At 65.3% G+C, this 42,422-nt stretch carries 37 protein-coding genes and 2 pseudogenes; 26 read left to right on the top strand and 13 right to left on the bottom strand.

Translation table 11 applies throughout. From position 1 onward, the window contains the following. Positions 1–179: 179 nt before the first annotated feature. From KLP40_RS19865 to KLP40_RS19855, 4 genes and pseudogenes are all read left to right on the top strand, one after another. Positions 180–1,268 (top strand): annotated as a pseudogene (locus KLP40_RS19865) (alkaline phosphatase D family protein); the annotation flags it as partial. Between the two features lie 217 nt (positions 1,269–1,485). Next, positions 1,486–1,896: an alkaline phosphatase D family protein gene (locus KLP40_RS21690; RefSeq protein WP_394370043.1), complete on the top strand. Its 411-nt coding sequence runs from the start codon at positions 1,486–1,488 to the stop codon at positions 1,894–1,896. A 432-nt stretch (positions 1,897–2,328) separates the two neighbouring features. Next, a complete protein-coding gene (locus tag KLP40_RS19860) occupies positions 2,329–2,640 on the top strand; it encodes a hypothetical protein (protein WP_215595583.1) in 312 nt (103 codons plus the stop codon). Positions 2,641–2,682: 42 nt separating this feature from the next. Continuing rightward, positions 2,683–2,994 (top strand): hypothetical protein, encoded by a 312-nt coding sequence (locus KLP40_RS19855; protein WP_215595582.1) that lies wholly within the window; start codon positions 2,683–2,685, stop codon positions 2,992–2,994. Between the two features lie 94 nt (positions 2,995–3,088). Here the strand turns inward: KLP40_RS19855 and KLP40_RS19850 are convergent, their stop codons facing one another. Further along, complete coding sequence (locus KLP40_RS19850) at positions 3,089–3,508, bottom strand: hypothetical protein (RefSeq protein ID WP_215595581.1); 420 nt, start codon at positions 3,506–3,508, stop codon at positions 3,089–3,091. A gap of 286 nt (positions 3,509–3,794) precedes the next feature. Continuing rightward, complete coding sequence (locus KLP40_RS19845; protein ID WP_215595580.1) at positions 3,795–4,001, bottom strand: hypothetical protein; 207 nt, start codon at positions 3,999–4,001, stop codon at positions 3,795–3,797. Between the two features lie 388 nt (positions 4,002–4,389). Between KLP40_RS19845 and KLP40_RS19840 the strand changes: the two genes are divergently transcribed. The 7 genes from KLP40_RS19840 (at position 4,390) to KLP40_RS19810 (ending at position 11,105) form a co-directional block, all read left to right on the top strand. After that, positions 4,390–4,794, top strand: coding sequence for a DUF2147 domain-containing protein (locus tag KLP40_RS19840; RefSeq protein ID WP_215595579.1), 405 nt, complete (start codon positions 4,390–4,392; stop codon positions 4,792–4,794). Between the two features lie 37 nt (positions 4,795–4,831). Continuing rightward, on the top strand, positions 4,832–6,175 hold the full coding sequence (locus KLP40_RS19835) for a TolC family protein (protein WP_215595578.1): 1,344 nt from the start codon (positions 4,832–4,834) through the stop codon (positions 6,173–6,175). A gap of 28 nt (positions 6,176–6,203) precedes the next feature. Next, complete coding sequence (locus tag KLP40_RS19830) at positions 6,204–7,301, top strand: efflux RND transporter periplasmic adaptor subunit (RefSeq protein WP_215595577.1); 1,098 nt, start codon at positions 6,204–6,206, stop codon at positions 7,299–7,301. A gap of 2 nt (positions 7,302–7,303) precedes the next feature. Then, positions 7,304–8,545: an ABC transporter permease gene (locus tag KLP40_RS19825; RefSeq protein ID WP_215595576.1), complete on the top strand. Its 1,242-nt coding sequence runs from the start codon at positions 7,304–7,306 to the stop codon at positions 8,543–8,545. A 3-nt stretch (positions 8,546–8,548) separates the two neighbouring features. Beyond that, positions 8,549–9,226: an ABC transporter ATP-binding protein gene (locus KLP40_RS19820; protein ID WP_215595575.1), complete on the top strand. Its 678-nt coding sequence runs from the start codon at positions 8,549–8,551 to the stop codon at positions 9,224–9,226. A gap of 83 nt (positions 9,227–9,309) precedes the next feature. Continuing rightward, positions 9,310–10,329, top strand: coding sequence for a sensor histidine kinase (locus KLP40_RS19815; protein WP_215595574.1), 1,020 nt, complete (start codon positions 9,310–9,312; stop codon positions 10,327–10,329). Next, positions 10,317–11,105 (top strand): LytR/AlgR family response regulator transcription factor, encoded by a 789-nt coding sequence (locus tag KLP40_RS19810; RefSeq protein ID WP_215595573.1) that lies wholly within the window; start codon positions 10,317–10,319, stop codon positions 11,103–11,105. Before KLP40_RS19815 ends, KLP40_RS19810 begins: the two co-directional genes overlap by 13 nt. Positions 11,106–11,205: 100 nt before the next feature. Here the strand turns inward: KLP40_RS19810 and KLP40_RS19805 are convergent, their stop codons facing one another. From KLP40_RS19805 to KLP40_RS19795, 3 genes and pseudogenes are all read right to left on the bottom strand, one after another. Next, positions 11,206–12,297, bottom strand: a complete 1,092-nt coding sequence (locus KLP40_RS19805; RefSeq protein ID WP_215595572.1) for an ArsO family NAD(P)H-dependent flavin-containing monooxygenase — start codon at positions 12,295–12,297, stop codon at positions 11,206–11,208. A 5-nt stretch (positions 12,298–12,302) separates the two neighbouring features. Next, a complete protein-coding gene (locus KLP40_RS19800) occupies positions 12,303–12,734 on the bottom strand; it encodes an arsenate reductase ArsC (RefSeq protein WP_215595571.1) in 432 nt (143 codons plus the stop codon). Between the two features lie 24 nt (positions 12,735–12,758). Next, positions 12,759–13,364, bottom strand: a pseudogene (locus KLP40_RS19795) (arsenic resistance protein); the annotation flags it as partial. Positions 13,365–13,673: 309 nt separating this feature from the next. Between KLP40_RS19795 and KLP40_RS19790 the strand changes: the two are divergent. From KLP40_RS19790 to KLP40_RS19760, 7 genes are all read left to right on the top strand, one after another. Then, positions 13,674–14,954, top strand: coding sequence for a hemolysin family protein (locus tag KLP40_RS19790; RefSeq protein ID WP_215595570.1), 1,281 nt, complete (start codon positions 13,674–13,676; stop codon positions 14,952–14,954). A gap of 147 nt (positions 14,955–15,101) precedes the next feature. Further along, a complete protein-coding gene (locus KLP40_RS19785; protein WP_215595569.1) occupies positions 15,102–15,659 on the top strand; it encodes an RNA polymerase sigma factor in 558 nt (185 codons plus the stop codon). Positions 15,660–15,806: 147 nt separating this feature from the next. Further along, positions 15,807–17,462 (top strand): alkaline phosphatase family protein, encoded by a 1,656-nt coding sequence (locus KLP40_RS19780; RefSeq protein WP_215595568.1) that lies wholly within the window; start codon positions 15,807–15,809, stop codon positions 17,460–17,462. Between the two features lie 78 nt (positions 17,463–17,540). Beyond that, a complete protein-coding gene (locus KLP40_RS19775; RefSeq protein ID WP_215595567.1) occupies positions 17,541–18,479 on the top strand; it encodes a FecR family protein in 939 nt (312 codons plus the stop codon). A gap of 98 nt (positions 18,480–18,577) precedes the next feature. Further along, positions 18,578–21,859 carry a SusC/RagA family TonB-linked outer membrane protein gene (locus KLP40_RS19770; protein ID WP_215595566.1) on the top strand — a complete coding sequence of 1,094 codons (3,282 nt, stop codon included), beginning with the start codon at positions 18,578–18,580 and terminating at the stop codon, positions 21,857–21,859. Between the two features lie 88 nt (positions 21,860–21,947). Next, positions 21,948–23,549 (top strand): RagB/SusD family nutrient uptake outer membrane protein, encoded by a 1,602-nt coding sequence (locus tag KLP40_RS19765; protein ID WP_215595565.1) that lies wholly within the window; start codon positions 21,948–21,950, stop codon positions 23,547–23,549. A gap of 41 nt (positions 23,550–23,590) precedes the next feature. Next, a complete protein-coding gene (locus tag KLP40_RS19760; RefSeq protein WP_215595564.1) occupies positions 23,591–24,598 on the top strand; it encodes a hypothetical protein in 1,008 nt (335 codons plus the stop codon). A 195-nt stretch (positions 24,599–24,793) separates the two neighbouring features. On the opposite strand, the gene KLP40_RS19755 is transcribed toward KLP40_RS19760, so the two are convergent. After that, complete coding sequence (locus tag KLP40_RS19755) at positions 24,794–25,168, bottom strand: winged helix-turn-helix transcriptional regulator (protein WP_215595563.1); 375 nt, start codon at positions 25,166–25,168, stop codon at positions 24,794–24,796. A gap of 119 nt (positions 25,169–25,287) precedes the next feature. Between KLP40_RS19755 and KLP40_RS19750 the strand changes: the two genes are divergently transcribed. From KLP40_RS19750 to KLP40_RS19740, 3 genes are all read left to right on the top strand, one after another. After that, complete coding sequence (locus tag KLP40_RS19750; protein ID WP_215595562.1) at positions 25,288–26,100, top strand: SDR family oxidoreductase; 813 nt, start codon at positions 25,288–25,290, stop codon at positions 26,098–26,100. Positions 26,101–26,221: 121 nt separating this feature from the next. Further along, positions 26,222–26,548, top strand: coding sequence for a nuclear transport factor 2 family protein (locus KLP40_RS19745; protein WP_215595561.1), 327 nt, complete (start codon positions 26,222–26,224; stop codon positions 26,546–26,548). Between the two features lie 281 nt (positions 26,549–26,829). Next, a complete protein-coding gene (locus KLP40_RS19740) occupies positions 26,830–29,610 on the top strand; it encodes a substrate-binding domain-containing protein (protein WP_262898974.1) in 2,781 nt (926 codons plus the stop codon). 200 nt (positions 29,611–29,810) lie between these two features. Here KLP40_RS19740 and KLP40_RS19735 read toward each other — a convergent pair whose 3' ends face one another. Next, entirely contained in the window at positions 29,811–31,418 is a 1,608-nt protein-coding gene (locus tag KLP40_RS19735) for a MutS-related protein (protein WP_215595559.1), read from the bottom strand. A 329-nt stretch (positions 31,419–31,747) separates the two neighbouring features. Between KLP40_RS19735 and KLP40_RS19730 the strand changes: the two genes are divergently transcribed. The 3 genes from KLP40_RS19730 to KLP40_RS19720 all read left to right on the top strand — a co-directional run bounded on the left by KLP40_RS19730 (position 31,748) and on the right by KLP40_RS19720 (position 35,711). Further along, on the top strand, positions 31,748–32,524 hold the full coding sequence (locus tag KLP40_RS19730) for a hypothetical protein (protein WP_215595558.1): 777 nt from the start codon (positions 31,748–31,750) through the stop codon (positions 32,522–32,524). 381 nt (positions 32,525–32,905) lie between these two features. Next, positions 32,906–34,450, top strand: coding sequence for a SulP family inorganic anion transporter (locus tag KLP40_RS19725; RefSeq protein WP_215595557.1), 1,545 nt, complete (start codon positions 32,906–32,908; stop codon positions 34,448–34,450). A 520-nt stretch (positions 34,451–34,970) separates the two neighbouring features. Then, the gene (locus KLP40_RS19720) at positions 34,971–35,711 is read left to right on the top strand and encodes a winged helix-turn-helix domain-containing protein (RefSeq protein ID WP_215595556.1); all 741 of its coding nucleotides are present in this window, start codon (positions 34,971–34,973) and stop codon (positions 35,709–35,711) included. A 62-nt stretch (positions 35,712–35,773) separates the two neighbouring features. Here the strand turns inward: KLP40_RS19720 and KLP40_RS19715 are convergent, their stop codons facing one another. From KLP40_RS19715 to KLP40_RS19695, 5 genes are all read right to left on the bottom strand, one after another. Further along, positions 35,774–36,859 carry an IS110 family RNA-guided transposase gene (locus KLP40_RS19715; RefSeq protein WP_215595555.1) on the bottom strand — a complete coding sequence of 362 codons (1,086 nt, stop codon included), beginning with the start codon at positions 36,857–36,859 and terminating at the stop codon, positions 35,774–35,776. A gap of 317 nt (positions 36,860–37,176) precedes the next feature. After that, positions 37,177–37,851, bottom strand: a complete 675-nt coding sequence (locus KLP40_RS19710) for a class I SAM-dependent methyltransferase (protein WP_246559048.1) — start codon at positions 37,849–37,851, stop codon at positions 37,177–37,179. 644 nt (positions 37,852–38,495) lie between these two features. After that, positions 38,496–39,413 carry an NAD(P)/FAD-dependent oxidoreductase gene (locus KLP40_RS19705; protein WP_215595553.1) on the bottom strand — a complete coding sequence of 306 codons (918 nt, stop codon included), beginning with the start codon at positions 39,411–39,413 and terminating at the stop codon, positions 38,496–38,498. 58 nt (positions 39,414–39,471) lie between these two features. Then, positions 39,472–40,029, bottom strand: coding sequence for a TetR/AcrR family transcriptional regulator (locus KLP40_RS19700; RefSeq protein WP_215595552.1), 558 nt, complete (start codon positions 40,027–40,029; stop codon positions 39,472–39,474). 164 nt (positions 40,030–40,193) lie between these two features. Continuing rightward, the gene (locus KLP40_RS19695; RefSeq protein WP_246559047.1) at positions 40,194–40,571 is read right to left on the bottom strand and encodes a Tn3 family transposase; all 378 of its coding nucleotides are present in this window, start codon (positions 40,569–40,571) and stop codon (positions 40,194–40,196) included. On the opposite strand from KLP40_RS19695, the gene KLP40_RS19690 reads away from it, so the two are divergent. Further along, positions 40,560–40,706 carry a helix-turn-helix domain-containing protein gene (locus KLP40_RS19690; protein WP_215595586.1) on the top strand — a complete coding sequence of 49 codons (147 nt, stop codon included), beginning with the start codon at positions 40,560–40,562 and terminating at the stop codon, positions 40,704–40,706. The two genes, KLP40_RS19695 and KLP40_RS19690, sit on opposite strands and share 12 nt — an antisense overlap. 254 nt (positions 40,707–40,960) lie before the next feature. After that, the gene (locus tag KLP40_RS19685; protein ID WP_246559046.1) at positions 40,961–42,016 is read left to right on the top strand and encodes an IS110 family RNA-guided transposase; all 1,056 of its coding nucleotides are present in this window, start codon (positions 40,961–40,963) and stop codon (positions 42,014–42,016) included. On the opposite strand, the gene KLP40_RS19680 is transcribed toward KLP40_RS19685, so the two are convergent. Beyond that, positions 42,013–42,422: transposase (locus KLP40_RS19680; RefSeq protein ID WP_215595550.1), on the bottom strand; the 410-nt coding region annotated here is incomplete at its 5' end. The genes KLP40_RS19685 and KLP40_RS19680 overlap by 4 nt on opposite strands.

Raw genomic sequence — 42,422 nt, 5'->3', positions numbered from 1 at the left:
ATGAGTCTGCGTCGAAAACGCAAAAAGGCCGCCCGCGACGACCAGTTCCTGTGGCAGGTGCTGAGCCAACTCGACCCACAGCCAGAAACCGTAGCGAGCTAACTGTGCGTTTGATGCAATGACCCTACCGGCAACAGGCGTTTTTCATCTTTGCCAGGCATTTACCTCCTGCCCCGGCCATGACGGAAAACACCCCCAAAATCTCCCGCCGCTCGTTTGTGCGTCATACGGCCCTGCTTTCCGGCGGCCTGACCCTGCTGCCGGGCCTGCTAACCAGCTGTCAGGACGAGGACGAGCCCGGCCTGAGCTACACCGGCGACTTTGGCTTCCGGGAGGGGGTGGCTAGCTTTGACCCTTCCCCCACCGGCGTTATTCTCTGGACCCGCTACACCAACGCCGACAACGAGAGCGGCGACGCTAGTCTGCGCTGGGAAGTGGCCACCTCCAGCACCTTCAGCCCGCTGGTTGCCAGTGGCAGCGTGGCCGCTCCTGCCGCGGCCGACTACACGGCCGCCGTGGATGTGCCGGGCCTTACGCCCAACACGAAGTACTACTACCGCTTCCGCAACGAGCGGACCCGGGCCGAATCCGTGGTGGGCGAAACCCGGACGCTGCCCACCGGCAGCCAGGCCGGCCGCGTAAAGCTGGCCGTGGTGTCGTGCGCCAACTTTCAGGCCGGCCTTTTCAACGTGTACGGGGCTGTAGCAGCCTCCGACGCCGACGCCGTGGTGCACCTGGGCGACTACATTTACGAGTACGGCGCGGGCGGCTACGGCACCACTGCGGCCACGGCCAGCCTGAACCGCGTCCACCAGCCTGCCACCGAAATCATCAGCCTCAGCGACTACCGCACCCGCTACCGGCAGTACCGCTCCGACAAGCAGCTCCAGCGCGCCCACCAGCTCAAGCCCTTCATCTGCGTGTGGGACGACCACGAGTACACCAACGACGCGTACGTGGGCGGGGCCCAGAACCACCAGCCCGCCACCGAGGGCTCCTTCGAGGAGCGCCGGCGCGTGGCCAACCAGGCCTGGTTTGAGTTTCTGCCGGCCCGCACCGCCGATAAAACCCGCATCTACCGCCGCTTCGAATTCGGCAACCTGGTCAACCTGCTCATGCTCGACACCCGGCTCGTGGGCCGCGACCAGCAGCTGAGCCTGAGCAGCTACGCCACGAACCCGACCGCCTTCCTGCAGGCGCTGACCAGCAGCAGCCGCTCCCTGCTCGGGCCCGACCAACGCAGCTGGCTGACCGGGGCGCTGGCCGGCAGCAGCGCCCGCTGGCAGGTGCTGGGCTCGCAGGTGCTGATGGGCAAGATGAACATCCCGGCCGAGCTGCTGCCGCTGGTGGCGCAGCTGGCCGCCGGCCCCACGCCCGCGCTCCTGGCCCAGTACGCGGCCCAGGCAACCGAGCTCAGCGTCATCAAAACCCGCGTGCTGGCCGGCGACCCCACCGTCACGGCCGCCGAGAACCCGCGTCGCCTCGGTGCTGCCCTACAACCTCGACGCCTGGGACGGCTACCCCACCGAGCGGGAGCGGGTGTACGCAGCCGCTGCGGGCAAGAAGCTGATTTCATTGGCCGGCGATACGCACAATGCCTGGCACAGCAACCTGACGACGGCCGACGGCCGGCGGGCCGGGGCCGAATTTGCCTGCAGCTCCGTTTCGTCACCCGGTTTCGAGGCCCTGCTGGCCGGCGACGCAGCGGCCATTGCGGGCTTCGAGCAGTCGAACGCGCTGCTCATTGACGATCTGCAGTACCTGGATGCCTCCCGGCGGGGTTACATCCTGGCCACCTTCACCGCCGACAGTGCCACCGCCGAATACCGCTACGTGGCTGGCCTGGAAACGGAAAACATCGTCACCACCACGGGCCACACGGTGGTGGAAGCGTAGGCGCCGCCCTCCCACCCGGCACAAGCCCAGCCGATAGTGCCACTGCTGACCCGCGCAGCCCGGAGCACAGTGTGCCGGGCCGGCGAAAAGACGCCGGTTTCTTGAATTGCACTTTCACGCCAGTCACCCGGGGCCAGGCAGGCCGCTGGGCAGGCGCAGCCTGTTCACTTCCGCCACGAGCCGGAACGGCTGGCAGCGCGCCGACCAGGCACAGGCCGGTGGCTACCGGGCGCATGCAGCGCAGTGCCAACGGGGCCCTTCCCCCCGGGGTTGAAGACCGCATGGCGCTGCCTATCCTGCGGCCGGCACCTGTCCGCAACGGGTTTTTCTTGTTCTGATAGCACTATCTCGCTGTGATTGAACTTTAGCAATGGCCGGCTGCTGGGCTAAATACCTACCTTTGCGGGTATACGCTCACATTCGCCCGGTTTTATGCACCAGCTAGTTGCCTTGGGAGCCCCGCCTGCCTTGCAGCGCTATGCGGTTTCTCTGGCTCAAACCCTGGCCGCAACGGTCAACCAGGTGCCCTTCAACCACCTCACGGCTTCGCCCGACACCATTGGGGAGGTGGTGCACCAGCATCACGCCACCCTGCTGCTTGCTGCCGCGCCGCCGCTCTCGTCGCTCTGCCAAAGTGTCTGGGGGCAGGCGCTGTGGCAGGTTCCCTGTCCCGTACTCTTCCTGCCGGCCTCCTACGCAGCGGGGCCGCCCCCGACGCGATGCTGCGTGCTCTCCGACGTGTAGCCGCTACGGCCCGACTGGGCCGCCGCCGCCGCCCACTCGCTCTTGCAGCACTGGCAGCTGCCGAGCACCCTGCTCACAATAGGCCCCCCCGGGTTTGAAATGCGCCACAGCCGGCGAGCCGGGCTCACCCAATGGACTTCACTGGTACCGCTCCCCTACGAATCGGAGGAGGCGTTGGCCACCAAACCGGATTCCACCATCCACGAAGTCCAGTACTGGCTGGCGCAACAACCCCCGCACATCGTAGTCTGCGTGGCCCGCCGGCTCAACCTGCCCCACGTGAGCTGGACCCGGCGGGACCTGCTGGTGTTCCTGGCCCGGGCAGCCGGTCCGGTTCTGGTGGTGCCGGAATAGGCCGCTGGCGTGTTTTTTACGGGCCGGCCGCCCAAAAAAACGCGCCGGAACCCAAGGGGTCCCGGCGCGCTGCCAGCTGCGTGGCCGGTGGGGGTTACTCCGCTGCCACCGGCTCCGTTGCCGGTGCGGCCGCCGCGACCGGCCGGCGCGTGGTGGCCGCACCGGCCCGTCCGGCGCGCTTGGGCGCAGATACCGCGGCGGGCTTGCTGCCCTTGGCTGCCGGGGCACTCTTGGCCTTGGCGGGCTTGGGCGCCGCAACTTTAGCGGCTTTAGGTGCTTTCGCGGCTTTGGGGGCTTTCGCGGCTTTGCTGTGCTGCTTGCGCTGCTGCTCGAGCAGCTGCTCGGCCAGCTGCTGCACTGTTTTCGTCAGCGACCGGGACGGCGCGGCTTCCGCTGCGGCCGGACTGCCTAAGTGAGGCGCCAGCGTCTGCAGCAGTTGGGCCGTCAGGGCCTGGCGCGCGGCTTTGGCGGCGGCTTTTTCGGCTTTTTTCGCGTCCCGTTGCTGTTGCTTCACGACCTGCCTGGCCAGCTTGCCGAGCGTGCTGGTCAGGCTCTTCGACGGCTGCTCGCCGGGGACGTGCGGCTTCAGGCTTTGCGTGAGGGCAGCGGCGACTTCTTGCGGTGGGTTTTGCTTTTCATAAGGCGGATCAGACGGGCAGGCAACTCAACCGGTAACCCGGGAAGAATACCCCGTCCCGTGCCGCAAGAATACGCAAAAGGGGCTATATACCCCTTGTTCTCAGGAAAAGCGGTTACATCTCCCCAGCGTAGCCGGCCCGTGGCCCGCCTTGCGGTGGGTATCAGGTGCCGAGCGGGGCTTCCAGCGCTGGCAGAATAGCCTGCAGCGTGGTCTTGCCCGTCACGTAGCGCACCAGCAGGATCAGGCGGGCCGCGTCGGGTGCCGGCGCGCCACTGAGCTGCAGCGCCAGACGGATGCTAAACAAGCGCCGCGCCGTGGCAGCCGCTTGCGGGTCGCGGGCAGAAGAAGGGAAAGGAAGAGGATACATGGCAGAAGAGGAATGGACACGCCAAGGTAAAGTGCGTTGAGATAAGACCCAGTAAGTCAGAGGTTATGCTTTGATTACATCCCGCCGCCGGCCCTACGGCCGCCCTGCTCTGCCACCGGGCCGCCCCCGGGCAGCCGGCCTGAGAAGGCCTGCCCCCCTCAGGAAAGCAGCAGCCCCGGCCCCCGCAGATTCAGCCCGTACCCCGGCCGGCCCGGATGCCGCCCCGGTCTTCCCCCGCTGCCTGAGTATCTCAGGGCCGGATTTGGATAGTTCAGGGCCAGATTTGACTAGTTAAAACAGGTTCTGCTGGATTCTGACTCCGAAGCACTGTGTCTTTGTAGCACGGCCCGCCGCTGGTGGCGGGCCACTCAGCCTGACGATACTCCTCATGCAATCCGTAACGACTTTCCTGCTGGCGCTGGTACTGGGTTTGGGCCTGGCGCTACGCACGGCCGGGCAGCAGCCCGACCCGGCGGCTCCTATTCTGGGCACCTGGCTCAACGAAGAGCAGAACGGCAAAATCACGTTTGCGCAGGCGCCGGACCGCACCTACACCGCCACCGTGAGCTGGGTGCGGCCGGGAACTGCGGGCAAGCTGAAGGTGGGCGACGTGATAGCCAAGGGCCTGAAAGGCAGCAGCAGCCGGTACGCCGGCGGCCAGCTCTACGCGGCCAGGCGCGGGCGGTGGGTGAACGGTTCGGCGTACCTGCCCGATTCCCGGACCCTGGAGCTGACGGGCTCGCTGGGGCCCATGAGCCAGACGCAAACCTGGACCCGCGTGGGCAACAACTAACCCGGTGCGCCCACTCCGACACCCTATCCGTTGCGGCATGGTCAGCACGATTCCCAGTAGGTTGAAACGGGCCTGGGCCGGCGGCCTCCTGCTGGCCCTGGTGGGGCCGCCGGCCCAGGCCCAGGCGCCGCCCGATACCGTCCGCCTCGCGTCCGTGGAAGCGGCCCTGGACCTGGCCCTGCGCCACAACCCCACCCAGGCCGTGTACCAGCAGCAGCTCCGCCAGGCCCGCTTCAACTACCAGGCCGCCAAAGGCGTTCTGCTCCCCCAGGCCTCGGTCGGCTTCACGGGCACCGACAACCTGAAGCTGCCCGTCACGCCGGTGCCGGGCGAGCTGGTGGGCCAGCCCGGCACCACGTTCAACGCGCAGTTTGGCCGGCAGTACGCCTACACCGCCGGCCTCACGCTCTCGCAAAAGCTGTTTGACTGGCCGGCCGTGCTGCAGACCCGGGTGGCCCGGGGCCAGCTGGAGCTCAGCCAGGCCCAGCAGGCCGCCTACGCCCAGACGCTCAAGGAGCAGGTGGCCCAGCTGTATTTCTCGGCCCTGATTGCCAAGGCGGCTCTGCAGATCAATCAGCTCGATGCCCGCCTGGCCGATACCGTCCAGATTCTCGCGCGGCAGCGCCTGCAGGCCGGCACCACCGATTTGCTGGCCGTCAACCAGGCCGCCATCAACGCCGGCACCGTGCGCCAGAACCAGGCCCTGAGCCAGCAGCTTTTCGACCAGAGCCTGGAAAACCTCAAAGTCCTGCTCGGCGAAAAGCCGGACCGGGAGCTGCGCCTGACCGAAGTCCTCGTCCCCGGGGCCGTGCCGGCCGGGGCCGACCCGGCCCTGGCCCCGGACAAATCCCTGGGGCCCTACGAAACCCAGCTCGCCCTGGCCACCACGCAAAGCCGCCAGCAGCGCGCGGCGGCCTACCCCACCATTGCGGCCACGGCCTACCTGGGCAACCAGCAGTTCCGGGACGACTTCGGCCTCTCGTTCGGGGCCGATGCCTGGCAGCCCTACCAGTACCTGGGGCTCAGCATCAGCAAGCCGGTGTTTACGGGCTTTGCCAACCGCAACCGCAGCCAGAGCGCCCAGACGCAGGCGACCATCGCCCGGCTCCAGCTCGAGCAGGCCCGCGACCAGAGCGCCAGCCACGACCGGGTGCTGCTGAAAAACCAGGCCGCTTACCGCGAGCTGGTGCGCAGCAGCGCCACCAGTTTCGGCCTCTACGCCGACAACCTGCGCCTGAGCCAGCAGAAGTACCGCGAGGGGGTGTTGCCCCTGGATGGCTACCTGCGCGCTTTCCAGGACTACCTGGCGGCCGAAAACCGCTACCTGAACAGCTTATCTTCCTTTCTTGCCAACTACGCCGGCCTGCTGGCCCGGCAGTAACCCACCTGGTAACCCGCCCGCTGCCCGCATGAAACCCATCTGGTCCCGATTGTCTTTGCTGCTGGCCCTGGCCGCGGCTGCCGGGTGCCGGCCCGCGCCGGAAATAGCCCCCGAGCGCCGCCCCATTGTGGATGCCGTTTTTGGCAGCGGCCACCTCGAAAATGCCCGCCAGTACACGCTCATGGCCAATGCCGACGGCTTTTTGCAGGCCGCCTACGCGGCCGAGGGCGATACGGTGCCGGCCGGCAAGGTCCTGTTTCGCCTCGCCAACGCCGCGCAGCGCAGCCAGGTAGCCAACGCGGCCGTGAACCTGGACTACGCCAAAAGCAGCGCCCGGCCAACCTCGCCCCAGCTGGCGCAGCTGGAGCTGCAGCTGGCCCAGGCCCGGCAGAAGCTGCTGGTCGACTCCACCAACTACGCCCGCTACGGGCGCCTGGTGCAAACCCAGGCCGTGGCCGCGGCCGATTTCGAAAACGCCCGCCTCGCCTACCAGACTGCGCAGGCCAACCTGCGCGTGATGGAGCAGAGCCGCGCCGACCTGCAGCGCAGCCTTGCCCTGGGCGTGGCCAACGCGGCCACCCAGTACGCCGTGCAGCGTGAAACCGACGGCTACTACACGCTGCGCAGCGAGCAGCCGGGCGTGCTGATGAACGTGCGCAAAAACCCCGGCGACTACGTCCGCCGGGGCGACGCGCTGGCCCTGCTGGGGGCGGGGCCGATGCTGCTCAAGCTCGCCATTGACGAAGAGGACATCAGCCGGGTGAAAGTGGGGCAGCCGGTGCTGGTTTCGCTTAACAGCCACAAAGCCCGCATCTACCGCGCCACCATCCGCCGGGTGTACCCCGCCTTCAACGCCACCGATCAGTCGTTCGGGGCCGAGGCCACCTTCGACGCGCCGCCCGCGGGCCTGCTCAACGGCACCCGCCTGCAGGCCAACATCATCGTGGAGGAAAAGCAGCAGGCCCTGGTGATTCCCTCCTACGCCCTGGTCGATGACGCCTACGTGCTGCTCGACGGGGGCCGCCGCCGGCAGGCCGTTGAGGTGGGCATCCGGACCCTGGAGTGGACCGAAATCACCCGCGGCTTGCGCCCCACCGACCGGCTCACCCTGCCCGAACCCAAGTAGCGATGCAGACCACCAATTTCAGCATCGCCCGGGTGCACCTGACCACCAACCTGCGGCAGACCGTGGTGGCGCTGCTGGGCGTGGTGTTCGGCATTTCGATGTACATCTTCATGAACAGCTTTATGGCCGGCGTCAACGATACGCAGACGGCGCTGGCGTTTACTTCCCTGGCGCACGTGCGCATCTACAACGACGGGCCGGCCGATGGCACGAATCTGGTCAGCCGGGCGTACCCCGCCGCCACCATCGCCCACATCCGCAACCCCCGGGTGCTGCCCTATGCCACGGGCATCGGGAAGGCGGCCGCCCTGCAGGCGCTGGTGCGGGCCCAGCCCGAGGTGGTGGCCGTCACCCCGCAGGTCAACCTCAACGTGTTTTTCCGCAACGGCAGCACCCAGCTCAACGGGACGCTTTCGGGCGTGGACATCGCCAACGAAAACAAGCTCTTCGGCATCAGCAAGTACATGACCGCGGGCACCTGGGCCCGCCTGCGCTACCGCCCCGACGGCATCATCCTGGGCACCGACCTGGCCCACGACCTGGGCGTGCAGGTGGGTGACAATATCAACATTCTCACCTCCGACGGCATCAGCCGCCGTTACACGCTCCTCGGCCTGTTTCAAACCAACGTCAAGCAGGTGGACAAGGGCAAAGCCTACCTCAACATCAACGCGGCCCGGCAGCTGCTGGCCCAGCACCCGCAGTACGTGACCGACCTGCAGGTAAACGTGCGGCACTACGAGCAAACGGCCCCGCTGGTGCAGCGCATTGCGCCGGTGATTCCCTATAAAGTGGAAAGCTGGCAGCTGGCCAACCAGCAGCTGGAAGCCGGCGCGCAGCTGCGCAACATCATTGCCCTGGCCGTGTCGCTGACCATTCTGCTGGTGGCGGGCTTCGGCATCTACAACATCATGAACATGACCATCAACGAGCGGATCCGGGAAATTGCCATTCTCAAGGCCATGGGCTTTTCGGGCGGCGACGTGACCCAGATTTTTGTCACCCAGGCCCTGGTCATCGGCCTGGTGGGGGGGCTGCTGGGCATGGGGGTCGGCTACGGCGTCGCCCGGATCGTGAACGTGATTCCCTTTAACATCGCGGGCCTGCAGACGCTGCCCATGACCTACTACCCCCGCAACTACCTGCTGGCGTTCGGGTTTGGGGTGCTGACCACGCTCATTGCCGGGTACCTGCCGGCCCGCAAGGCCGCCAAAATCGACCCCGTAGCCATTCTCAGGGGGTAACTTATGGAAAGCAACATCGCGCTGCGGGCCGAACGTATTGTCAAGTATTTCTACGAGCCCGAGAAATTTCAGGTGCTGAAAGGCCTGAGCTTCGAGGTAGAAAAAGGCGAGTTCCTGACCCTGACCGGCAAGTCGGGGTCGGGCAAGTCAACGCTGCTCTACGTGCTCTCGACGATGGACACCGACTACGAAGGCCGCCTGGAGCTGAACGGCGAAACCCTGACCGGGCGCACGCAGAATCAGCTGGCCGCCTTCCGCAACGAGCACATCGGCTTCGTGTTCCAGTTTCACTACCTGCTGCCCGACTTCACGGTGCTCGACAACGTGATGCTGCCGGCCCTGAAGATCAACAAAAAGAGCCGGGCGGAAATCGAGGCGAAAGCCTACCAGAACCTGCAGCTGCTGGGCCTCGAGGCCCAGGCCCGGAAGCTGGCCAGCCGCCTCTCGGGCGGGCAGCAGCAGCGCGTGGCCATTGCCCGCGCCCTGATCAACGACCCGGCCGTTATCATGGGCGACGAGCCAACCGGTAACTTGGACTCGAAAAACACGCAGAACGTGTTTGACATCTTCCGGGAGCTGGCCCACGAGCGCGGGCAGACCATCATCGCCGTCACCCACGACGAAGACTTTGCCCGCAACAGCGACCGGGTCATTGATATGAGCGACGGCCTGATTGTGTAGGACCTGACCGCCCGCGCCGGGCGGCCGGCGCCTGCCCACCACAGGGCCGGCCGCGGCTCCGCTGTTACCTTCCGTTTTTGCCCATGCTTCCCCGCTCCCTGTATCTGCGCACGATGCTGGCCATGGCCACGCTGCTCTCGCTGGTGGCAGGCGCCCCCCGGCTGCTGAACGCGCCCTACGCCAACCAGCTGGACCTGGCCCTGCAGCTGGGCTGCAACTTTTTGCTGCTGGCCGCCCTGGCCACCTGCAATTACTACCTGACCGCCCGGTGGCCGCTGCCGGGGCGGCTGGGCTGGTGGCTGCTGGTCAACTCGCTGCTGGGGGCCGGGCTGGCCTGGGGGCTGGGGCACCTGCATGCCGCCCTGGTGCCCGGCCTGCCCCAGCGGGTGCTGCTGCCGGCCTATTACGTGCGGGGCCAGCTGTACGTGCTGCTGGTGCTGCTGGTGCTCTACTCGCTTCACTTCTTCACCCGGGCCCAGCGCGCGCTGCTGGAAAACGAGCGGCTGCAGCGCGAGCAGCTGCTGGCCCGCTACGAAGTGCTTAAGCAGCAGGTGAGTCCGCATTTTCTCTTCAACTCGCTCACCACCCTGGGCTGGCTGATCCGCGACCAGCCGGCGGCGGCCGAACGGTTTGTGGAAGAAATGAGCCGGGTGTACCGCTACGTGCTCCAGCACGGGGAGCACAACCAGGTGCCGCTGGCCGACGAGCTGGCCTTCACGCAGTCCTACGTCTACCTGCTGCGCATGCGCTTCGGCGACAGCCTGCGCCTTTCCGTGGACCTGCCCGACGGGGTGCTGGCCCTGCCCGTGCCGCCCCTGGCCCTGCAGACGCTGGTCGAAAACGCGGTCAAACACAACGTGGTAGCCCGGCATCGCCCGCTCAGCATCCGTATTTTTCTGACGGCTTCTCACCTGCTGACGGTGGAAAACACCTGGCAGCCCCGCCTGACGCCCGTACCTGGCAGCGGCGTGGGCCTGCGCAACCTGGCCAGCCGGCTGCGCTTCCTGTCCGACGCCGAGCTGGTCATCCGCCAGGATGATGCCCACTTTACCGTTCAGCTGCCCCTGCCGCCCCTTTCCCCCGTCAAGCCATGCATGTTCTGATCCTGGAGGACGAAGCCTCCGCCGTATCGGCGCTCACGCGCCTGTTGCAGGAGTGCCGCCCCGAGGCCCGGGTGCTGGCCGTGTTCGACAGCGTGAGCACGGCCCAGGCGTGGTTTGAGGCCGGCACCCGGGCACCGGACCTGATTTTCATGGATATTCACCTGGCCGATGGCAGCAGCTTTGAGCTGTTCCGGCGGGTAACCATCAGCAGCCCGGTCATTTTCACGACGGCCTACGACCAGCACGCGCTGGAGGCGTTTCGCGTCAACGGCATCGATTACCTGCTCAAGCCGCTGCTCAAGGAAGACATGGTGCGCAGCCTGGCCAAATTTGAGAGTCTGCGCCACCATTACACCACCGGCCCCGCCCCGGCTCCCCCGGCGCCCGATTTTGGCCCCCTGCTGCGTACCATGCAGCAGCTGGCCGGCCCGGGGTACAAAACCAGCTGGCTGGTGCACCATAAAGCCAAGCTGGTGCCCGTATCGGTGGAAGACGTGGCCCATTTTTCCATCCGCCACGGCCTGGTTTTTCTGACCACCTTCGCGGGCCGGGAATACGAGGTAACGCAGACCCTGGATGAGCTGGAAGCGGCCGTCGACCCGCAGCGCTTTTTTCGGGGCAGCCGGCAGCTGCTCTTCGCCCGTCGCAGCGTAACCGAGATGGAACCCTACTACAACGGCCGCCTGCTGGTGCGGCTCGCCCCCGCCGTGCGGGAGGAAATCATCGTCAGCAAGGCCCGCGCCGCCGAATTAAAGCACTGGTTCGGCGCCATTTAGCCACCATCGCTCGGCCCTGGCCGAAGTATTTTTTCAATCCGACACTGGTGGCCAACCAGCTGCTGCAGGGGGCGTGCTGGCGCAAGAACAGCCATTCCCCTCAAGGCCGTGGCAAGTCCCCGGAAAGTAGAAACGTCTTGATTTCGTCCACTGTGGTCCGGGCCGAGCGGCCAACGCCAATCAGGGTAGCCGAGGCAAAGCCCGTCCAGCTCCCGTAGCCCACCAGCCACAGGCCCGGCAGCGCGGTGGCCTGCGTGCCGGCTGTGGCCACGCGTCCATCGGGCTGTAACACGCCCAGATCGGCCAGAAAATCCAGTGCCGGCCGGAAGCCCGTGCACCAGAGTACCGCGTCCACGGCTTCTTCCCGGCCATCGGCCCAGACCACACCCGTGCGGGTGAATTGTCCGAAGGGCCGTACGCTGCCCAGCACGCCCCGGCGGCGGGCCTCCTTTACCGAGTCCACCATCACCACGTCGCCGAGCGTGGGCGGAGGCGCGATTTCCAGGCCCGCGTGGTAGCGCTGGGTGGCCTGCGTAAACAAGACCCGGCCGTCCACATCATCCGGCAGGAAGCGCGGCTCCCGCTCCGTCACCCAGGTCGTGTGGGCCACCCGCGAGACTTCGGCCAGCAGCTGCGCGCCGGAATTGCCGCCGCCCACCACCAGCACCCGCTTACCCGCAAAGGGCGCAGCGTCGTGGTAGTGAGCCGAGTGCTGCTGCACCCCGCCAAAATCGGCCTGGCCCGGATAGGTCGGCATGAACGGGTTGCGCCAGCTGCCGGTGGCGCACACCACGGCCCGGGCTTGCCACGTCCCGGCCGTGGTGTGCACGGCGAAGCCTCTCCCCGACCGGCGCACGGCTTGTACGCGCACGGGCCGGTGCACTGGCAGGGCGTAGCGCTGCTCGTAGCGGGTAAGGTAGTCCACCACCGCGTCGCGGGTGGGAAAGCCGGGGTCGGCCGGGCGCGGCATCAGCCAGCCCGGCAGGGAACTGGCGTCGGCCGGCGAGAACAGGCGCAGCGAATTCCAGCCGTGGGGCCAGGCCCCGCCCGGTTGGGCCTGGTCGTCGAGCAGCGCACAGGCAAGGCCGGCGCGGCGCAGGTAGTAGCCCACGGCCAGCCCGCTCTGGCCGGCCCCGATGACCAGAACATCGGTGGTGAAGTCGGCCGGAAGGGGCAGCGGGGCAGTGTTCATGGGGCTCAGGTGGTTAGGAATTGTGCTTGCACGAAGTCGCGGGCGTAGGCTTTCACCTGGTCGCGCACCGTGCGGAACTGGTTCATTATATCTTCCTCGCTGCCCGTGGCTTTGGCCGGGTCGGAGAAATTGTGGTGCTGCTTTCTAGCCGTCGAGGGGAACACGGGGCATACTTCGTTGGCGTGGTCGCACACGGTCAGCACGTAGTCAAACGGCACGGCGGCGTACTCATCGACGTGGTTGCTGGAGTGGTGGGAAATGTCGACGCCGTCCTCGGCCATCACGCGCACGGCCCGGGGGTTGAGGCCGTGGACTTCCACGCCGGCCGAGTACACGCTGGCCCGGTCGCCCAGTTCTTGCTGGAGGTAGCCGTGCAGCAGCTGGCTGCGGCAGGAGTTACCGGTGCAGAGCACCAGAATGTTTTTCTTATCAGACATGGCTCAGTAGTTACGATGACAGACTTATGCTTGTGTTACCCCTGCTTTGCCCCCGTACCAGCGCCGCCGGAACCAGAAGGCCAGGTTGACCAGCGCAATGAGCGCCGGCACCTCAATCAGCGGGCCGATGACGCCGGCAAAGGCCTGGCCCGAGTTGAGGCCAAATACACCGATGGCCACGGCAATGGCCAGCTCAAAGTTGTTGCCGGTGGCGGTGAAGGCGATGCTGGCATTCTCGGCGTAGTCCGCTCCCAGCCACTTGCCGGCCGCAAAGCTGAGTACGAACATCGCCCCGAAGTAGAGGGCCAGCGGCAGGGCAATGCGCAGCACGTCCAGCGGCACCTGCACGATGGTTTCGCCCTTGAGGCTGAACATGACCACAATGGTGAGCAGCAGGGCCACGAGCGTAAGAGGGCTGATGGCCGGCATGAAGACGTTGCTGTACCAGTCGTTGCCCTACAGCCGGCGCAGGATGGTGCGCGAGAGGAAGCCAGCGGCGAAGGGAATGCCCAGGTAGATGAGCACGCTCCGGGCAATATCCCCGATGCCGATGTTCACGGCGTAGCCTTGCAGCCCGAAGTAGGGCGGCAGCACCGTGATGAACAGCCAGGCCAACACCGAGTAATTCAGCTATGGAGCCCTATCAGCAGCCTAAAACCCGAGCGTGGAACTCGGCGGCGGACCCAGGTGGCGGCTTCCACGGCGGTGGATCTGCGTAGGCCAGCAGAGCCCCGTCCGCCTCTTTTTCGTTTCTTTCGCAGCTGCTTCCAGGCGTCACCGTATGCCCGAAGCGGCGCCCCGGGCCGAAACTCCCCGTCCGCAGCACTGGTTCCATCTGGTTGTTTACTTGTTTCTTTGCCGGTCACAACTGCCCGTTGCGGCCCGCGCCCTGGCCGCCATTTTTCTTTTTCCTGCTCCCCGCACTTTCCCCGCCTTTCCATGGAAATACTCATTATTCTGCTGCTGCTCATTCTGAACGGCGTGTTTTCCATGTCCGAAATTGCCCTGGTTTCCTCCCGCAAGTCCAAGCTGGAGGCCGAGGCCAAGCTGGGCAGCCGCAAGGCCCAGGCCGCCGTGGACCTGGCCAACGACCCCAACCGGTTCCTGTCCACAGTGCAGATCGGCATCACGCTCATCGGCATTCTGACCGGTATTTTCAGCGGCGCGACGCTGACCAGGCAGCTGCAGGGCGTTATTGCGCAGGTGCCCGGGCTGGAGAGGTTCAGCGAGAGTATCGCCGTGACGGGCATGGTGGTGCTCATTACTTACCTCTCGGTCGTTATCGGCGAGCTGCTGCCCAAGCGCATCGGCCTGACCAACCCGGAAGGCATCATCAAGCTGGTGGCCGGGCCCATGAGCATCCTCTCGCGCATTACCTCCCCGTTTATCTGGCTGCTGACCGTTTCCAGTGACTTCCTGATTAAAATTCTGGGCATCAAAACCCAGGACAGCCCGGTGACGGAGGAGGAAATCAAAGCCCTGGTGATGGAGGGCGCCACGGGCGGCACCATCCAGGCAATCGAGCACGACCTGGTCAGGAACGTCTTCAGCCTGGGCGACCGGGGCGTGGGGTCCATCATGACCAGCCGCCAGGACATCGTCTGGCTGGACCTGGAGCAGGACGCGGCCACGCTCAAGCAGCTGGTGCTCACGCGCAAGCAGTCGGCCTACCCCTTGTGCCAGGGCAGCCTGGACGAGGTGCGCGGCATGGTGTACCTGAAGGACCTGGTAGCCGATGACCTCGACCAGCAGCTGGCCCGCCTGGGCGAGCTGCAGCAGGAGCCGCTGTTCATCCCCACCAGCAGCAAGGCCTACCACGCCCTGGAGCTGTTCCGGCAGCGGCGGCGCCACCAGGCCATTGTGGTGGATGAGTACGGCGGCGTGGTGGGCCTGCTCACCCTGGACGATATTCTCGACGCGCTGGTGGGCGACATCTCGCCGGACCAGGACGCGGACCCCGCCGTTGTGGAGCGGGCCGACGGCACCTTCCTGCTGGATGCCCAGCTGCCGTTCGTGGAATTTGCCGAACGGTTCCACATTCCGGCGGCCCAGCGGCGGGGCCTGACCGGCTTTCACAGCGTCGGGGGCTTTGCCCTGCACATCCTCTCGGTGCTGCCGCGCGTCGGGGAGCATTTCACGTGGGAAGGCCACTACTTCGAAATTGTGGACATGGACCGCAGCCACATCGACAAAATCCTGTTCCGGCCGAAATCTGCCTGAGGCGGGTCGGCGGCCGGAAACGTCATCAGCCGACAAGCTGAAGCGGGGTTATGCAGGCATTACCGTGAAATGAAGCTTCTGTGATGTCTGCGGCCCGTCGCTTTTATCCTGTCGGCGACCCTCTACATTTGGTGCAAACGACGCGCCGTGGCACCTGACAACTTACCTGCGCTGTTTGAGCGGATTCGCAACGACGACTACCAGGCGTTTGAGCAGCTGTTCGCCGCGCACTGGCGCGGGCTGTACCAGTACGCCTACAAAGCCCTGCGCGACGCCGAGCAGGCCGAAGACCTGATCCAGGAGCTGTTCTGCGACCTGTGGGCCAACCGGGCGCAGCTGCGGATTCACTCCAATGCGGCGGCCTACCTGCCGGGGGCGCTGCGCAAAAAAATCCTGACCGGCTTCCGCGACGCCGAGATTCACCGGCGGCACCTGCAGCGCTTCGGGGCCGAACAGTCGCCCGTCTCTGAAACGCCCCTCAAGTGGCTGGTGGGCCACGATACGCTGGCCGCCATCCGGCGCCAGGCCCAGCAGCTGCCCCCCAGGGAAAAAGAGGTGTTTTTGCTGGGCATGCTGCAGGACCAGTCGGTGAAGGAAATGGCCACCCACTTCACCACCTCCGAGCAGACCGTCCGTAACCAGCTCAACAGCGCGGTGCACAAGATGCGGCCTTTCCTGACGAAGCTGCTGCGCCCCGGGGAATAAGAGCGGCCTGCGTTACCTCTCTGTTACGTTTGCAAAATGAGTAGTTGAACGGGCGGCGCTCTGCAACTATGCCGGCACAGTTCACTCTCACCTTTCCTGTTGCTGTGGCGCCCGCCGAGCCTGCGTTCCGGGCCGCAGCATGTTTGTATGATTCCGAAACTACTTCTTGCCGCCGCGCTGCTGGCTAACGCCCCCGCCGTAGCAGCCCAGCGCACTGCCCGGCCCAAACTGCTGGTGGGCCTCATGGTGGACCAGATGCGCCCCGACTACCTCACCCGCTTCTACGACCAGTTCGGGGAGCAGGGCTTCAAGCGGCTGCTGCGCAACGGCTTTCAGTGCCGCAACACGCACTACAACTACGTGCCCACCGTCACCGGCCCCGGCCACAGCTCGGTGTACACCGGCACCACGCCCCGCTACCACGGCATCGTGGGCAACTCCTGGTACGACCGGCGGCTGCGGCGCGACGTGTACTGCACCGACGACTCCACGGTGCAGCTGGTGGGCACGCCGAAGGGCATTGGCGTTTCGGCCCGCAACCAGGTGAGCACCACGCTCGGCGACGAGATGAAGATGGTATCGAACGGGCGCAGCCTGGTGGTGGCCCTCTCGCTCAAGGACCGGGCCTCGGCCCTGCCGGCCGGCCACATGGCCGACGGGGCCTTCTGGTTTGATATGAACACCGGCGACTTTATTTCCAGCACCTATTACGTGCCGGTGCTGCCCAAATGGGTGGCCGACTTCAACGCCCAGAAAAAGGCCGACTTCTACCGCCAGCAGACCTGGACGCCCTTGCGCGGACCGGAAGCCTACCTGAACAGCGTGGCCGATTCCAACGCCTTTGAGCGCATCTTCAAGGGCAAAACGGCGGCTACCTTTCCGTACAACCTCAGCCAGCTGGCCCCGCTGAACCCGCCGGCCTACGAGGCCGTCAACATCTCGCCCTTCGGCAACAACCTGCTCACCGACCTGGCCCTGGCCGCCCTGGCCGGCACCGAGCTGGGCCGCGACGACGTGCCCGACCTGCTGGCCCTGAGCTACTCCAGCCCCGACCCGGTGGGCCACACGTTCGGGCCGCTGTCGAAGGAAGAAAACGACCTGTACCTGCGCCTCGACCTGGAAATTGCCCGCCTGCTGCAGGCCCTCGACAAAACCGTGGGCAAGGACAACTACACCATCTTCCTGACCGCCGACCACGGGGCCAGCGAGGTGCCCAAATACCTGGCCCAGCACCAGGCCCCGGGCGGGGCCCAGCACCACGCCACGCTCAACCAGGGCGCGGCCGACTTCCTGGTGCAGCAGCTGGGGCCGGGCCAGTGGCTGGAAACCGAGCGCAACAACATGTACTACCTCAACCGCCCGCTCATTGCCAGCCGCAAGCTGGAGCTGGCCCGGGTGCAGAACCTGCTGGCCGATTACCTGCGCGAGCAGCCTGGCATTGCCCAGGTGAACACCACGGCCCAGCTGCTGACCAGCGGCACGGGCGCTTTCCTGGAAACCAAGCTGCAGAACGGGCTCTACTACCCGCGTTTCGGGGATGTGCGCTTCGAGCTGCAGCCGGGCTGGACCTGGGAGCTGGGCGTGGGGGCCACCCACGGCTCGGGCTACCTCTACGACAGCCACGTGCCGCTGCTCTGGTTCGGGGCCGGCATCTCGCCCGGCGTCAGCTACGCGTATCACGGCATCACGGATATAGCCCCCACGGCGGCCATGCTGGTGGACAGCAAGCTGCCCAGCGCCTGCACCGGGCAGCCGATTGTAGAGGTGCTCAGTCCGGCCGCGCCCCCGAAACGCCGCCAGTAGCCCCGGTCAGTCAATATTACGCTTTTGTTATATCAGGCTACCCGGATAGTTACTCCGCGCCGCTTGTGCAACCTGGTTATGAAGTTTCGCCCGCCCCGCCCGTTGCCCGCCCGTCTGCTGTACTCCCTGCGAAGCCGTGCCCGGCGGCGGCGGCAGCGGGAGCAGTGGCTGGATGCCCTGGTGGCAGCTACCCCCGACGATGCCGGGCTCCTGAGCGAGGAGCAGGCGACGCAACGGGAGCAGCGGCTGCGGCGCACCATCCGGGCCCGTACCCAGCCCCTGGGTCGGGTACGGCGGCTGTGGCCGGTGCTGCGGGTGGCGGCGGTGCTGGTGCCGCTGCTGGTGGCGGCGGCAGTGTGGTGGGGGCAGCGGCCCGCGCCGGCGCTGCACTACACCACCGGCATCGGGGAGCAGCGCGAGCTGGTACTGCCCGACCACAGCCGGGTGTGGCTGCGGCCTAACTCGTCACTGACGTGGCGGGCCGCGGGCCAGGGCCGGGAGGTACTGCTGCGGGGCGAGGCCTTCTTTGCCGTCACCAAGGATCCGGCCCGCCCGTTCGTGGTGCGCACGGCGGCGGTGGCGGTGCGGGTGCTGGGCACTTCCTTCCTGGTAAAAGCCTACCCGCAGCTGCCTGCTACCACCGTGCTGGTGCGCACCGGCCGGGTGCAGGTGGCCGGGCCGCAACGGGAGCTGGCCGTGCTGCACCCCCACGACAAGCTGGTGTTCAACCCGGCCCGCCGGCAGCTCACGCTCACCCACCACGAGTACACCGCCAACCTCACCACCAACCCGATGCTGACGTTTGAGCAGGCTTCCTTACCCGAAATCCTGCTGACTCTCGAAAACTACTACCCCGTACGCTTCGAGCTGCGCCCCGATGCCCCGGCTGTAGCCCTGAGCGGCTCCCTCGACCCGGCCCTTTCCGCCGACCAGATTACCGACGTGCTCAACACCCTGCTTAGCCGCCACCACCTGCGCATTTCCCGGCGCACCGCTACCACCTACCGGGTAGAATAAGGCGCGCCGCGCCTGCCCAACATCTTGCTTCCGCTCCTCTCACATCGGCCGGTTTCCGGCCGGCCGGGCCACGCCTTGCCCGTTTTTCACCCTTTTCTATGCTACACCTCAACTCCTTTTTAGCTGCCCGTGCGCCGCGGCTGACCGGCGCGCTGCTGCTGAGCCTGGGCAGCGCCTTCGGGGCGCAGGCCCAGAACAGTACCCGCGAAGTAGCCTATTTCGCCGTGCCGGCCGGCCCGCTCACCAGTGCGCTGCAGCAGCTGCAGCGGCAGGCCGGCGTGAGCATCGTGTACGAGGCCCGCGACCTGCAAACCAGTCAGGTAAGCGCCACCGAGCTGCGGGGCGCGCGGGTCGGGGATATTCTGCGGCAGCTGCTGCGCAACCAGCCGCTGCGCTTCGAGGAAAAGCAGGGCGTCATCATCCTGCAGCCCACCAGCCCGGCGGCCCCGGCCGCTCCCGGCAAGCGGGCTCCGCAGGGCCGGCAGGTGAAAGGCCGGGTAACCGAGGCCGGCGGGGCGGCCCTGCCCGGGGTAACGGTGCTGGTGAAAGGCACCACCGTGGGCGCCGTAACCAACGGGGCCGGCGAATACACGCTGGATTTGCCCGAAGGGGCCGAAACGCTGGTGTTTTCTTTTGTCGGCTACCTGGCCCGGGAGGTGGCGGTGGGCGAGCAGGCAACCATCGACGTCGCCCTGGTGCAGGATGCCAAGCTGCTCAGCGACGTGGTGGTGATTGGCTACGGCTCGGTGAAGAAGGGCGAAGTAACCAGCGCCATCACCTCGGTGGACCCACGCGAGTTCAACCGGGGCGTGGTGGCCACGCCCGACCAGATCCTGCAGGGCAAGGTGGCCGGCCTGAACATCACCCGCAGCGGCGACCCGAACGCCACGGCCTCGGTGGTGCTGCGCGGGGCCTCTTCCCTGCGCACGGGCCAGGCCCAGGAGCCGTTTTACGTGATTGACGGGGTGCCGGCGGCCTCTATCAACCTGGTGGCCCCCGACGAGATTGTGAGCATTGAGGTACTAAAGGATGCCTCGGCCACGGCCATTTACGGGGCCCGGGCCGCCAACGGCGTTATCCTCATCACCACCCGCCGCCAGAAGCCCAGCGCGGCCGTCTCGTACAGCGGCTACGTGGGTCTGGAGCAGGTATCGAATACGCTTGACATGCTCAGCGGCGACGAGCTGCGGGGCTACCTGGAGGCCAACAGCAAAAGCCTGAGCCCCGCCGACAACGACGCGGGCACCAACACCGACTGGCAAAAGGAAGTGATGCGCACCGGCCTGAGCCACAACCACACCGTCAGCTACGGCGGCGGCTCCGAAAAGTCGGCCTTCAACGCCAGCCTCAACTATTTCAAGCGCGAGGGCGTGATGAACACGTCCGACAGTGAGCGGCTCATCGGCAAGATCAACCTCGACCAGAAGACGCTTCAGGACAAGCTGCAGCTGCGCTTCACGCTCACCAACTCCCTGCTCACGCAGCACCTGATTTCGGAGCTGGTGTACAAGAACATGTTCACCCACCTGCCCACCACCAACATCCGGAACGCCGACGGCACCTACAAGGAAAACCTGACCCGCACCCAGTACTACAACCCGGTGGCGCTGCTGGCGCAGAACCACGAGGAGCGGAAAATCAACACCCTGCTGGGCAACGCCAGCGCCCAACTTACCCTGCTGCCCAACCTGACGAACACGCTCAGCCTGTCCATGCAGAACGAGGCGGTGAAGGGCGGGTCCTACCAGGGGCGGGAGTCGCCGGTGCCCAATGCCGCCAACGTGACCGGCCTGGCGGCCAAGGGCCTGGCCCGGCGCTACAGCGTGGAGAACTCGCGCAGGATTCTGGAAAACTACCTGACCTACAACCCACTCAGCACGGCCGCGCACAACCTGAAAGTGCTGGTGGGCTACTCCTGGCAGCAGGACAAGAACGGCGACGGTTTCCAGACCGATACCCGGGGCTTCGTCTCGGATCAGCTGGGCTACAACAACCTGGCCCTGGGCAACCCCGGCGGCGTGGCCCCCAACTACGACGCGGCCATTGCCGGCTACAGCCTGGGCATTTCCACCCTGCGCCTGATTTCGCTCTATGGCCGGGTGAACTACGGGCTCCGGGACCGGTACTTTCTGCAGGTATCGGTGCGGCGCGACGGGTCGTCGGCCTTTGGCCGGAACAACCGCTGGGGCACGTTTCCGGCCGCTTCGCTGGCCTGGAACCTGGCGGGCGAGGACTTTCTTTCGGGCCTCAGCCAGCTCACTGAGCTGAAGCTGCGTGTGGGCTACGGCATTACGGGTAACTCGCTGGGCTTCGACCCGCTCATTGCCACCCAGCGCTACAGCAGCGTGGGCACGTTTTACTACAACGTGGCCTTCATCAAGGCCATCGGCCCGACCCAGAACCCCAACCCCGACCTGAAGTGGGAAACCACGGCCATGCTGAACGTGGGCCTGGATTTCGGCCTGTGGCAGAACCGCCTCGGCGGCACGGTGGAATACTACGACAAGCGCACCTCGGACCTGATCTGGAACTACCCGGTTTCCACTACCCAGTACTTCGTGAACACGCTGTATGCCAACGTGGGCGAAATCAGCAACAAGGGCCTGGAGCTGACGCTCAGCGCCCAGCCGGTGCAAACCAGGAGCTTCCAGTGGAGCCTGACCGGCACGCTGGCCCACAACGTGAACAAGGTGGAAAAGCTGGCCAACGAGCAGTTCCGCCTCGACCAGGTGTACACGGCCTACCCCGGCGGCTCGGGCCAGAGCGGGATTTCCACCCAGGTGGTGAAGGCGGGCTACCCCGTGGGGCAGTTTTTCCTGCCCGAGTACGCCGGCCGCGACGAAAACGGCCTCTCGCTTTTCTACAAGGCCGACGGCACCACCACCGGCTCGCCCACCCTCAACGACTACCGCTACCAGGGCAACGCCCAGCCCCGGCTGCTCTATGGCCTGAGCAACACGGTGAGCTGGAAAAACCTGGACCTGAACTTCTTTCTGCGCGGGGTGCAGGGCAATAAGATCCTGAACGCCACGCTGGCCAACCTGAATATTCCGGCCCAGTCGACGGCCAACAACCTGCCGGCCTTCTCCCTGACGGAGCCCTACGCCGACAACCGCGCCAACTACTACTCCAACCGCTACCTCGAAAACGGCTCCTACCTGCGCCTGGATAACGTGACGCTGGGCTACAACCTGCCCCTGGAGAGCGAGTACGTGAAGCGCGCCCGCGTGTACCTGACCAGCCAGAACCTGCTGACGCTTACCAACTACCGCGGCATCGATCCGGAGATGAGCCTGGGCGGCCTTACCCCCGGCCTCGACAACAACAACTTCTACCCCAAAACCCGCTCCTACGTGCTGGGCGTGAACCTGGACTTTTAGGTTTTTGGTGACTGGTTTTTGGTGGTTGGCGTGTGAAAGTCAGCCACCAAGACCCGCTTCCACTACCACTAACGAAAAACCAACAACCATGTCTGCCATACTTCCTTTCCGCCTCCGGGCCCTGCCCGCCGCGCTGGCCCTGCTGCTCACCGCCGCCGGCTGCACCGATCTGGACGCGCCCATCGAATCGGAATACACGCCCAGCAACTTCCTGACCACGCCCGAGCAGTTCATTGCCGCCTCCGGGCCGGTGTACAGCCAGATGCGCGGGGAAATAGCCAAGGCCTACTGGAACCTGCAGGAGCTCAGCACCGACGAGGCCGTGATTGTGGCCCGCAACGGCAACTACTACGACGGAGCCCGCTACCAGCAGCTGAGTCTGCACACCTGGAACCCGCAGAACCAGTTTGTGCGCGTGGCCTGGGAGTGGGGCTTCAGCGGCATCAGCACCTGCAACCGCACCCTGGCCCTGTTCCAGAATACCCCCGACGGCGCCTTCAAAACCCAGTTTACGGCCGAGCTGCGCACCATGCGGGCCCTGTACTACTACCTGATGATGGACGCCTACGGCAACATTCCGCTGGTGCCCGAGTTCGGGAGCACCGCCCAGCCCACCAACGCCACCCGCCAGCAGGTGTTCGAGTACATTGAGCGGGAGCTGCAGGCGGCCCTGCCCAACCTGTCGGAAAACGTATCGGCCCAGACCTACGGCCGGCCTACCCAGAGCACGGCCCAGGCCCTGCTGGCCAAGCTCTACCTGAACGCGGAGGTCTACATCGGGCAGCCCCGCTACACCGAGGCCATTGCCGCCTGCAACGTGCTCATCAAGAGCCGCAAGCACAGCCTGGCCACGAATTACATGGACGTGTTTGCGGTGGAAAACGGCCCCCAGGTCAGTGAAATCATCTTTGCCGTGCCTTTCGATGCCAACCTGGCCCAGGGCAACATGATGTCCCGCTTTGCCTTGCACCAGCAGATGAAGGACAAGTTCGGCCTGCTCTTCACCCCCAGCAACGCCAGCCTGACCTGGCCCGAGTTCTTCGCCCTCTACCGGGAGCCCACCGACACCCGCAACCAGCAGTGGCTCTCGGGCAAGCAGTACCTGAGCGACGGCCGCACGCCGGTGCTGATTTCGACCACCAAAAAGGGCCTCGATTCGCGCTACACCGGCTCCGACGGCAGCGCGCCCATCAGCTACCACCTCACGTTGAGCGATACGCTCACCTTCCGCGACGCGGCCAAGTTCGACGTGGGCAACGACGAGCTGGGCAAGGCCCAGGGCACCCGCAATATCAAGTACTACCCCGACAAGTCCTCCACTTCCCGCGACCAGGGCAACGACCTGGTGCTGCTGCGCTACGCCGATGTGCTGCTGATGAAGGCCGAAGCCCTGCTGCGCGGCGGCCAGGACCCCGACGGTGCCACGGCCCTGAGCCTGGTGAACCAAGTGCGCACCCGGGCCCAGGTGCCCGCTTTCACGGCCCTGACTCTGGACATGCTGTTTGAGGAGCGCAGCCGCGAAATGGCCTGGGAAGGCTGGCGCCGCACCGACCTCATCCGCTTCGGCAAGTGGGAAGCCGTGTGGGGCCAGGGCCTGAAAACCAATGCCGAGCCGCACCGCCGCCTGTTCCCCATCCCCGCTACCGAGCTGACTCTCAACACCAACCTGCAGCAGAACCCCGGCTACTAAACGTCCTTCTTTCCTTTCCTTTCCATAACCACTACACCCGCATGAAAAACCTAACTCCCAGAGTGGCATTGCTGGCCACCGGCCTGGCCCTCTCGGCCCTGAGCAGCTGCAACCTGACCCCGGACCAGGCCGAAACGGTAGCCCCCCGCGCCACCCACACGGCCGATGCCACGGCCGCCTTCAAGGCCAGCCTGGCCCTGCGCTGGGCCCCGGTGCATTACCAGGATACCGACGTAACCGGCGGCCATGGCCTTAGCGGCAAGGGCGACTACCTGGCGGCCATCAACTACGACGGCGACTGGAGCGGCACCAACAACTGGAACAACCTGAGCCGCTTCGCCGCCACCGGCCACGGCTACTACTCGGTGGTGGAAACCAGCACCCACTGGTTTGTTACCTACGCCTTCTTCCACCCCCGCGACTGGACCGACAACTTCCTGCTTTATAACCTGGACGAGCACGAAAACGACCTGGAAGGCCTGCTGGCCGTGGTGAAAAAGGACGGCAGCACCTACGGCAACCTGCAGGCCATCGTAACGGTGGCCCACTCGGACTTCTATTCTTTCGTGCCGGCCGGCTCTGCCTTGCAGGCCAACCAGGAGGATATCGACGGGACGCTGAGCCTGGAAAGCTACAACGGCGAGCTGCACCCGGTTACGGCCCAGGAGGCCAAGGGCCACGGCCTGAAGGCGTATCCGTACTACAAGCTCAACGGCGACGGCCTGAAGTACTTCCCCACGGCCGCTACCGCCGAAGCCCCGACCTCGGCCGATGACCGGGACGTGAAGTACAAGCTCGTGGATATTTTTGCGGCGGGCGGCCTATGGGAGCAGCGCACCAACGCGGCGCTGTTTACCTCGGCGGCGGGCGGTTTCGTGAAAAGCTACGGCAACGGCGGCGCCAACGCCCCCTGGGCCTGGGACGACGGCAACGACGTGCCCGGCCGCGGCGAGCTGGCCACCGATCCGGCCAAGCTGGTCAACAGCTACTTCAAAAACCTGGGCGCTTTTAGCCTCACCTATCTCGACAATAAGTACAAGGGAATCTAAGAAACTATCTGACCGGGTGGGGCAACGACCTGCTGGGTTAAGCCGGAAGCGCCAATCTGCGATGCCCGACAGGCCTTCCCGCATGGTGCGGCCACTGGCGGCCGGCAAAAAAACCTGTGCTCTGCACGCAAGCTTATCGGGCGGTGCCGGCCGGGGGCACCAGCGCAAGGTTCCATCGGCGGGCGAGGCCAGCTTTTAGCGCTGCAGTACCGTGTCCTGGGGTACTGCGGTAATCACGCGCCGGAGCTGCTGCTGGTGGGCGTCGCCCCATTCGCCCAGGGCTACCAGCCGCGGTAGCAGCGACTCGCCCAGGGCGGTAAGGTGGTACTCCACGTGCCGGGTCTGCTGCGAGAAGTCTTCCTTGCGCAGCAGCTCGTGGTCGACCAGCTGCCGGAGCTGCAGCGTCAGCACGCGGCGCGTGACCTCGGGCAGCCGGCGGTGCAGCTGGCTGGGGCGGCGCAGGCCCTGGTCCACGAAATAGAGCAGGCTCATCTTCCATTTGCCGCCCAGCACCTCCCGCAGCAGGTCGAGGCCACAGTCCAGGTTGGGGGCAATTTTGCGTTCGTACATGGGAGCAGTGGGAAGGGAGGGGAAAAAAAAGACAGCGGGGTAGGGATTGTAAAATCCCGTATTGCCACGCCCGGCGGCGGGCCGCACCTTTGTTAAAAGTACACCACTTCCCGTTTGTTATGACTGCTACTTCCCTTTCCCCCGCGGCAAATCAACTACCCGACGAAGGCCTGACCGGCAAGCGCGTGCTTGTCACGGGCGGCACCAAGGGGGCGGGCAAGGCCATTGCCGAGCGCCTGCGCGCCGCCGGAGCCCAGGTGATTGCCACGGCCCGCACCGTCCCCGACGGCGGCGACCCCGCCCACTTCCTGGCCGCCGACCTGAGCACGCCGGCCGGCGTGGCAACCCTGCTGGCGGCCCTGGAAGCCCGCTGGGGCGGCGTCGATATTCTGATTAACAACGTGGGCGGTTCGGCTTCGCCCAGCGGGGGCTTTGCCCCCCTCACCGACGAAGACTGGGCGCAGGAGCTGGGCCTGAACCTGCTGCCCGCCGTGCGCCTCGACCGGGGGCTGCTGCCGGGCATGCTCCGGCAGGGGGCGGGCGTGATTATCCACATCGGCTCCATACTGCGCAAAATGCCGCTTTTTGATGCTTCGCTGGCGTACTCGGCCGCCAAGGCCGCCCTCGTCACCTACAGCAAGGGGCTGGCGCAGGAAGTGTCGCCTAAAGGCGTGCGGGTGCTTAGCGTGTCGCCCGGCTTCGTGCAGACTGAGGCGGCCGGCCACCTGGTAGAGCGCCTGGCCGCGCAGGCCGGTAGCGACTATGACACGGCTCTGCAGGGGCTGATGAGCTCCCTGGGCGGCATCCCGATGGGCCGGCCCGCTACCCCCGGGGAAGTGGCCGAGCTGGTGGCCTTCCTGGTGTCGGGCCGCGCGGCCTACCTCTCGGGCACCGAGTTTGTCATCGATGGCGGCACCCTGCCCACAGTGTAGCCGGCCTGCTTGGTTTTGTCGGACTGTGCGGGGCTGGTTTCGGTGCCGCGCGGCCCAAATTTCTTCCGGTGCGTTTGGCGCGAAGCTTAAACGACGTCCTGCCCTCCTTCACCTTCCGGCGATGCTTTCATTGCCCACTCCACTGGCGGCTTATATGCAGGCCGTAAATGCCCGCAACACGGCCGCCGCCCTGCGCTGTTTCACCCCTCAGGCCCACGTCCACGACGACGGCCACCACTACCACGGCCAGGCCGAAATCGGAGCCTGGCTGACGCGTACGCAGCAGGCCACGCCCTTCACGCAGGAAGCCACGCACGTGGAGGCCGCCGCGGCCGAAACGGTGGTTACGCTACGGGTAACGGGCCGTTTCCCCTGCAGCCCGCTGACGCTGCAGGCTGATTTTCGACTTGCTGACGACCTCATCCGCGACCTGCGCCTGCACGGGTAGCGCCGGAACCTGCACGGCGGCGGCGGGGCAGCAGGTGGCCTGACAGGCGCTCCTGCCACTTCAAAACGCAATTCCAACCCCAGCTTCGCGCGGCGGCGCGGCAGCCCGACGGCCCGGACCCGGCAGCAGGCACGGTCTGCTCTGCCCCTACCCCCTACTCTGGAGCACCGCAGGCCGGCATTTTATTCCTAGCTTTGACTACGCTGGCTTTGGAATGATTCGTCGTAACAGTTGACTTTTTGGGGTTGAACACACGTAGGACCGCCACCTGGGGCCGGAAAATGAGCCGGGTGGTTTTGTTGCTGTCCCTGGCGGCCTGTGCCGGGCCGGAACCGGCGCCCACTTACCGGATCGGGTTTTCGCAGTGCAGCATGGAGGGCCCCTGGCGGCAGGCCATGCTGGCCGGCATGCAGCGCGAGCTGAGCTTCCACCCCGAGGCAGAGCTGGTCATGCTCGATGCCCACGACAACAGTGAGCTGCAAAACGAGCAGATCCGGCGCCTGGTCAGGCAGGGCGTTGACCTGCTGATTGTCTCGCCCTACGAGGCGGCGCCCGTAACTCCGGCCGTAGAGGAAGCCTACGCCAGCGGCATCCCGGTGGTACTGCTCGACCGACGCATTACCAGCCAGCACTACACGGCCTTCGTGGGCGGCAACAATGTGGAAGTGGGCCAGGTGGCGGCCCGCTACGCCGCCCGCCTGCTCCGGCAGCGCGGCAGCATCATCGAGCTGCTGGGGGCCCCGGGCTCGTCGGCAACCCTGGACCGGCACCGGGGCTTCGTGGAAACGCTGCGCGACTACCCCGATCTGCGCGTGGTGGGCGAGGTGACGGGCGACTGGCGCGACAAGTTCATCAAACCTGCCCTGCGGGAGCTGCTGCTGGCCCACCCGGAGGTTTCGCTCATCTATTCCCACAACGATGGCATGGGCCGGGGCGCTTACGAAGTCTGCCAGGAACTGGGCCGCACCCGCCAGATCCGGATTATCGGCGTTGATGGGCTGCCCGGCGACGTGGAGGGCATCGACCTGGTGCGACGCGGCCGCCTGAGCGCCTCGCTGCTTTACTCGCCCGGCGGGGAGGATGCCATCCGCACGGCCCTGCGCATTCTGCACCAGCAGCCTTATAAGCGCGAAAACGAGCTGGGCACCATGGTCATCGACTCGACCAACGCCGTGACCATGCAGCAGCAGACGGATAAGGTCATCAGCCAGCAGCAGGAAATCGAGCAGCAGCAGAGCCTGCTGGAGCGCCTGCGGGCCACGTATTCAAGTCAGCAGGTGGCGCTCTACGTGTCTCTGGCTTCCTTGCTGGGGGCGGTAGTGCTGGGCGGGCTGGCCTGGCGCTCGGCCCGCCGCAACCGCGTGATTAACCGGCAGCTGGCCGTGCAGAACGCCAAGAACGACGAAATCAACCACCAGCTGCTGGCCCAGAACCAGGAAATCAGCCAGCAGCGCAACCAGCTCGAGGAGCTGGCCGAACGGGCCCGGGCCGATACCGAGGCCAAGCTGCGCTTCTTCACCAACTTCTCCCACGAGCTGCGCACCCCGCTCACCCTCATTCTCGGGCCCCTGGAGGAACTCATGAGTGGCAGCGACAACTTCACCAGCGCCCAGCGCCAGGACCTGCGCCTGGTGCGCCGCAACACCCAGCGCCTGCTCCAGCTGGTGAATCAGCTGCTCGACTTCCGCAAGATTGAGGTGGGCAAAATGGCCGTCCACGCCACTGAAGCCAACCTGGTGAGCTTCGTGCGCGAAATCGTGGAGGTATTTGCCAAGCCGGCCAGGGGGCGCGGGGTGCAGCTGCGGTTTCTGCCCGACGAGCCCGTGCTCATGGCCTGGTTCGATGGCAACATCCTCGACAAGGTCTTCTTCAACCTGCTCTCCAACGCCCTCAAGTTCACGCCCGACCACGGCCTGATTACCGTGACCCTGCGCCGCCACGATGACGACCAGCGCCTGCAGGTGAGCGTGACCGATACCGGCCGGGGCATCAGCGAGCAGGACCGGAGCCACATTTTCGAGTGGTTTTACCAGGGCGACCAGGGTGCCGTGGCCAAGGGCTCGGGCATGGGCCTGGCCCTGGCCCACGGGCTGGTGCGCCTGCACCAGGGCCAGCTCACGTTCAGCAGCCAGCCGGGCCGGGGCAGCACCTTCGTGGTCACGCTGCCCCGCGAGCTGCCCGAGGCGCTGCTTTCCTTCGAGCCGCCCACTCCGGTCACCTTCGCCCTCGATGAGCCCGAACCGCTGGTAGCCGAGGTGAGCGACGGACCGGAGGAAGCCGGCAGCGAAACGCTCATTCTCGTGATTGAGGACAACGTGGAGGTCAACGACTTTCTGGCCCGCAAGCTGCGCACCGGCTACCGGGTTCAGACGGCTGTCAACGGCACGGCCGGCCTGGAACTGGCCTCCCACCTGATTCCGGACCTGATTGTGTGCGACGTGATGATGCCCGGCCTCAGCGGGCTGGAGCTCGTGGCCAGGCTGCGCGCCGACTGGCGGACCTCCCACATTCCGGTGGTGCTGCTCACGGCCCGGGGGGCGCCCGAGCAGAAAGTGGAAGGCGTGCAGGCCGGGGCCGACCTGTACCTGACCAAGCCCTTCGACCCGACGTTTCTGCTGGAAAGCGTGCGGACCCTGCTGGCCAACCGCGACCGGCAGCGGGAGCATTACCGCCGGCAGCTGTCGGTGCAGGAAGCCACAACGACGACGACCACCGCTGCCAGCGCCGACCAGAAATTCCTGGCTGACCTGACGGCCATTGTGGAAGCCAACCTGACCAAAACCGACCTGAGCGTGGAGGAAATTGCCCGGAGTCTGGGCGTGTCCCGGATGCAGCTCTACCGCAAGGTGAAGGCCGTGCTGGGCACCGGCGTGTCGGACTTTATCCAGAGCCTGCGCCTGACCAAGGCCCGCGAGCTGCTGCTCGATGAGTCGCTCACCGTGGCTCAGGTAGCCTACGAGCTGGGCTTTTCCTCGCCGTCTTACTTCGCCACCAGCTTCCGCAACCGCTACCAGCTCACGCCCTCCGAGTTCCGGACGATGCACACCTCCCCTACCCTCTGATAAGAGCGAAAAAAGGGTGGCCCGCTAGCAAGACACGCGTCAAGGCACACGTCAAGGCACGCGTCCGGCGGGTTAACCCGGGCCCTTCACGCCCGCTTTACCGGAGTCCGTCGCAACTGCGCGCGGGAGGCCCGGCTACGCACAAAGCAGGCAGTGCACTCTGCTGCGCCGTAAAGACCGGTGCGCTCCCGTGCCATCGTTCAAAAACCAACCGATGAGACCGGTTCTTCGGTTCGGGTTAGCTGTTGCTGCACCGTCAGGGCGGCGCTGAGCGCCTGCGCGTCGGCGACTACCTGCGCCGGGTAGTGCAGGCGCGCCAGCAACCGGATGGCGTTGCGCGTGGTGAGCGGACCGGCTTTGAGGCGGTAATCGAAGTACCAGTCGTCTTCCGTGACCGTCTCGCAGAAGTGATATTCAACAAAGGTTGGCTGCAACAGGGCGCCCAGTTCCCCGTCGTGGGTGGCCGCCAGTACCCAGCTGCGGGGCTGCAGGTAAGCCAGCACGGCTTTATTGGCCGCAATGCGCTCCTGGGTATTCGTGCCTTTGAAAAGCTCATCGAGCAGCAGCAGGTAGCTGCCGGGAGCCGCGTCGCAGGCCGCCAGCAGCTGCCGCATGGTTTCCGCCTCGACCAGGTAGTAGCTCTTGCCCGTGGGCAGGCTATCGGCCAGGGTGAGGCTGGTGAGCACCCGGCAGAAGGGGGCGCGGTAAGCGCCGGCCGGGCACGTAGCCACGGTTTGGGCCAGCAGCACATTCACGCCCAGCATGCGCATAAAAGTGGTTTTGCCCGCCATGTTGGAGCCGGTCAGCAGCACGCCCTGCCCGGACAAAGTCAGGTCGTTGGGCACGCACCCCGGCACCAGCGGATGATAGCCGCCCTGCAGGCAGATGCCCTCGGCGGCCGGCCCGAACTGCGGCCCGCAGGTGGCGTAACGCTGGCGGAAGCTGGCCACCGCCAGGGCGCAATCGACGTAGCCGACCGCCTCAAAGACGGCCCGAATGGCGGGCGCTTGCTGCTGCACGGCCACCCGGCAGCGGGCATATACCAGCTGGTCGAGCAGCAGCAGCATCTTGAGCAGCTCGACTACCCCCAGGTTATCCTGTACCTGGAAGAACGCCACCCGCCGCAGGACGGACCGTAGCCGGGCGAGGGGGCCTGCCAGCTGCCCCACGGACGGCAGGGGCAATGCCGCCCGGTGCAGGGCCCGCCCCGCGCGGTGTAAGCGGCCCAGCGGCATGAGCGGGCGCACGTGGCGCAGCACCCGGGAGCGGTGCCGGAAGTGAAATACGCTGTTCACAAGCGCCAGCGTGCCGGTGGCCAACCACAGCCCGGGCAGCCAGAACCCGCCGAGCAGCGTGGCCAGGAACCCCAGCGCGAGCAGCGGCGCGAAGCGGGCACCGGGCAGCGGGGGCAGGGGCTGCCCGCTGAATAAATCGGTCAGGTAATACGCCTCATCGGCCGCCAGCTGGTGAAGGGCGAGCAGGACCTGCCCGCGGGCCCCGGGTTCCCGGGCCAGCAGGGTTGCGGCCGCATCAAACTCCTGCAGGGCAGCGGCGTCGGCGAGCGGGCTGCGCAGGCGGTGGTAGAGGCACTGCTGCCCCACGGGGCTGACCGTGGCATCGAGCAGCTCAAACAGCATGTCGCCGTTCAGGTCCTCCCAGGTCTGGTCAGGCAGGCGGTGGTAGGCAGGCTCATGCTGCACCTGGTCGTAGTAGCGGGCCAGCAGCGGAACGTAGGGAGAGCGGGCGGCGGGCTGGTGCCAGGCGGCCTCCAGGCGGCGCAACAGGCGGGTGCGGAAAGAAGTCCACATGCGGAATAAAGGGGCGCTACTGGCGCGAAAGCAGTGAGGTAGCCTACCGGAACGGTATACGCAGCGCGAAAGGTAGTGACGCACTACCAGACCGCTGCTGGCAACCCCTTCCGGCCCACCGGCGGATGGTAGTGTCTGCTCGCGGGCACTATCTGGCGGCGTCACCTGCCGGGCCGGAACCGATGGCTATGGCGCCCTCCCCTGCCGTCTGGCAAAAGTCATCGGCCGCCAACCGGACGAGGCAAGCGGCCGGATACAAAAACGGGGCCTGGCAGCGTTACCTGCCCCAAACGAGAGTGAGTCATTGTTACGATTCTGATTTATCAGCCATGACGGGATATAGCATTCGATGTATAGCCGGGTTGAGCGCTGCGGCCTTGCTGGGGGCCAGTACTGCTGCGGCCCAGGTTGTTTACCTGAACCGGCCGGAGCGGGCCGGGCTCCCGCCCCGCGGGTTGGCCGTGGGGCTGGCGGCAACAGGCAACGTCAACTTTTCGGTGCAGGCTTGCCCGGCGCCCGGCGCCCGGTTCCAGAAAAACAGCTACGCCTTTCCGACGGGCGAGCTGCTGGCCTCCTACACCGGGTCGCGGGGTTGGCGCCTGGAAAGCGGCCTGGGGCTGGGCAGTGTTGCGGCCGTTACCCTCGATGCCCGGGAGCCATTTGGCCGGAGCGCTACGGTTTCGTTTGGTACCGCTCAGGTACCCCTGCGGCTGTACCGGTATCTGACCTTCAATCCCCGCAGCAGGTTGAGCCTCAGTCCGCACGCGGGTTTGCAGGCAGTTTTCCTCTCGATGGGCGAAAAAGTATCTGCCCGCCACCCCATTTACGCCGGCAGGCCGGACTATGGCTCCCAGAGCAGTTATTTCCGGACGGTGCGGGAGCGGACGCTTACCTATCAGGTTGGTGCCGGCCTCCACTACGTAGCTGCCCGGCTGGAGCTGACCGCCTTCGTGCGCTATACCAACTCGTTTGGCAATCCGGTAGTGGCCGAAGGCCGGTGGGACTACGATGTGCGGGGCCAGCAGCAGCCGGCCCTGTACGCAGCCAGTCGGCTGGAAAACCTGGCCCTGGGCATAGCCGTGCGACGAACTATTGTTGCGCGCTGACCCGCCGGCCGGTTCGGGAGCCCGGCAGTTAGGCAGCGGCCCGATGCCGCAAGGCGCGGCCGGGCGCGGGAGTCAGGTTCAGCGCCCGGCCGCTTAACGAAGCCATCGGGCCTGATGCCGCGCGTAATTGCGGAGGCCGGGCTTGCCAGCCGGGCGGCTTTCCCTGGCCGGGAGCCAAGCCCTGGTTTGTCACCGTATAAGCCTCGCGGGGCTGTGCCGGCGGCAATCAGCACGGTTTTCCGTACCTTTGCCCACGCAATGCACACCCTCTGCCTTCCTCTTTTCAAGCTCACCCCACCCTGACGACCGGCTCGGAATGCCCCGGCCGCCGCTTCCCGCCGGAAGCGTGCGGCTTTTCTTTTGCCCAATTTCAGCGTGTATATGTCTTCCGTAATCCAGTACTTTCAGCAGTACAAAGTCAACGTTAAAAACGAAATTCTTGCCGGCCTGACCACCGCCCTGGCCCTGGTGCCCGAAGTGGTGGCCTTTGCTTTGCTGGCTCACATCAGCCCCCTGGTGGGTATCGGCTCGGCCTTCATCATCTGCCTGGTCACGAGCGTGCTGGGCGGCCGGCCGGGCATGATATCCGGGGCGGCGGGCTCAGTGGCCGTCGTCATTGTGGCCCTGGTGGCTCAGCACGGGGTCGAGTTCCTGTTTCCGGCCGTTATTCTCATGGGCCTGCTGCAGGTGGGCGTGGGCCTGCTGCGCTGGGGCAAATTCATCCGGCTGGTGCCGCAGCCGGTGGTGTACGGCTTCGTGAATGGTCTGGCCGCCATCATCTTCATGGCCCAGCTGGAGCAGTTCAAGGTGCGCGATGCGGCCGGGGCCGAGCACTGGCTCACGGGCCCGGCCCTGGGGCTCATGGCTGGCCTGGTGGCCCTGACGATGGCCATCGTGTACCTGCTGCCCAGGCTGACCAAAGCCGTACCCTCCTCGCTGGTGGCCATCATCGTGGTGTCGGCGCTGGTCATTGGGGGCAACCTGCCAACCAAGTCCGTGGGCGACATTGCCTCCATCGCGGGCGGACTGCCTACGCTGCACCTGCCCCAGGTGCCCTACACCTGGGCCACGCTGGCACTGGTGCTGCCCTACGCCATACTCATGGCCCTGGTCAGCCTCACCGAAAGCCTGCTTACGCTCACCGTAGTGGATGAGATGACCGATACCCGCGGCCGGGGCAACCAGGAGTGCGTGGCCCTGGGCCTGGCCAACGTGGCTTCGGGCCTGACCGGCGGCATGGGCGGCTGCGCCATGATCGGGCAGACGATGGTGAACCTGGAATCCCGGGGGCGCGGGCGGCTTTCGGGCGTGGTAGCAGCGCTGGCGCTGGCCCTGTTCGTGGTGGCCGGCTCGGGCCTGATTGAGCGCCTGCCCCTGGCCGCGCTGGTGGGCGTGATGTTCATGGTGGTCATCGGTACCTTCGAGTGGGCCAGCCTGCGCATCCTGCGCAAGATGCCGCTTACCGACGTGCTGGTGATGCTGCTGGTGACCGTCGTCACGGCCGTGACGCAGAACCTGGCCGTGGCCGTGCTGTTGGGCGTCATCGTGTCGGCCCTGGCGTTTGCCTGGGAGAATGCCAAGCGCATCCGGGCCCGCAAGCACCTGGACGCGGAGGGCGTGCGCCACTACGAAATCTACGGGCCGCTCTTCTTCGGCTCGGCCCAGGCCTTCACCGAGAAGTTTGACGTGGCCGGCGACCCGCCGCAGGTCGTCATCGACTTCCGGGAAAGCCGCGTGGCCGATATGTCGGCCATTGAAGCCCTGCACAAGCTGACCCAGCGCTACCACCGGGCCGGCAAGACGGTACACCTGCGCCACCTCAGCCCCGACTGCCGCCGGCTGCTGGGCAAAGCCGATTCTATTATCGAGGTAAACATCCTGGAAGATCCGCTCTACACCGTGGCGGGAGCCAATGTGATGTACTAATCACGAGGGCTGCGCCGGGCCCGGCCCGGCCGCCGGGTTCTAACCCGAGAGCTATTGGAAGAGCGCCGGCTGGCAGGCCGGCGCTTTTTTGTGCCCGGTGGGTAGCTTGAGAGTATGCGCATTTGCCCCGGTCTTGGCGCAGCGCGGAGCTGGGCGCCGCTGCATTTTAAGGATAGAGGATATGCACCTGAACGATGTGCGCCGCAGCGGCCGGACGGGCCCCCAGGCAAAGGCGCGCCGGTGCCCGTGAGCGTGGGGCGAGCCAAGACACTAATCACCTCATATTATACCACTGCCTCCTAAACTACTGTAGAAGTTCGTGTGCGTCCGCAAGCCCTACTTTTATCCCCGAAGGGGAGAAGCAACTGTTTTAAGGCGCAGTTGATGAAATAACATTAAAAAGAGCTGTTTTTAATGTTTTAAATAAGCGCTTGGGCTAAATTTGAGGTAATGCAGATCTGCTAACCTTATTTATACTCATCGTGAAGTAGAAAGCGAAAACGGGTAGTAGCTTGCCACCATGAGAGTCACGTTAACCGATACCGAGCGTCAGCACCTACGCCAGCTGCAAAAGCGGCGGCGCGACGACGATGGCTACGTGAAAGTGACGGTTATTTTGCTGTTGGATAAAGGGCGTTCGGCCGGCAGCATCGCCGAGGACCTGGGCCTGGACGATGGCACGGTGTACCGCTACGCGCAGGCCTGGCAGCGGCTGGGCCTGGACAAGTACCTGCTCCTGGACAAGTACCTGCTCCACGAGACCAGCACGTACTGGGGCCTGTTGCCCTCGACCGGGCTGGCGGCCTTGTGCCGACAAGTCGAGGAGTGCCTCTACACCGATGTGCGGGCCGTGGGCGCCTGGCTGCAACGCCACTGGGGCGTGCGCTACTCCCGTTCAGGCCTGACGCAACTGCTGCACCGGCTCGGTTTCAGCTACAAGCTCACCACGCCCGTGCCCTGCGAGGCCGACGCCGCGCAGCAGGCGACCTTTTTGGCCGAGCAGTTGCGCCCGCTGCTGGAAGAGGCCGCCGCCGGGCAGGCCGTAGTGTACTTCGCCGATGCCGCCCACCCCACCCACAACACGCGCTCCACGCGGGTCTGGACCCGCACCGGGCAGCCTCGGCCGCTGCCTACGGTCAGCGGGCGCGAGCGGGTGAACCTGAACGCGGCCGTCAACGCCCACCGCCCCACGCAGGTACACCTGCACGAGACGGCCTGCGTGAATGCGCAGAGCACGAAGGCCTTATACGAGATACTGTGATGGCAAGCAAGGGGTAGCCAGCATTTATTTATCTTCGAGTTCCTGAAGGAGGACGTGCGCGTTCATCCTGCGTAGCCTCGGCTCACTTCGGTGGCCGGGGCTATTTCTTGCCCGACTAGATGGGCCGTGGGGTAGTCGGGATTATACACTTGATCGTTTTTCCAGAGCGAGTAGCAGAGCACGAGCAGTTTGCGCATGACCGCAATGACGCCTGGCTTGCCGCTGGGGTGACGCGTACGCAAGCGAGCGTAAAAGACCATTTGGCGGGGATTATGCCGCAGACTACTGAGTGCCGGCAAGTACAACGCCGTGCGCAGGCGCGTGTTACCTCGCTTCGAGATGCGGGTGGCATGCGACGAAAGACCGCTTTGCCGTTGCACCACGTCCAGGCCAGCATAGGAAGCGAGTTGACGCTCATTCTCGACCAAGGCGAAGCCACTGGTTTCGGCTATCACGATGATGGCTGTCGTTAGGCCGATTCCCGGAATACTAGTCAGCTGCGCCAACTTGCGTGCTAGCTCCGGCTCGGCCGCCAGCAGCTCCGTCAGGTCCTGGTCCAGCGCTACCAGTTGGGCCAGTACGAGTTGCTGCTGGGCCGCCAAGCGCGCCAGCGTCCGGCTATCGGGCTGGTAACTGTGCTGGTAAGCATGCACACGGGCTTTGAGCTGCGCGCCTTGTTTGGTCAGCACCTGCCGCTCGCGGGCCAAGGCCCGCAGCTGCCGCAACGCCGGCGTGGGTGGCTGCCAGGCGGGCAAGGCCCGCTCCAGGCCCAGTCGGCACAGCAAACGCGCGTCCAGCTGGTCGGTCTTGCTTTTCAACTCCGTGCTGCGCGCAAAATGCTTCACCTTGTTGGGCAACAGCACGCTGAGTAGCTGCTGCTGATCGGCTAAAAAGTACGCCAGCTCCTCGTAGTAAACCCCAGTGGCTTCGACCACAAACCACAGCGGGACGGCGGCTGCTTGCTGCCGGGCTACCCAACTCAATAGGGAGGCAAAGCCGCTCGGGGTATTTTCAAAGGTGGTTTCCTTGCCAAAGAGTAGCTGCTGGTTGCCGTCCACCTGGCCCAGGCAGGCGACAAAGGAGCTTTTGGCGATGTCAATCCCGACGACATACTTGAGCGGGGGACTCACAGATTTAGTGGAGGGCATCGGGCACGCAGTAAGCGGGTGAAACCATCAGCTGGCCAGGGTTTTGCCACAACTATTCTCGTACAAATACGGGATACCTACACGCTGTCTGGCTCCCTCCATACTGTGCAGTCTTCAGGCAAAACGGAAGCAGGGCACGCTTTCTTTTGAGCAACGTCGAGGCCGCAACCGCGCGTTTAGTTAATCGTGGTGACCCTGCTTCCTGCTCCAGCTACCTTTCGCCGAAAGGCAGCACAATCATACGAGTTAAGCGGTGGCCGTGCCAGACGGCTTGGATGGTTCATCTATAAGCTAAAACCTAGCTCATGGATAGCTCATTACGGCTTGTAGGCCACCCAGCCCCGAAAGGTAAAGCCGGCGTAGAAGAGGCTGATGTCGACAAAGCCCGCTTCCCGGAGCAAGGTTTCGTCTTGCTCCGGCGAGAGGACTGCCAGCCGGGCCGCCATGACGGCGCTGCCAGCCTCCGCCTGGGCCCGGTCGGCCCCATTGGCCACGGTAAAGGCCGCGTAGCGTGCGAGCCACACCGCTTGCTCGGCCGCGGATTGTGGAAAGCTGTGGTGCGCCACCACGAAGGGAGCACCCGGCTGTAACCGGCGCATAATCTGCTGCAACGTGCGGCGGCGCTCGGCCAGCGGCAGGAAATGGAAGGTGAGCAGGCAAGTGGCAGCGTCAAAGGGCCCCTCTGGTGCCGTGTCGAGGTAGCCTTCATGAAGCCGCACCCGCTCCGCTAACGGGCCAAGCGTAGCCTTGGCCAGCCGGAGCATTTCCGCCGAGGGGTCGACGCCTACGAACTGCCAACCGGACTGGAACTCGGCAAACGCTTTTAATTCCAGGCCTCCGCCCGCGCCCACCACCAGCACCTGCCCAGCCGGCGGGGTGCGCTCGGCGAGCAGCAACGCGCTCATGCGGTGCAAGTCGACGAAGCCGGGCACGATGCGAGGGGGTTTTTCTGCGTAGCGGGCAACGGCTTGAGGGTCTGAAAAGGGGAGCATGGGCAGGGAAAGAAAACGACATAGTGAGAAAAACATGCAGGGGTGACCGCCGTGGCAACGCCCGCCGACACCCGATGGCTACGCCCCGGACCAGCGGGACGAGCCCAAGCAACCCGGCGGTGGGTAAACCTCAATGGCTAAAATCTCCAAGCCTAGTTGATATGGCGAAGTGCCGAGTTCCTCGACCAACTCGGCCCATATCACGTTCAGCTCATCGGTGTCGAAGAGCCGCCCGCACGGGGCCACGTAGGAGGCCACCACCTGGCCCTCGCGCAGTTCCGCCGCGGTGAGCTGATAGCGCACCATATAGCGCCGCGCCCCCGCTGCGGCCGGCCTGGCTGCCCAACCGCTTGCGACGAACGGCGGCTCTTGCTTAGCAAGCACTTGCCAGTCAAGGTCAAGTGCTCGTTGGACCAAGCAGCAAAGGCGGTCTTCTACATGGGCCAGCAGACACGCGAGGGGAAGGAATCTTAGCATATAAAACCAGAGTAGGTGGAAAGAGGGAGCCGTGTGGCAGGCGGGGGCAAGCCAATGCACCGGACAAGTCGCTGCGTGGGAAGCGTCTTCCCTAGCGGGCTACTCACTTACCTCCCGCTGCGGCTGCCAGAGCCAGTTCGTGGCCCTGGAAGCGGATGGCTTGGCGCTTACAGGGGCGCCAGCAGTTCGCTGTTGAGGGCCACGCCGGCCAGAGTACCGCCGGCGACGGCCGTACTCAATGCCCGCATGGGGGTGGTGACATCGCCCGCTGCGTAAATACCCGGCACGCTGGTTTTCTGCATGCCATCTACCTGGAGGTAGCCTGCTTTGGTGTAGGTGCAGCCCAGTTCCTGGGGCAACAGGCAGTGCTGCGCCAGGCCCGGCCGCAGGTACAGGGCCGCCAGGGGCACCTGCCGGCCATCGGTCAGCGCGAGGTGCGTGAGCTTGCCGGCGTGGTGGTGTAATTCCCGCACCGGCGTCTGCTCCACGCGCACGCCCGCGCGGTCGAGCTGCGCCCACTGCTCGGGTGAGAACGTGGCCGGGCCATCGGTGACAATGGTCAGCTGCGGGGTCCACTGCCGCAGCAGGCGGGCGTGGTGCAGCGCCATCTCGCCGTTGAGCAGCGTGCCGGTGGGCTGCCGGCGGTACTCGTAGCCGTGGCAGTAAGGGCAATGAATGACCGAGATGCCCCAACACGCGGCAAAACCGGGTTGCGTCGGCAGCACGTCGCGCACGCCGGTGGTGAAGAGCAGCTTGCTGGCGCGCACTACTCGGCCCGTATCCGTGGTCAGGGTAAAGTCGCCGTCGGTGCCGGTGGCCGCCACGGCCGATTCGGCCAGCAGGCGCACCGTGGGGTAAGCCAGCACCTGCGCCCGGGCCTGGGCGGCCAGGTCGGCGGGACTCGCCCCGTCCTGGCCCAGGAAATTGTGCGCGTGCGGGGTCGGGCGGTTGGCCGGTTGGCCGCTATCCAGCACCAGCACCTGCCGCAAGGCCCGGCCCAGGCACAAGGCGGCCGACAACCCGGCGTAGCTGCCGCCAATAATAAGTACGTCAACCGGCGCTTCGAAGGCAACTTGATGTTCCATGAGACAGGGGGCCATAAGAGGAATGTCTCTGTTATGAGACATGAGAAAACAAATAAACTCACAGCCCGATGCCCTTGCTGAACGAGAACCAGGCAAACTGCCGCAGGTGCGGCTCCGTTGCGCCCACCATCCGGGCGTCGATGGTCGTTTTTACCACCCCGCTCAGCAGCAGCAGCACCCATTCGGCCGGGAGGTGAGCACTGATGCGCCCGTCGTGCTGCAAGCGCGTGATGACGGCGCGGCAGCGGGCCTGCAAGGCGTCGTACTCGGCACAGTCCGCCGCCTGCCCGGGGGCATGCTGGTGGTCGGGTCGGGTGTGCAGCTTGGTGAAAAAAGCGTACTTGGCCCCGCAGTCGATGCCCGCGTAGAGCATGTGTTCAAGCTGGACCAACGGCTCGGGGGAACTGGCCAAGGCTTGAGTCAACGCCTCGCGGCAGCTGCGCTGCATCTCGCGGGCACAACAGGCCAGCAGTTCCTCCCGGCCGGTGAAATAGCGATGCAGCGTGCGGCGAGTTACGCCCGCCTGCTCGGCCACCCTTTCCAGGGGGGCGGAATAATCCTCGTTTAAGACGAGAATGGCGGCTTCCACTATCGTTTGCTCCGTGCTGCGTGTCATCGGGAGCAAATATACGCAAGATGTCTCATATTTGAGACATCTTCATGAATAGTGTCAGTATTTTTTGTCCTTGGTCGTTAGGGTCGCACTATTGTGGGTCTCGTGGGTCGAAAGGCCGCTTTGCTGCTGCGCAATCATACGAGTTAAACGGGCGGTTTAGGAGCCTACTCCCAGTTGAAGGCCAGCAGGGCCTTTACATCGAAGCGGAGCGAGTCCTTTATGGCGTCGTCGGAGAAGTCAAACTCGCCGTGCAGGTTGATGTGCTGCCAGCTCACGGGTGAACTCGCCGCGATGGCATCGGCCACCGCCTGGCGCTCGGCCGCCGGGGCCTGAAAGAGATACTGGTTCAGGTACAGGCAATTCCAGCACACAATCACGTTTTGCACCAAATGTTTGCAGGCATTAGCGACCTGCTGCTCTTCCTTGCCAGCGTACGGAATCTGGCCGTTTTGGCCATAGAACACGGCCCGGGCGAAGGTATGCGTGCTTTCGAGCTTGTCCAGCTGGTCGTCGATGCGCTTGCGCAGGCTGTGGTCGTCCATATAACGGAGCAGAAACTCGGCGTCAACGAGATTGCCCAGCGCCTGCACATCTCCAAGGTCACCCTCTACAAGTACTTACGCCACCGCAAAGTGGTCATTCACGCCCACCGAAAGGCAGCCGCTGGCACAGCCTAGCAATTAACTCGTATGATTGTGCTGCCTTTCTGCAAAGGGTAGCTGGAGCAGGAAGCAGGGTCACCACGTTTAACTAAACGCGCGGCTGCGGCCTCGACGTTGCACAAAAGAAAGCGTGCCCTGCTTCCGTTTTGCCTGAAGACTGCACAGTATGGAGGGAGCCCACGCCGCGCGCCGGCATCCCGTATTTGCACGAGACAAGTTGTGGCAAAACCCTGGCCGGCTGATGGTTTCACCTGCTTACCACTTGCTCCATGCTCCTAGCAAAACAAGAGAGTACCCTGCTCAAGTACGTCGTCGGCATTGACATCGCGAAGAGTTCGTTTGTCGCCTGCCTGGGCCAGGTGGACGCGAACCAGCGCCTGCACTTCGGCAAGGAAACGACCTTCGAGAACACGCCAATCGGCTTTGCGGACCTGCTCGGCTGGGTGGCCCGGCAGCAATCGGCGGCCGCTCCACTCTGGTTTGTGGTCGAAGCCACCGGTGTCTACTATGAGGAGCTGGCGTACTTTCTAGCCGATCAGCAGCAGCTACTCAGCGTGCTGTTGCCCAACAAGGTGAAGCATTTTGCCCGCAGCACCGAACTCAAGAGTAAGACCGACCAACTGGACGCTCGTTTGCTGTGCCGGCTGGGCCTGGAGCGGGCGTTGCCTGCCTGGCAGCCGCCTACCCCAGCGCTGCGGCAGCTGCGGGCCCTGGCCCGCGAGCGGCAGGTGTTGACCAAGCAGGGTGCGCAGCTCAAGGCCCGCGTGCACGCCTACCAGCACAGCTACCAGCCTGACAGCCGTACGTTAGCACGTCTGGCCGCCCAACAGCAACTGGTGCAGGAGCAGGTAGCGGCCCTGGATCAAGATCTGGCCGAGCTTCTGGCGGCCGAGCCGGAGCTAGCGCGCAAGCTGCAGCAGCTGACGAGCATTCCCGGCATTGGGCGGACGACGGCCGTCATCGTAGTGGCCGAGACCAGCGGCTTCGCTCTGGTCGAGAACGAGCGTCAACTCGCCTCCTATGCCGGCCTGGACGTGGTGCAGCGGCAAAGCGGCCTCTCGGCGCATGCTACGCGCATTTCCAAGCGCGGCAACACACGCCTGCGCACGGCGCTTTATTTGCCCGCGCTTAGCAGCCTGCGCCATAACCCGCGGCAAATCGCTTTTTATGCCCGATTACGTACGCGCCACCTCAGCGGCAAGCCCGGCGTCATTGCCGTTATGCGCAAACTGCTCGTGCTTTGCTACGCGCTCTGGAAAACGGACCGAGTGTACGATCCTGATTACCCCACCGCCCATCTAGTGCTTCCCCCACATAATTTTTAAACAGGTTTCTTGTCGGGGTCGGGCTTGTTGACGGGGTTGACTTTCTCGTACCAGTGCTGCAATTTGTCTTCGGCCTTGGCCAGCGTAAAGCTCCAGTTGACCTTAACCGCCCGCCGGTTGCGCTCCGTGGCCCAGGCCTGCACCTGCCGGGCCAGCTCGTCGAGGGAGGCGATGCGCCGGTCCAGGCACTGGCGGGCCAGGGCCGAAAACTCCAGCTCGGCCATGTTGAGCCACGAGCCGTGCCGGGGCGTGAAGTGAAAGCGCACCTGCCGGCTCAGCGCCCGCGCCTGGGCCACGGGCAGGTGCTCGTAAAACGAGCCGTAGGCGTGCGTATTCAGGTTATCCTGCACCAGGTCCACCCGCGGCACATCAGCGTAGTGGCGCGTGAGCACCTGGTGCAGGAAGT

It is taken from the genome of Hymenobacter piscis, from assembly GCF_018760735.1.
Classification (GTDB): domain Bacteria; phylum Bacteroidota; class Bacteroidia; order Cytophagales; family Hymenobacteraceae; genus Hymenobacter; species Hymenobacter piscis.
The sequence above is the reverse complement of the archived record's forward strand: the minus strand, read 5'-3'. Positions and strand labels throughout refer to the sequence as shown.

Coding starts and splice junctions, on each gene's coding strand:
- KLP40_RS19860 (WP_215595583.1), top strand. CDS start 2,329: ATGCACCAGCTAGTTGCCTTGGGAGCCCCGCCTGCCTTGCAGCGCTAT.
- KLP40_RS19845 (WP_215595580.1), bottom strand. CDS start 4,001: ATGTATCCTCTTCCTTTCCCTTCTTCTGCCCGCGACCCGCAAGCGGCT.
- KLP40_RS19840 (WP_215595579.1), top strand. CDS start 4,390: ATGCAATCCGTAACGACTTTCCTGCTGGCGCTGGTACTGGGTTTGGGC.
- KLP40_RS19835 (WP_215595578.1), top strand. CDS start 4,832: ATGGTCAGCACGATTCCCAGTAGGTTGAAACGGGCCTGGGCCGGCGGC.
- KLP40_RS19830 (WP_215595577.1), top strand. CDS start 6,204: ATGAAACCCATCTGGTCCCGATTGTCTTTGCTGCTGGCCCTGGCCGCG.
- KLP40_RS19825 (WP_215595576.1), top strand. CDS start 7,304: ATGCAGACCACCAATTTCAGCATCGCCCGGGTGCACCTGACCACCAAC.
- KLP40_RS19820 (WP_215595575.1), top strand. CDS start 8,549: ATGGAAAGCAACATCGCGCTGCGGGCCGAACGTATTGTCAAGTATTTC.
- KLP40_RS19815 (WP_215595574.1), top strand. CDS start 9,310: ATGCTTCCCCGCTCCCTGTATCTGCGCACGATGCTGGCCATGGCCACG.
- KLP40_RS19810 (WP_215595573.1), top strand. CDS start 10,317: ATGCATGTTCTGATCCTGGAGGACGAAGCCTCCGCCGTATCGGCGCTC.
- KLP40_RS19805 (WP_215595572.1), bottom strand. CDS start 12,297: ATGAACACTGCCCCGCTGCCCCTTCCGGCCGACTTCACCACCGATGTT.
- KLP40_RS19800 (WP_215595571.1), bottom strand. CDS start 12,734: ATGTCTGATAAGAAAAACATTCTGGTGCTCTGCACCGGTAACTCCTGC.
- KLP40_RS19790 (WP_215595570.1), top strand. CDS start 13,674: ATGGAAATACTCATTATTCTGCTGCTGCTCATTCTGAACGGCGTGTTT.
- KLP40_RS19780 (WP_215595568.1), top strand. CDS start 15,807: ATGATTCCGAAACTACTTCTTGCCGCCGCGCTGCTGGCTAACGCCCCC.
- KLP40_RS19775 (WP_215595567.1), top strand. CDS start 17,541: ATGAAGTTTCGCCCGCCCCGCCCGTTGCCCGCCCGTCTGCTGTACTCC.
- KLP40_RS19770 (WP_215595566.1), top strand. CDS start 18,578: ATGCTACACCTCAACTCCTTTTTAGCTGCCCGTGCGCCGCGGCTGACC.
- KLP40_RS19765 (WP_215595565.1), top strand. CDS start 21,948: ATGTCTGCCATACTTCCTTTCCGCCTCCGGGCCCTGCCCGCCGCGCTG.
- KLP40_RS19760 (WP_215595564.1), top strand. CDS start 23,591: ATGAAAAACCTAACTCCCAGAGTGGCATTGCTGGCCACCGGCCTGGCC.
- KLP40_RS19755 (WP_215595563.1), bottom strand. CDS start 25,168: ATGTACGAACGCAAAATTGCCCCCAACCTGGACTGTGGCCTCGACCTG.
- KLP40_RS19750 (WP_215595562.1), top strand. CDS start 25,288: ATGACTGCTACTTCCCTTTCCCCCGCGGCAAATCAACTACCCGACGAA.
- KLP40_RS19745 (WP_215595561.1), top strand. CDS start 26,222: ATGCTTTCATTGCCCACTCCACTGGCGGCTTATATGCAGGCCGTAAAT.
- KLP40_RS19740 (WP_262898974.1), top strand. CDS start 26,830: ATGAGCCGGGTGGTTTTGTTGCTGTCCCTGGCGGCCTGTGCCGGGCCG.
- KLP40_RS19735 (WP_215595559.1), bottom strand. CDS start 31,418: ATGTGGACTTCTTTCCGCACCCGCCTGTTGCGCCGCCTGGAGGCCGCC.
- KLP40_RS19730 (WP_215595558.1), top strand. CDS start 31,748: ATGACGGGATATAGCATTCGATGTATAGCCGGGTTGAGCGCTGCGGCC.
- KLP40_RS19725 (WP_215595557.1), top strand. CDS start 32,906: ATGTCTTCCGTAATCCAGTACTTTCAGCAGTACAAAGTCAACGTTAAA.
- KLP40_RS19720 (WP_215595556.1), top strand. CDS start 34,971: ATGAGAGTCACGTTAACCGATACCGAGCGTCAGCACCTACGCCAGCTG.
- KLP40_RS19715 (WP_215595555.1), bottom strand. CDS start 36,859: ATGCCCTCCACTAAATCTGTGAGTCCCCCGCTCAAGTATGTCGTCGGG.
- KLP40_RS19710 (WP_246559048.1), bottom strand. CDS start 37,851: ATGCTCCCCTTTTCAGACCCTCAAGCCGTTGCCCGCTACGCAGAAAAA.
- KLP40_RS19705 (WP_215595553.1), bottom strand. CDS start 39,413: ATGGAACATCAAGTTGCCTTCGAAGCGCCGGTTGACGTACTTATTATT.
- KLP40_RS19700 (WP_215595552.1), bottom strand. CDS start 40,029: ATGACACGCAGCACGGAGCAAACGATAGTGGAAGCCGCCATTCTCGTC.
- KLP40_RS19695 (WP_246559047.1), bottom strand. CDS start 40,571: ATGGACGACCACAGCCTGCGCAAGCGCATCGACGACCAGCTGGACAAG.
- KLP40_RS19685 (WP_246559046.1), top strand. CDS start 40,961: ATGCTCCTAGCAAAACAAGAGAGTACCCTGCTCAAGTACGTCGTCGGC.